Below are 57671 nucleotides of genomic sequence, written 5' to 3' on the forward strand. Positions count from 1 at the left end.
GCCCGCATTGACAAGTTCTGCGACAATGAAAACATAGCTCACATACATCGCTCCGATAAAGAAGCCCGGCTCTATCTCATAGTTCAGGTTGCAGCAGGCAAATTTTTTATTCATCTGATCATATTTCCAATGGAACATGGAATGGGTATATAATTTTCCCTTTCGGCACCTGGGACATCTATGGTCTATTATAGCCCTTAGTTTGCTCATCAGATTCTATTTTATTAATGAGGGAGCTTGCTTTTCATCGCTCCGTATAGATAGGTGCCCAGGAGCGCACCAAGGATGACCACCGCCATACCGGCATATCCGCTCCCAAGGTTGACGAACATGGGGCCGGGACAGGCGCCGGTGAGTGCCCAGCCCAGGCCGAAAATGGTGCCGCCTAGTAGGTATTTTATATAGGCCTTGTCCTTATCGTGGAAGACAATCGGATTTCCGGCCAGATCCTTGGCTTTGAATTTTTTGATCAGCCATACTGCAATTACGCCAAGTACAACGGCCGTACCAATAATTCCATACATATGGAAAGACCGGAAACGGAACATTTCCTGAATCCTGTACCAGGAAACAGCCTCAGACTTGGTCATAATGATTCCGAAAAGTATTCCGGCAAGAATATATTTTATGAATTTCATGTTTTATAGATTTAAAAGATAAGGGGCATGATGAGGAAAGTCATGATCAGGCCACCAACAAAGAAACCGATTACGGCTACTAGTGATGGTACTTGCAGATTCGAAAGCCCGGATATGGCGTGACCAGAAGTACAACCGCCTGCATAACGAGATCCAAAACCGACTAATAAACCACCGATGAGTAAAATAGCCAGCGTTTTTAAATCTTTCATTGCTTCCAGTGAAAACAGGCCGGTTGGATTTAACCCACCATCGAACTTAATGCCCAATTGATTTAAATCGGAGATTGTGGCGGATGATAATTTTACGGGAGATGGACTGCTAAGGTAATTTGTAGCAACAAATCCACCTATTACCGAGCCGATAAGGAACATGAGGTTCCAGGTCTGGTCTTTCCATTTAAAATCAAAAAATTTTACTTTCCTGCCTGCTCCGGCTATGCTGCACATCGTTCGCAGGTTTGATGAAAAGCCAAAGGACTTTCCGAAAAAAAGTAGGATGAGCATAATGAGTACGATCATGCTGCCCGAGAAATACCAAGGCCAGGGTTGTTTAATAAAATCAATCATGTTTTTTAAATGAAATGTTAATATGGGTGTTTTTGTTGTTGTTAAAAGGTAATGCCTGTGGCGGTTTGAGCAAGTAAGTGCTGAATCATTTTAGCAAACTGCCATCCCGAAGAAATCCGGCCGGCAGCGTTGAATAGATCAATATTTCTTGAATATATTTCTTCATTTTGGCCAGGTACCGATACCTCCAACCAGGTTGAATGCTTCCACCCCAAGTTTTCTCATCTCCGATACCGCTGAGGAGGAACGCTTTCCACTTCTGCAATAGAGGAAATACCGCTTGGCCTTATCCAGCTTTGCAAGTTCTAAAGAAAAGGCAGAACCCAGGAAATCGATATATATGGCTGAAGGAAGCGCGCCTGGGGCATATTCAGGCTTTGTCCTTACATCTAAGAGGACTGCGTCACTGCTTTTTGTAAATTCGTTTTTGAAGTGGTAGCCATCGAGGTTGTACGCACCTTTTGAAAAAAAACTGCTGATCATTTGAAGTAGTTTATTCATTGTATTTATTCGTTTCTTATTGCTCTGTATTTTTTTTAAAGCTGCAGAACAGAAAATCCTGCGTGCTTTGCATTGGGGTAGTGTGCTCTTGCGGCCTGCACTCTATTTCGGTAAACCCTTCTCTAAATATCTCGCGCAGCGTTCTTTCACTGTATCTTGAAACGGGCAGGCCACTGCATTTTTCTGGTCCGGTGAGCGAAAAAGTCGCCATGACCAAGTATTCTCCGGTAAACTGACCTGCCGTGTTTGCATAACTATGGATTTCCTCTGATGAATGAAGGAAATGAAAAGTGGCCCGGTCATGCCAGACTGCATAACTTCTTTGCGGCACAAAATCCCTGATGTCTGTCTCGATCCAGTGTATCCTGCCAGACAGTTCTCCAAGCCTTGCCTTTGCCTTTTCCAATGCCCGGGAAGATATATCCACTACGGTAATATCGCTGTAGCCTTCCTGAAGCAAAAAATCCACAAGCAGACTGTCTCCCCCGCCAATATCGATTATCGGAGCAGATTTATCCAGATTGAACCCCGTTATCATCTCCATTGAAACTGTGGGGTAGACCTGCGTCCAGCTGACCTGGTCAGGACTTTTTTCTAAATACACCTTTTCCCAGTGCGATTTTTTCTCATTTTTCATATCCCTTTTATATTAAGGTACTTGGACATACAAATGCTGTAGTCGGAATACATCCGTTTTCCTGTATGGCCTTAAAACCACCAGCCACATCGATGAGGTTGTGGTACCCGCGTGAGCGCATGATGGAATTGAAAATAACAGAACGGTAACCACCTGCGCAGTGAACAAAGTAGGTCTTGGTTTTATCGACGGTGCCGAGGTTTTCGTTGATATAATCCAGTGGAAGGTTGACAGCACCCTCGACATGCTCGCTTAAGTATTCCTTTGTTTTTCTGACGTCCAGAATATTTACCTCCGCTTTTTTGCCGATTTCGGCCAGCCGGGCTACACAAACCGATTTTATCTCGTCGGTTTCCTGACCAGCTTTTTTCCAGGCAACGACGCCGCCATCTAGGTAACCTACTGCACCATCAAATCCTACTCTTGATAAACGGGTGAGCACTTCTTCAATTCTACCCTCATCTGTAATAAGTAAAATAGGATGTTTAATGTCCGGGATTAAAGTTCCTACCCAGGGGGCGAAATTTCCATCGATGCCAATATTTACCGAGTTTGGGAGAAAGCCTTTTATAAAATCCTCTGGAGCTCTTGTGTCGAGAATTACCGCTCCTGTTTCATTTGCAACCCGCTCAAAAGCATCGGGGTTAAGGGCTTGCATGCCTCGTTCTATCACTTTGTTAAAACTATCATATCCATGGATGTTCATCATGACGTTTTCAGGAAAATATGCAGGAGGCGGTAAAAGACCATCAGTAACCTCTTTAATGAATTCGTCTTTGGACATGCCTGCCCTTAGCGCATAATTGGTCTTCTTTTGATTTCCCAAAAGATCGGTGGTCTCTTTGCTCATATTTTTTCCGCATGCGCTACCCGCACCATGTGCAGGATAAACCATAATATCATCGCTTAAAGGCATGATCTTATTGCGTAAAGAATCAAAGAGATAACCTGCTAGCATCTCACTTGTAAGCTCACTGACCGGTTTCTGTGCCAGATCGGGTCTTCCCACATCGCCTATAAAAAGCGTATCGCCGGAGAACAGTGCTATTTCCTTTCCTTGCTCATCGCTAACCAGGAAACAGGTGCTTTCCATGGTATGTCCTGGGGTGTGCAACACTTTAATCTTTGCCCCACCAAGTCGCAACACTTCTCCGTCTTTCGCACCGTAAAAATCAAAGTCGGGTTTTGCATTCGGCCCGTAAACGATTTCTGCGCCGCTTTCTTTAGCCAGATCAATGTGTCCGGATACAAAATCGGCATGGAAATGTGTTTCGAGCACGTATTTTATTTTTGCGTTGTTCTTCCGTGCACGTTCCATATACGGACTAACCTCTCGAAGCGGATCGATAATGGCCGACTCTCCGTTGCTTTCTATATAATAGGCACCTTGTGCCAGACATCCGGTGTAAATTTGTTCTATAATCATGATGATTAAATTAGTATGTCAAAATTAATCCTTAACGATATGGTCGTTGGTGACTTTTGTCACACAAGGAGTTTGTTTCTGAAGGTTACTTAAATATTACCTCTTTTAGAATGATGTAGCAACCCATAACCAGTACAAACCACCCGAAACCTTTCTTCAGTTTTCCTCCATCTATTTTTTTGTTTATCATTCCACCTACCACGATACCGGCGATGGCAACGGTAGTAATTTTGGCGAGAAAGATCCAGTCGATATGGAAATGTCCAAGATCGCCGGTGAAACCGATGAGCGAATTAAGCGCTATGATGAAAAGTGAAGTACCTACGGCCTCTTTCATGGGTAAGCCCACTAAAATAACAAGTGTAGGAATAAGTAGAAAGCCACCACCAGCACCCAAAAAACCAGTAGCGAGGCCGATGGCAATGCCGTATAAAAACAGTTTACCGATGTGAAGTGGGGGTTTTTCTATTCGGGTGCTGCTTTCTGCTCTTGCACCTTTAATCATCGCTGTTGCAGCCGCTACCATCAAAACTGCAAAGAGTACCATCATGAGCATGTTTTCTGTTAACTCAAAATCGCCGATTTTTATTATTATCTTGGGTATAAGGGGGATAATGAATTTGCGGGTTAAGAATACAGTTGAGATGGATGCACTACCAAACAGCAAAGCTGTTTTAATATTCACCAGCCCACGCTTAAAATTCCCGACTGTACCTGCTAAACTTGTAGAGCCAACGATGAACAATGAATAAGAAGTAGCCAATAGCGGATTAACCCCAAATAGGTAAACCAGTACCGGCATGGTGAGGATAGAACCGCCACCGCCGATCAATCCAAGCGAAATTCCAATTAAGGCAGATGCAACGTATGCAATGATTTCCATTTCTGTTATTTTTTAACAAAAATCGAGTTATCATCTACCAATGTTGGTGACTTTTGTCACACTCATTATATTTTCAAGAAGTGATGCCTTTCGCAGTAAAAATAACTTTATTCTTTTTATGGGCTTAGGCTAAATATTCGATGTAATTACGGTACATCTTAATTTCTCCTGCCTGCTCCATTTTCTTAAGCAGCCTTGAAATTACTTCCCGGGAGGTGTTCAAATCAGATGCAATTTCACTGTGGGTAAGGTGCAGTTCTTTTGTGTTTAAATCTCCAGCTTGCTTTTTCAGGTAAAAGGCCAGCCGCTCATCCATTGCCTTAAAGGCGATATTATCGATGACAAAGAGGAGTTCTTCAAAGCGCATACGGTATGTTTCAATGACAAAGTAATACCATGTTCTGTAATCCCGCATCAGCTTATCCATCAGGGCAATCGGAATCATGAGTACCTTGGTCTGTTCAATGGCCTTTGCCATTACCTGACTGGTTTCCTGTTTGGTTGCGCATATCATGGAAAGTGCACACGCATTTCCTGGCTGGAGATAATACATAAAGAATTCCTGTCCATCTTCTCCCTCCCTGTAGAGCTTTACCATGCCTTCTACGATAAGCACCGTGGAGCGCATATTCTGCCCAGTTTGCATGAGCATATCACCTCCCTGAAAATCCCTAAGCGTCGCATTCTCGATAAGGATGGTCTTAAGGGCAGGTTCAAACTGGGGAAAAAGTCTTTCGATGTATTCCGCAATGGTCATATCTTTCATTTTAGCTGTTTTGGATTTTAAAGATAACTATACTGCAGGCCTGCGCCAAAATTCTTTAAAATATTGGAATACATTTTTTGGATATAGAATAAAGGGTATAATAAATTTACAAAGAAACTCTCTATGGTTCCCTAATTAAAACATGCAGCGCGTTTTTTCCAAAGTAAACCTAACACTTCGTCCAGGGATAAAGCTGACAAAAATCACATATTGTTTTTTATTTTTTATCCCTTGTTAATCTTTATGTTTTTTGATCGACCCGGAAAGAAATAGCCCGATCAGTGCGACTTTTTAAAGGTACCACCATAACTATGAATCGTAACAATGAGGTCATAATTAGCTTCTGAGGCGTGGCTTACTAGTCTTTGGGCATTTAATTTTATATATTGAATTAAAGTGGCTCAAACGCTTGCTGGCTTAAGACTTATTGTTATCCAAATAGGATCAGTGGGGATCTGCTTTTTAAAGGGTCCCCACTTTATGGACTACTTGGGGCAATTTCCTGATGGCGGCTAATATATTTTTTTACTTTGCGGTTTTTCAGTTTCTGCCTATGTTCCCAACCCTGACCCATCTTATTGAATACCTATTTGGAATATATATTCCGCTTCCCGTTCAGACTTTCGGTTTCTTTGTGGCCCTGGCATTTATTTCTGGTTACCTGCTGTTTTCTGCTGAGCTTAAAAGAAAGGAGGCTGCAGGACATATAGCACCTGTTGAGATTATTATACAGCCTAAGAAGAAGATTTTGTTATGGGAATGGATAACCAATGGATTTTTAGGTTTTCTTATCGGGTATAAACTGGTTTATGCTGCAGGGAACTATGCTGCTTTTGCTGCTGAACCTGGACAAATCATCTTCTCGCCAAGGGGAAGCTTACCGGGAGGGTTGCTGCTTTGCGCAATTCTTCTTTTTACCGTCTACCTTAAAAAACGCAGGCTTTCTCTGTCGGACCATAGGCCGGTTCATATTTTAAGGCACCCTTACCAGATTATGCCTGAGCTGATCACCTGGCCTGCCCTGTTCCAGGCCATTATCAAGATCGACAGAAATTCACTGGCCAGCTTAGAGTTAAATCAACCGGTTAAGATTACCCTGCCGGATCTGCCAGGTAAAACGTTATATGGGAAAGTAGATTTTATTGAACCTACCCTTCAGCAAGGTGACAAAACGGTTAGCGCAAGGGTTTATCTGGACAATATGGAACATCAGCTGAAGGTAAACAGTCTAATCAATGCCTCAATAGAGACGGGAAAATCCAAAGAGCTTTGGATACCGAGGTCTGCTCTGCAGGATCTTGGGCAGACAAAAATAATCTGGCTAAAAAAAGGCAGCTTATACTATGCACATAGTGTAAATATTGGGACTTTCAAAGGGAACGAAATACAGATAACAAGAGGCCTTTCCGCAACCGATACCCTGGCAGTAGATGCAGGGTATTTAACAGACAGTGAGAGTTTCATCAAAACAAAGGGTCATGAATAACATAAAAAGAATTAACCTGAAAAGGATCTGTGCCTTACTGATTATTGTGCTTTCAGTAAGTATATTTAACAGCTGCAAACAAAAAGCAGAGCCGGCGGCAAAAGCAAAAAGCAAATTTTACTATACCTGTTCCATGCATCCACAGATACATGAAGACCATCCCGGCAACTGTCCGATCTGTGGCATGAAACTGATCAAGGTCGAACTTACTGGATCAGGAAATTCTGCCACGGAAAAAATAACATTGACAGCAAGCCAGATTCAGTTGGCAGGCATAACAGTTGATACGGTAAGGGAAGAAAATACAGGGGGCGAAAAACTTCTGACCGGAACAGTTGCCACGGACGAAAGTAAGGCGGAAGAGATCAGTGCAAGAGTGGCCGGACGCATACAGCGTTTATTTGTTAGGTCCGTTGGAGAAAAAATAACAATAGGTCAGGCAGTGTATTCCATTTATAGCGAAGACCTGTTATCAGCCGAAAAAGAATACCTTTTGGCCAGGCAGCAGCAGAAGGTATTAAATAATCCTGACGTCGATTATGAGGCCATGATCAAGACAGTAGAGCACAAGTTATTGTTATGGGGCCTGAACTCCGCCCAGATCAGAAATCTTTCTTCTTTGTCCAAAACTTCGGCCACTGTTACCATATACAGCAAGGTTAACGGAACGGTAAGCGATATCGCCATCCACGAAGGTGATTACGTAACTGAGGGGATGGCTATATTAAAAACGCAAGGGTTGAACAGTCTATGGATAGAGGCGCAGTTATATGCCGGCGAAAGCGGAAACTATAAGGAAAATGACATGGTGAACGTTTCTTTTCCGGACCTGAACGGACAGGTTATTAAAGGTAAGGTCGGATTTTTAAATCCTGAAATATCAGATGACTCGAAGGTTGCGCTAATCAGGATTGTGGTTCCAAATACGCAGGGGCTGATCAGGCCGGGGATGTTGGCATACGTTTCTATTGATAATGGAAGACAGAATGCTGTTGCTGTGCCCACTTCTTCAATACTCGCAGGAGGTAAAGGCAATAAGGTATGGATCAAAAATAGTGATGGAAGTTTTTCTGGAAGAAAGGTCAGTACCGGAGCAGGGAACGGGGGGTATGTGCAGGTAGTGTCCGGCATTTCACCAGGTGAAATGGTGGTCACCAGTGGAGCCTACCTGTTGGAGAGTGAATCGATATTTAAAAATGGAGGGTAAGGTTATGATTTGGTGCGTCATATCCTTATGGATAAATACCCATGGGAAGTAAAATTTGGCATAGTATGTAACTTGATTGCGGTAAATACTGTCTGGAATTTGGTGAAAAGCAAATTCAGCATTTGACAGCTCGGAGTCGGCGAAACAAAATTACTTTTCGAGGGGCCAGAAAATATTGAAACAAGTTCAATGTCAGAAATTTGAGATGATTTTCTAATATAATTATATAAAAGATATGGAAAATTATATAAATTTAATTTCGCATCTTTATATAGATTTGTAGTCTGATGAAAACCAAAGCCATCTTTCTTTTAGTGATTTTTCTGCTCAACACTGTTGTTGGCTTTGCCTGTGCAGTTGGAATGGAAAGAGATAATCATGGAGAAAGTGATGTACATGTTTCCTCTAAAAAGAATAATCACAAACATGATCATCAGCATAAAGGGGCACATGTGCATAAACACAGCGCTTCAAATGGACCGAATCTTTCAAAAGAAGAACCCTGTTGCAAGACTCTGGTCAACGACCTTGTGGTTCAGGGGAAGCTTGTTCCCCAAAGCGTTAAAAACCAGGTTATCCTACCTGTTCTATTGCTTCCAGATTATCATTACAATTTTTTAATTCCTTCTGTCAAACTGGTTCTCAAAAAGAGTGTTTACGCCGGACAGCGGGAGCGGCCACCCAATAGGGACATCCGGATAACCATCAATAGCTTTCAGATATAAGATTTCACCACGAATTACCAATAGAGCCCGTGTTACATTGACATGGTGCCTGACTTTCGCGCGGACAAAACTCCTGCGGAAATAGCGTAAACATTTAATCTTAAAATCATGAAAAAAATATTTCTTCTGGTTGTCCTATTGGCAATCGTTTTCACTGGCCGCGTCCTTGCGCAAAATAGCCAGACACAGTCACTTTTAACTTCTTATTACGATATCAAAAATGCATTGATAAATGCAGATGCGACAGTCGCCGCCTCAAAAGCCGCTGAGTTTTCCAAAGAGTTGGTCAATATGGACATGAAATCAATGGCAGAAGCCGATATGAATATATTTATGGGTTTGAAGGATAAGCTTGCCTTTGATGCCAAACACATATTGGAGAGTAAGGATATTGCCCATCAGAGAGAACATTTCGCAACTTTTTCTGCCAATCTTTTTAAACTGGCGAAAGCGGTTAAACTCACCAAAGCGCCTGTTTATTATGCCTACTGTCCAATGAAAAAGAGCTATTGGCTTTCTGATAACGCTGGCATCAAAAACCCTTATTTCGGTAAGCAGATGCTGACCTGTGGTGCAGTAAAAGAGACTATCAAATAATTCATATTGTTATTGAACGGACATTTAGCATTGAGATGTTTTGGTCCGTTCAATATAGCTGTGCAAATATTCTACATACAGCTCGAAATAATTTATTCAAAATATATCAATAACAATGAAAACATTAATATATAGCCTTCTGGGCCCACTATTTTTCCTTGCCGCCTGTACAAATGGCAAAAATGAAAAGCAAGATTCTGCTGTAGCGGATTCCACGACCAAAAATGTTTCTAGGGAAACCAATAAGGTAAAAAAAAACCAAACGGCTGCGCTTTTATCCGGCTATCTGAAACTGAAAAATGCCCTTACCACGGACGATGATAAACAAGCTGCTGCCGCAGGCAGTGAAATGGTCGCAGGGTTCGCCAGTTTTGATGAAAAATCATTGACCTCGGAGCAGGCCAGGGCATATAGCGATATTCGGGATGATGCCAAGGAGCACGCAGAGCATATCGGTTCCAATGCAGGCAATATTGCCCATCAACGTGAGCATTTCGATATGCTGAGCAAAGACATGTACGATATGATCAAGCTCCTTGGCACTGACAAGCCCCTGTATGTTGACCGTTGTCCCATGTACAACAACAACAAGGGTGCGATTTGGGTGAGTGAGGTAAAGGAGATCAAAAACCCTTACCTTGGAAAAACGATGCCGACCTGTGGTACTGTTAAGGAAGAACTGAAATAGCACAAAAATGACGGGCATAAAGAAAATCTTTCTTGGGCTATTAGTTATCTTCCTGCTTATGCAGATCTTACAGCCTGCACGCAATAAAAGCGCGCAGGTTATGCCTCAGGATATATCCACACTTGTTCCTGTGCCTGATGATGTACAGGGTATACTTAAAAAATCATGTTATGACTGTCATAGCAACAACACAGAATATCCATGGTATGCCTATGTTCAGCCGCTTCACTGGTACCTTAACAGTCACATACGATCGGGAAAAGAGGAGCTAAACTTTAATGAATTCGCCGGCTATACCTTGCGAAGGCGTCAGAACAAACTTCGGGCCATAGAAAATAGCTTAAAAGATGGTACAATGCCGCTTTCTTCTTATATCATGATCCACAGAAATGCAATATTAGATCCGAGGGAAAAGTCGATACTCATAAAGTGGGTACAGGATTCAAGGGATAGTTTGACCAGAAAGAATCTCACTGCTCTTTAAATTAACAAAGAAATGAAAAATATATTAACAGTCTTTTTATTGATACTCTATTCTGTGGTTTCCGCCCAGGATATGAAGGGAATGAAAACGGACAAGAACGGCAGTGCTGGTCAGTCCAGGGTGATCTATACCTGTGTGATGCACCCGGAAATACAATCGGAAAAACCCGGGAACTGTCCAAAGTGCGGAATGAAGCTTATCCTGCAGAAAGGTAAAGCGGATAAGGCAAAGACAGCTGATCTACTCAATAAGAAACAGGAAGCAAAAAAGGGGGCTATGGAAGTCATGAAAATGCCGGCAGAAAAATTGGAAAGTAAGCCGAAACCAGAATCAGTAACCTATACCTGCCCAATGCACCCCGAGATCCATGATTCCAAACCTGGCAACTGTCCCAAATGTGGGATGAAGCTTGTTAAGGAAAAGCCCAAGGCTAACCCTGAGAAGAATGGGGAAATAAAGGAAAGTTCCAAAAAGAGTGAGGATATGGGTGATATGGCGGGCATGGCAATGGATGATAACGGTTCTGACATGGAAAATATCAAAACTGCAAAGGCTAATTTGGGCCCGATTAGAACCGTTTCGAATAAATTTCCGCCACGCACCGTGCGTTATGATCTTTACATAGCCGATACAACGGTAACTTATGGAAAAAAATCAAAGCGGGCAATTGCGGTAAACGGACAGATTCCTATGCCGACACTGACCTTTACGCAAGGCGATACCGCACTGATCTACGTGCATAATAATCTTGACGAGGAAACCGCACTGCACTGGCACGGACTTTTTCTTCCGAACAAGATGGACGGTGTTCCTTTTCTGACCCAAATGCCGATCAAACCGCACGCTACTTACATCTATAAGTTCCCCATCGTCCAGCATGGAACGCACTGGTACCACAGCCATAGCGGCCTTCAGGAACAGATAGGTATGTATGGGGCATTTATCATGAACAAACGTACGGAGTGGGATATTCCAACCCTTCCAGTAGTCATTAGCGAATGGACAGATATGAAGCCCGAGGAGGTTCATAGAAGCCTGAAAAATGCCAACGACTGGTTTGCAATCAAAAAAGGGACTACCCAGAGTTATGCAGAAGCGATCAGGACCGGACATTTTAAAACAAAGGTAGCCAATGAATGGAAGCGCATGAATGCCATGGATGTGAGCGATGTGTATTATGAAGCCTTTCTCATCAATGGGAAAAATCAGAACGAACAGCCGCAGTTCAAGGCTGGGGACAAGGTAAGATTGCGTATTGCAAATGGGGGTGCCTCAGATTATTTCTGGCTTAAATATGCAGGGGGCAAGATTACCGTTGTGGCGACTGATGGAAATGATGTGGAGCCTGTAGAGGTCGACAGGCTGATTATAGCGGTTTCCGAAACCTATGATGTAGTGGTCACGATTCCGGAAAATAAGAGCTATGAATTTTTGGTCACTCCTGAAGACCGTACGGGATCAGCATCGCTATGGCTGGGCAAGGGAGAAAAGGTGCATGCAGAGAAAATGCCCAAACTGAAATATTTTGCCGGAATGAAGATGATGAACGATATGATGGATATGAGCGGCAATATGGTACAGATGGAAGGCATGAAGATGCAGAACCAGCTTATGGATATGAATACGGTGATGTACCCGGAGGTAACCGGTGAAGAAAATCCGAAAACAGAGAAAAAAATGAAAGGGATGCCGGGTATGCAGATGTCTGTTGACAAGACCATGGCAGGGATGAATATGGAGGCAGAAACCGCCGATATCGTTACTCTGAACTATAATATGCTTCGAGATCCAAAGAAAACAACCCTGCCGAAAGGCCCATGGAAGGAACTCAAGTTTGACCTTACGGGAAATATGAACCGTTACGTCTGGACGCTGGATAACAAAACTGTTTCTGAAAGCGATAAGATACTGATAAAAAAGGGCGAAAATGTTAGGATAATCCTTTACAACAACAGTATGATGCGCCATCCTATGCACCTTCACGGCCATGACTTCAGGGTAATTAACCGGCAGGGAGAATATGCCCCAATGAAGAACATTATCGACATCATGCCCATGGAGCGGGATACCCTTGAATTTGCAGCAACAGAGCCAGGAGGCGACTGGTTCTTCCACTGCCATATTCTCTACCATATGATGAGCGGTATGGGAAGGGTATTCAGTTATGAGAATTCTCCGCCTAATCCCGAAATTCCGGACCCCAAGCTGGCACAGCGAAAACTTTTCAGTGATGACAGGGCATTTCATCCAATGGCACGGGTTGGGATTGAAACAAACGGAAGTGATGGTGAGTTTATGCTCGCCAATACCCGTTACCGCTTTACCACTGAATGGCGGATTGGGTTTGACAAGGAAATGGGCTATGAAAGTGAAAGTCATTTTGGAAGATATATCGGGCGAAACCAATGGCTATTGCCCTATGTCGGATGGGATTTTAGAAAAAGAACGGTTGATCCCTTGGACAAGAATGTTTTCGGGCAATCACTTTCGCCGGGAAACAATCTTTTCGGGCAGGGAAATACCAAAAATTTCAGGCAGGTATTTCATTTGGGAGTTCAATATACCCTACCGCTGTTGATCGTTGCAGATGCTTCCCTCGATCACAAGGGGAATGTCAGGTTTCAGCTGATGAGGGAAGATATCCCTGTTTCCAAAAGACTGCGCTTCCAGTTTATGGTCAATACCGATAAGGAATATATGGCCGGATTCAGGTACATCGTTACGAAGTACTTTGGGCTTTCAACACATTACGACAGTGATATGGGCTATGGCGCCGGATTGACATTAAGCTACTAACAAATCAAAAACATGGAACACACCTATAAAATAACCGGAATGAGCTGTCAGGGCTGTCGGAGCAAAGTTGAAAATGTGCTGAATGCGATTGATGGCGTTTCTGCACAGGTAACCCTTGAACCTGCTGAAGCCGTCATAACTATGCAAGAACATATCCCCATAGAAAAGCTGCAGGAGGCTCTTTTTGCCGCCGGACATTACGGTATTGAAATGGCAGTTCAGAGAAAACATGTTCTAAATTCGTCAGAACATCATAATCAGGATCATTCAGCCAATGAGCAAAGTCCCGCGGCTCAAAATGATGATAAAAATGAAGAGGGAGGCCTGTTTTATTGTCCTATGCACTGTGAAAGTCAGAAGACTTATGATAAGCCAGGTCATTGCCCTGTATGCGGGATGGACCTGGTAAAACAGCCTGCCAAGAAACAGGCATCTCAATTTACCTGCCCCATGCATCCCGAGATTATCAGGGACAAACCAGGATCATGTCCGCTCTGCGGCATGGACCTGGTACCTACAGGTACAAACCTTGAAGAAGAAGATAAAACTTATGAAACCCTGCTCAAAAAATTCCAGATAGCAGCAGTTTTTACCATACCCATTTTTGTTATAGCCATGACTGAAATGATTCCAAATAATCCTTTGTTTGATCTATTGGAACTTAAATACTGGAATTGGGTTCAGTTTTTTCTTTCTATTCCGGTGGTCTTTTATGCAACCTGGATGTTCTTTCAGCGGGCATGGCAATCTATAATAACCTGGAAACTGAACATGTTTACACTGATTGGGATTGGTGCCGGGGTTGCCTGGGGCTTCAGTATTGTTGCCCTTCTATTCCCCGGAGTTTTTCCTGATCAGTTTAAAACACATCATGGCACCGTTTTCGTTTATTTTGAGGCGGCAACCGTGATTCTTACGCTGGTACTGCTCGGTCAGCTTTTGGAAGCCCGGGCGCATGGCAAAACCAACAGCGCCATTAAGGAGCTGTTGAAGCTGGCCCCTAATTCAGCAACAAAAGTGGTTGGGGACAAGGAAATATCAGTATCTATTGATGATATTCAGAAAGGAGATCTGCTGAGGGTCAAGCCTGGTGACAAAATTGCGGTGGATGGTAGTATTAAGACCGGGGAAGCTATAATTGATGAATCAATGATCACAGGAGAACCCGTTCCTGTTGAGAAAAAAATAGGCGACAAGGTAAGTTCAGGCACCATCAACGGCAATAAGACTTTTGTGATGCTTGCCGAAAAAGTGGGCTCAGAAACACTGCTGTCACAGATCATCGAAATGGTCAATTCCGCCAGCCGCTCAAAAGCGCCCATCCAAAAGATGGCGGATAAAATCTCAGGTTATTTCGTGCCTGTTGTGGTATTGATTTCCATCGCAACGTTCGTGGTGTGGGCAGTATACGGCCCCGATCCAGCCTACGTTTATGCTTTTGTAAATGCAATCGCGGTATTGATTATTGCATGTCCATGTGCGCTGGGCCTGGCTACCCCAATGTCCGTAATGGTGGGAGTAGGGAAGGGCGCCCAGTCTGGGATACTGATCAAGAATGCGGAATCCCTTGAGAAAATGAATGCGATTGATGTAGTGGTCATCGACAAGACGGGTACGGTTACAGAAGGTAAACCTTCGGTAGAAAAGGTGGTCAGTGTAAATCCAGATTTTTCTCAGAAGAATATACTCGAAAAAATTGTGGCTTTGAACAGCAGCAGCGAACATCCATTGGCTCAGGCAACTTTGCGTTATGGGGAGGAAAACGAAATATCCGTTAAGGCTATATCTGACTTTGAGGCCGTTACCGGGAAGGGAGTAACAGGCAGTCTGAATGGGGAAAGACTGGCTTTGGGGAACCAAAAACTGATGGAGCATGTTAAAGCGGTGATTGATCCAAGTCTGGCCGAGCAGGTTAGTGCCGCTCAAAGGCAGGGTAAAACAGTTTCTTATTTGGCGGTTGAAAATCAGGCAGTGGGGTTTGTCGTGATTTCGGATAAGATCAAGCCTTCCAGCGCAGCTGCGATCCTAAAGCTCCAGCAGGAAGGCATCAAGGTGATTATGTTTACCGGAGACAATGAGGATACAGCAAGGGCAGTAAGCGCAACTTTAAATCTGGATGGTTTCAAGGCTCAGATGTTACCGGAAGATAAGCTGAATGAAATAAAAAAACTACAGGCCGAAGGCAAAAAGGTAGCCATGGCAGGTGACGGCATCAATGATGCCCCTGCACTTTCCCAGGCTGATATCGGGATTGCGATGGGCACGGGAACAGACGTGGCCATCCAGAGCGCCGCGATCACATTGGTGAAGGGAGATTTAAACGGGATCGCAAAAGCAAGGTTGTTGAGCCATAAAGTAATGGGAAATATCAAAGGAAACCTGTTTTTTGCCCTGGGATACAATATATTGGGCATTCCGATAGCGGCAGGTATTTTATATCCGTTTTTTGGGATTTTACTCTCTCCAATGATCGCTGCACTCGCGATGAGCTTTAGCTCGGTTTCGGTTATATTAAATTCCCTGAGATTGAGAAATGCCAAAATCGACTGATATTTTTAATTAAGAAATAAGGTAGATGCTGTTACCGATGGACGTTATTGAAGTATCTAATAGATCGCAGGCTTTGGTTTTTTCAAGCGGATGAAAACGTAAAATGCAGCTTTTTGATTTTCTGGTCACCACAAATAAAAATCAAATTTATTTTGGGTTATTGATTTTATATCGTAATATTGCGATATAAAATTATGGGACTTACAAGATCAGAAATATTCTCCGACGAGCAGAACCAGCTTTCCACATTGCTGAAAGCCATTGCGCATCCTGCCCGCATTGCCATCCTGCAAAGGATCCTTATATCCAACACCTGTATCTGCGGGGATCTGGTAGAGGAACTGGGCTTAGCCCAGGCAACCATTTCGCAACACCTTAAAGAACTTAAAACAGCCGGGATCATTCAGGGAACGATCGAAGGCGTGAGTGTCTGCTATTGTATCAACCCTAAAACCTGGAAATTATTGGAAGAACAGTTGGGTACATTCTTTGGCTCGTACAAAGGCGAAACCAGCTGCTGCTAACCTTTTTTTATTTATATCAATCGTTAAATTGCAATATTATGAACAATGCAGAATTGACCAACTGGCAAACATTTAAAGCCACATTAGAACAACATCCAGATTTGACCTTACAGTTCCAGTATGCGGAAGGTAAGTGGGTAGATGCTTCATACCATATTACCGAAATCAAACAGGCACCGATTGTATCTGTGGATTGCGGAGGAAAAATGAATACCTGGACAGAAATTATCGTACAGCTTTGGGAGCCATCCGTACAGGACAGCGAAAGGGCCATGCAGGTTAGCAAAGCGTTGTCAATTGTAAGTCTGGTAGAAAAATCATTACCGCTCAATCCCCTGGGAACTGTTAAGATAGAGTTTGGAAACTCACAGTTTGATACCAGACAGATGTATCCCGGCGAATTTTTGATCGATGGCGATAACCTGATCGTTAACCTGATCCCTGATTTTACGCAGTGTAAAGCAATCGGACGTGGGGGAAGTTGTGGAACAACAGAAACAGGTGAAGAATGCTGTGCACCAGCGGTGAAAGAAGAAAAACCAAAATTACAGATGGTAAACCTTGCTGGGGCGGGACAGACCTGTGAACCCGGTTCGGGCTGCTGCTAATCAGCGTATGGAAATTATAGAATTACTCCCCTTGCACTGGGAAGAGGTTAGAATTATTTATCTACAAGGTATCGCCACTAAGCAGGCTACCTTTCAGACCGACGCTCCGGCATGGGAAGAATGGGACAAAGGCCATTTGGCCGGTCTCCGCTATGTCGCTATCATTGATGGCAACGTGGCAGGCTGGGCAGCTTTAACCCCTGTTTCAGGCAGATGTGTCTATGCAGGGGTAACAGAAGTTAGCGTCTATATACAAGAAGGCTATCGTAGTAAAGGGATAGGTAGGGCGCTATTGCAAAAGCTGGTCACCGAAAGTGAGGCCAGTAACATCTGGACGCTGCAATCAGGCATCTTTCCGGAAAATACGGCAAGTATCGCCCTGCACGAAAAGCTCGGTTTTAGAAAAATTGGTTATCGCGAAAAGATCGGCAAGATGGACGGGGTATGGCGGGATACAGTGCTGATGGAACGAAGAAGTAAAATAACAGGAAAAGAATAAAAACATGAAAAAAATATTAGTACTCTGCACAGGAAACAGCTGTAGAAGCCAGCTGGCAGAAGGTTGTCTGAGGTATTTTGCCGGAGACAATGCAGAGATCTACAGCGCAGGGATTGAAACACATGGCGTAAATCCGAAAGCTATCGCAGTGATGGCTGAAGATCATATCGATATTTCGGGACATAGCTCGAACCATGTGGATGAATATGCCGGAATTGATTTTGATGCAGTGATCACCGTTTGCGATAATGCCAATGAAGCCTGTCCTTTCTTTCCGGGCAAGGTAGACCGCTTCCACCAGAATTTCCCTGACCCTGCAAAGGCGACAGGAACCCCCGAAGAAGTGATGGACGAATTCAGAAGGGTACGTGAGCTGATCAAAGCCTATTCAGCAGATTTTGTAAACCAGTACATAAACAGATAAACCATGAGTGCAAACAATTGTGCCCCCGTTGCAGAACGAAAAAAGCTAGGATTCCTTGACCGTTACCTGACCCTATGGATCTTTATCGCGATGGCGATCGGGGTTGGCATCGGCTATTTTATCCCCTCATCTTCCGGTTTTATCAATTCCTTTTCCAGTGGTACAACCAACATCCCGCTGGCCATCGGCCTGATCCTGATGATGTACCCGCCACTTGCCAAGGTAAAATACGAAAATATGGGTGAAGTATTTAAGGATACCAAAGTGTTGAGCGTTTCCCTGGTGCTGAACTGGGTGATCGGCCCTTTGTTGATGTTCTTTCTGGCCATTACTTTTTTAAGGGATTACCCCGAATATATGGTTGGGCTGATACTGATCGGGCTTGCGAGGTGTATCGCCATGGTGGTGGTATGGAACGAACTGGCAGAAGGTAACCGCGAATATGCCGCTGGCCTGATCGCATTGAACAGCATTTTCCAGGTATTGTTATACAGCGTGTTTGCCTATATATTCATTACCGTACTGCCACCTTTCTTTGGCCTAAAAAGCCTTGAGGTAAATATAACCATCGGTGAGATCGCAAAAAGCGTAGGCATTTATTTAGGATTGCCATTTGCAATGGGTGTTATCAGCAGATATGCACTAATCAAACTCAAAGGCGAAAACTGGTTCCAGAACAAGTTTATACCATTTATATCTCCTATAACCCTGATCGCTTTGCTGTTTACCATTGTCATTATGTTCAGCCTGAAAGGTAAGCTGATCGTACAGATACCAATGGACGTGGTCCGTATTGCCATACCGCTGGTGATCTATTTCTCTATCATGTTCATCGTCAGCTTTTTTGCAGGCAGGTATTTTGGGGCAGATTATTCTAGAAGTACTTCCATTGCTTTTACAGCTACTGGGAACAATTTTGAACTGGCGATTGCTGTGGCCATCGGTGTATTTGGCATCAACTCCGGACAGGCCTTTGCAGGGGTAATCGGACCTTTGGTGGAAGTTCCTGCATTGATAGCCCTGGTGAACCTGGCCTTCTGGTTCAGGAAAAAATATTATGCCACAACAGAGGCTACTAACTAACAAACAATTCTAAACACCTTTTCAGATATGAAAATTGCATTATTTTCTGACGTCCATGCCAATTTCCCCGCTTTTGAAGCCATGCTGCAAGATATGGACAGCCAAAAGCCCGATGCCGTATATTGTCTGGGGGATCTTGTAGGCTACCATATCTATCCCAATGAAGTCATTGATGAAATCCGCAGACGAGGGATTGCAACCTTAAAAGGCAACCATGACGAAAAAGTTGAAAATATCATTACCACTCCTGAAAGTTTAAATGAACCGGGCAAAAAATATGCTTATCACCTGATTCGTGAGGATAACAGGGAATATCTGACAACGCTTCCAGCACATATCAGGTTAGAATATAAACTGAACGGTGAAAAACTAAACCTTGTTTTTGCGCACGGCAGTACCAGGAGCATAGATGAATATATCCTGATAGACACAGATGCAGACTATGTTTTGGAAATGCTTAAAGAAGCTGAGGCAGATCTGCTTTTCGTCGGGCACTCCCATAAACCGTATCACCGAATCTTAGAGACACGAGCTGGACGGTTCAAACATGTGATCAACCTGGGGTCCGTCGGAAAGCCTAAAGACGGTGACCCAAAGGGTTGTTACGTTATAGTTCACTTAAATGAAGGCAGTTCCACAACCGATAAAAATAATATTGAAATTGAATTCAGACGTGTTGAATACGATGTTGAAGCATCTGCTAAAGCTATAATAGAAAGTCCATTGCCCGATGAGTTTGCTGATGCCTTGAGGCTTGCAAAATAATCTCAATCAATTGGACAATCAAATTCGAGGGTACCATGCTCTTATTCTTTATATACATGCTTTGCAACCGGTAATATCAGATAATAACGGCGCGGGTATCAGTAAATTTTATACTTTTACACCGTGAAATTCATTGCCCTGGTTTTATCTCTCATCGTATTTACGCTAACCGCGGTACCATGCTGTGCTTTAGCGCGAGAAGATAGCCATGTACTGAAAACCGATAAATCGGAAAAACATGCTTGCAGTGAACATAATGATAATTGCTGCAAAGGCTGTTCACCGTTTTATGTCTGCGGTACCTGTATCGGCTTTACCATCACTACACGTACAATGATCGTTTTTGCGGTCCAGCTTTTACCTGTTCAGCACAATACGGCTTATATTCCACTTGAACTCCAGGCTATTTCTATTTCCATCTGGCAGCCGCCCAAACTTTCGTAGTTTATTTTCCTATCGTCCTAAACGGACATATTTATCGAAATCATTATTTTAAGATCATTATGAAAAGAACGATTGTGGTTTTGGCTATACTGTTGTTTACAGTTACCGCCTTTGCCCAAAATACATATAAAGCCGTCATCAAAGACGCAAAGACAAACCAGGTACTTCCAGGAGCTACATTAAAAGTGATTGGGACGAACATTGGCACTAAATCAGATAGTGCAGGTATTGCAAGTATCGGTGGCATAGCTTCAGGTAAACAGATCATTCAGTTTAGTTATATAGGCTACCAGACCAAAACCGATACGCTGACCTTTCCCCTTGCTGAAACTAACCTTTTGACTGTTTTACTTACTGCAGCTGAAGAAAACCAGGAACTGGAGGATGTAGTAATCTCAGCTACAAGGAGCAGCCGTACCATAGATAATATTCCTACACGGGTCGAGGTTATCGCGGGGGAAGAACTGGATGAAAAGGGAAATATGAAACCTGGCGACATCCGCATGATGCTGGCAGAAAGTACGGGCATCCAGACCCAGCAGACTTCTGCGACCAGCGGAAACTCCAGTATCCGCATACAGGGACTGGACGGAAAATATACCCAGATCATTAGGGACGGTTTTCCGTTATACTCTGGTTTCTCGGGTGGATTGGGCCTGCTTCAGATTGCCCCATTGGATCTGCAGCAGGTAGAGGTGATCAAAGGTTCATCCTCCACCCTTTACGGTGGTGGAGCAATTGCTGGACTGGTAAACCTGGTTTCTAAAAAACCGACGGAAGCGCGTCAGCTTAATTTTCTTTTGAACGGTACTTCTGCTTTAGGGTTGGATGCCAGTGGTTTTTATGGGCAGAAATTTGATAAAATAGGTATCACGGTTTACGGTGCATATAACAAAGGGACGGCCTATGATCCTTCTGATATTGGCTTAACGGCTATCCCCAAGTTTGACCGTTTCACCCTGAACCCCAAATTATATTTTTATTTCAATGATGCGACTACGCTTTCGGCAGGAATCAACGCTACAACTGAAAAACGGATTGGCGGCGACCTGGAATACGTGAAGGGAAATGGCAGTGCTGCCCATTCTTATTTCGAACAGAATAAAACCGGGCGTTACAGTTCTCAGGTTGAGTTGGATCATAAACTGAGTGAAAAGGAAAAGCTGGTTATCCGCAATTCGGTGAGCTATTATGACCGGAGTATCGGATTGCCAAACTACCTGTTTTCAGGCGTTCAGGTATCTACTTATAGCGAGGCCAATTATAGCCGTAATGGCGAAAAAGCTGACTGGGTGTTGGGGATGAACTTTTTGACCGACAATTTTAATGAAGACCGCAACAGTAGCAATGCAGTAAGAAGTTACAATTATAACACGGTCGGGGCATTTGCGCAGAACACCTGGAACCTATCTGAAAAAATTAGTCTTGAATCAGGAGTAAGGGGAGATTACCACAATGAATATGGATTTTTCTTCTTACCAAGAATTTCCGGATTGTGGAAGATCAATGAACATTTTTCTACCCGCTTGGGCGGTGGTTTAGGTTATAAGGCGCCAACTGTATTTACCGAAGATGCCGAGCGGATCCAGTTCAGAAATGTAGCGCCTTTAGATGTGGCAAATACAAAAGCGGAACGCTCATATGGCGCCAACTATGATGTTAACTATCGCACCTCCTTGTTTGACGGAGCGGTTGGATTCAGCATCAACCAGATGTTTTTTTATACCCGTATCAATAACCCGATATTGTTGATGGCCTCTAGTGGTGGCAATCTCACCTATGTACAGCCGAAAGGCAATTTGGATACAAGGGGAATGGAAACTAATGCCAAAGTAACCTATGGTGATTTTAAACTTTTCATAGGTTATACATTGGCGGATGTAAACCAGCATACAGCAAGTGCCAGCACGGGTTATCCGCTGGTTTCAAAACACAGGTTAAATAATGTACTGATGTATGAGATTGAAGATAAGTGGAAGATCGGTGCCGAGGCGTACTATTTCAGCAAACAGTTGCTAAATGATGGTGCCACTGGTAAAAGCTATTGGACCGCCGGTCTGATGGCAGAAAAGCTTTGGGAACGGTTTTCAATTTTTGTGAATTTTGAGAATTTAACGGACACCAGGCAGACCAGCTTTGATTCGATATATACAGGAAGCATTACAAGTCCTGTTTTCAGGGACATCTATGCTCCTGTCGATGGGTTTGTGATAAACGGAGGGATAAAATTCAAACTTTAAACCTGGGGTAATTGACCTTTCTGTGTAGTTAATTCACATTTTAGCCGGGCCAGGGATTTGATATTTAAAAAATCCCTGGCCGGCTGATTTGAAACTTTCATCGCGGTTAAAAGCCATGTTCCATCAGAAGAGTCTATGTTGGCCGATAAGGTCAGTTCTGAAAGGTTGAAGGTTACCCCCTGTACTTGTCTCATCAATAAATGAAAACTTCCTTTCCTTTTTACCCAGATTATATGAAGTTTTTTGGTTTGGGCAAAGGAGGTTTCCGGTTGATTGTTCAAGTGGTGGAACTTTTGAATGATGGGTGAAAACCTGTAGGCTATAATTATTTAATTACAAAGTATTAAATTTTTTCAAACCAGGACTAAAAAAAATTGTTCTTAAATAAATTTATATATTTGGTAAAATTTTGAAAGTGAAAATATCCAGTTTGTTTCTCTGCTTCATTATCGTAATACTCAGCTGCATTCCATGCGCTGATGTATTGGCTATGGGCAAGTTGCATGGTGGACCTTTAACTGAAAAAAGCATAACAACACATTCTGCAGAAAAAGAACGCAGTGATTTTTGTTCACCGTTCTGCGTTTGCTCGTGCTGTAATACCACTTCTGAAGTTATTTCTTCAACACCTCTTGTGGTAATCTCAAAACCAATTAGCTCAGAGTATAATGAAGCTTACAGGGGTGAGGTTATCTCTTTACCATTATCTGTTTGGCAGCCGCCTAAATTAAGTTAAAAATCGATCTTCATTTCGATGCTATGTTTTTGCCCGTAATCCATACGAGGCTACGCTGTGCATTGATCTGGCTTTTTTATTTTTTACTTAATTAAACAAATAATGCTGAAAAAAATTATTCAGTTTTCAATAGCGAACAAGCTTGTAATAGCCCTGTTCACTTTGGGGCTGATAGCATGGGGCGTATATTCCCTGAGACAACTTCCCATTGATGCCGTTCCCGATATCACCAATAATCAGGTTCAGGTCATAACCCTTAGCCCATCCCTTGCTACCCAGGAGGTAGAAAGGCTTATTTCCTATCCAGTAGAACAGACCATGTCCACCATACCTGAAATAGAGCAGGTACGCTCCATTTCAAGGTTCGGACTATCGGTTGTAACCATCGTCTTCCAGGATGATGTTGACATCTACTGGGCGCGGCAACAGGTAAATGAAAAGCTTGCCGAGGCCAAAAATAACATCCCATCAGGACTTGGTAATCCGGAAATATCCCCCATATCAACAGGACTTGGGGAGATATACCAATACGTGATCCATGCAAAGCCTGGATTCGAAAACAAATTCGATGCACGCGAGCTGCGCAGCATCCAGGACTGGATCGTAAGAAGACAGCTCCTTGGAACGCCGGGCATTGCGGAGGTCAACAGTTTCGGTGGCCTTTTAAAGCAGTATGAAATTGCGCTTGATCCCGATAAGCTTCGGAGCCTGAACCTGAGTATCAGCGATGTTTTCGCTGCCCTGGAACAGAATAACCAGAACACGGGCGGCGCCTATATAGACAAAAAGCCCAATGCCTATTTTATCAGGAGCGAGGGCCTGGTCGGCAATCTTGATGACATCAATAAGATCGTTGTCAAAAACAATGCAAACGGTATCCCGGTGCTTATACACGATATAGCTACCGTACAGATCGGCAGTTCGATCCGTTATGGGGCGCTTACCCGTGCAACAAAGGATGGTGAAGGTGAAGCCGTTGGTGGTATCGTGATGATGCTAAAAGGCGCAAATGCCAATAACGTGGTAAAACAGGTAAAGGCTAAGATAGACAGAATCAGTAAAACTCTACCGAAGGGGGTAACCATTGAGCCGTTCTTAGATAGAAGTGCGCTTGTTGACCGTGCCATGGGTACAGTTGCCAAAAATCTGATTGAGGGCGCCCTGATTGTTATTTTTGTCCTGGTTCTTTTTCTTGGGAATTTTAGGGCCGGGCTGGTTGTTGCCTCAGTGATTCCGCTAGCTATGCTTTTCGCAATTTCCCTGATGAACCTTTTTGGCGTATCGGGAAACCTGATGAGTCTTGGCGCGATAGATTTCGGACTTATCGTCGACGGGGCGGTAATTATTGTGGAAGCCACAATGCACATCCTCTCTGGGAATAAGCTTGGCCGAGCCTACTCGCAGGCCGAAATGGATGAGCAGGTTGAGAAGTCCGCCGTCCGCATGATGAGTGCCGCTGCATTTGGACAGATCATTATCCTGATCGTTTATCTTCCCATCCTTGCCCTTGTAGGTATTGAAGGCAAGATGTTCGGTCCTATGGCACAAACCGTGTCCTTTGCCATATTGGGGGCCTTTATTTTGTCGCTGACCTATGTTCCTATGATTTCCTCGCTTTTCTTAAGCAAAAAAGTTGCGCACAAAAAGAATTTTTCAGATCGGATGATGGATTTTTTCCAGCGCCGTTACACTCCAATGATCAAGTCTGCACTCAATAGAAGAGTAATTGTTGTGGCATCGTCGGTTGTTCTTCTGGCCATCAGTATTTTTATCTTTACCCGGATGGGGGGAGAATTCATCCCCACGTTGGAGGAAGGTGATTTTGCGGTAGAAACCAGGCTACTTACCGGCAGTTCCCTTTCCCAGACTATTGATAAGGTAAATCAGGCTTCAAAAATCCTTGTAGAAAAATTTCCAGAGGTGAAAGAAGTAATTGGTAAGGTTGGTGCTGCCGAGATTCCTACCGATCCCATGCCAATGGAAGCATGTGATCTGACCATAATACTCAAAGATAAAAAAGACTGGACCACTACCCATGACAGGGAAGAACTGGCAGAGATGATGAGTAAAGCACTTGAAGAAGTTCCCGGCGTGAGCTTCGGTTTTTCACAACCAATCCAATTACGCTCAAATGAACTTATCTCGGGAGTTAGACAGGATATTGGGATCAAAGTTTTCGGAGATGACCTCGAATCCCTTACCAGTATCTCCCAAAAGATCGGGAAAATTGTTTCGGGTGTAGAGGGCGCAAAAGATCTCTATCTGGAACAGGCAACCGGTCTGCCACAGATTGTGGTAAAGATCAACCGTGACCGGATTGCACAATATGGATTGAGCATAGGGACGGTTAACCAGGCACTCAACACTGCTTTTGCAGGACAGTCTGCGGGGCTGGTATACGAGGGAGAGCAGCGTTACGATATCATTGTGCGCCTTTCCCAAAAGAACCGCCAGGGTATTGACGATGTTAAAAATGTCTATGTGACTGCCCCGAACGGCAATCAGGTTCCCCTTGACCAACTTGCTGACATAGAGTTTAAGATAGGTCCTAACCAGATTCAACGTGAGGATACCAAACGGCGCATCATAGTGGGGCTGAATGTCCGTGGGCGTGATATCCAGAGTGTGGTAACAGAGATCGAGCAGAAAATAAACGAACAGATCAAAATGCCCGCAGGATATTACATTACCTATGGAGGGCAGTTTGAAAACTTAAAAGAGGCGACACAAAGGCTCTCTATTGCCGTTCCGGTTGCACTTTTACTTATATTGCTATTGCTGTATTTCTCATTTGGATCTGTAAAACAGTCGATACTGATTTTTTCTGCTATTCCGATGGCCGCAATCGGCGGAATATTTGCATTAATCATAAGGGGAATGCCTTTCAGCATTTCCGCCGGCGTTGGATTTATTGCATTATTCGGGGTAGCCGTGCTCAACGGAATCGTACTGATTACCGAATTCAACAGATTGAAAAAAATGGATAAATATAGTATAAGGGACATTGTCCTCAAGGGAACTGCTATCCGTCTGAGACCTGTACTGATGACCGCAACTGTAGCCTCTCTTGGGTTCCTTCCAATGGCAATATCCAGTGCAGCAGGCGCTGAGGTGCAGAAACCACTAGCAACCGTAGTAATCGGGGGACTGATTACCTCCACCATATTAACCTTAATTGTACTTCCAGTGCTATATACTTATTTTGAAGGTTGGAAAAGCAAAAAAACTGCCCTTCCAACAACTGTAGTTACCCTAGCGGTGTTTTTTGGACTTTTCATTTTATCGGGACAGGCGCAGGCGCAGACGGTTCCCACCAAGGGTATGAGCCTTGAGCAGGCTTTGAGCACAGCATTGAGTAATAACCAGGCTGTGAAATCCTCAAGCCTGCAGATTGGCAGGCAACAGGCGCTAAGGGGATCCTCAACAGATCTGGGGAAGACCAGCTTTGAGGTGCAGTACGGACAGATGAATACCATCAAACGCGACAATAACTTTTCGGCCTCTCAGAACATACCCTATCCGGGGCTGTTCAAAAGTCAGCGCAACTTGTATGATGCGCAGATCAGGGGAGCTGAAATCGGCCTTCAGGTAACACAAAGAGAACTTTCCTATCAGGTGAAAAGCGTTTACACCCAGTTGGGCTATTTCATTGCCCTTCAAAAGCTTTACAAAAGCCAGGACAGTGTTTACAGTAACTTTCTGAAGGCCGCCTCATTGAGGTACCAGGCAGGAGAGACCAATCTGCTTGAAAAAACTACCGCCGAAACTCAGTATAATGAGGTTCGCAACCAGATGAGCAAGAACGAAGCTGATATCCTTGCTTATACCGCCGAACTTAAGCGTTTGCTGAATACCAGGGAACAGATCAGTATCATGAACGCGGACTTTGGCCAGGTAGTCTGGAATGTTAGCCAGGCTGATACCGTTACATCAGAAAATCCAATTCTTGCGCTGCAGGCCCAGCAGATAGATATTGCCGACAAGACGGTAAGGCTCGAGCGCTCACGCTCCGGCCCCGATTTCAGTATCGGCTATTTCAACCAGTCCATTATCGGAGCACAGAATGTTGGCGGTCAGGATCTTTATTTTAATGGAGGCAAACGTTTTCAGGGAGTTTCCGCCGGGATCTCCATACCGCTTTTCTTTAAGCCTTTCTCCTCAAGGATAAAAGCCGCAAAGATAGATAAGCAGGTAGCCGAAAGCGATTTTATCCTTTCCCAGACAGATCTTCGTGGAAGGTATGAGCAGGCCTTCCAGGACCTTCAGAAAAATTCCAGAAGTATCGCCTATTATAAGAACAGTGCCCTGCCGAATGCCAACCTGATCCTAAAGCAGTCCCAGATTGCATTTCAGGCAGGGGAGATCGGTTATGTAGAATATCTGCAGGCCCTGCGTACCTACTCTGATATCCGCTTCAGCTATCTGGAGGCCATCAACCAATACAATCAATCAGTATACACATTACAGTACCTAAAAGGTCAATAACAATATAAAAATGAAAAAAATATTTAAAGCCCTCAGCCGATTATCTTACATAGGGGCACTGGCAGCAGTGCTTTCTTCCTGCGGCAGCAAGGAAAAAGATGGCGCTGGAACAGAAGCCACTGCAGACAGCACGGCCACCGAGGAAAGCAACTCAGTAGAGCTCAGCCAGTCACAGTTCAAGTCTGTAGGGATAGAGCTGGGAAGTCCCGAGCTCCGTGCACTCAGCGGTATGCTGAAAGTAAACGGCTTTATTGACGTGCCACCACAGAACCTGGTGAGCATTACCACCCAGATGGGCGGTATTGTAAAATCCACTCCGCTGTTACAGGGGACAAAGGTGAGCAAAGGTCAGGTTATCGCCATACTCCAGAATCAGGAATATGTGCAGATGCAACAGGATTACCTGGAGAGCAAAAGCCAGCTTGAACTTTCGGATTCTGAATACAAAAGACAACAGACCCTTGCCCAGCAGAACGTTAATGCTCAAAAAACACTCCAACAGGCCAAAGCAGCTTATCTGGGAAATCTTGCAAGGGAAAATGCATTAAAGCAACGTCTTCAACTGATCAATATCAATCCATCCTCGTTAAACGCCGGCAATATCCGTAGTCAGATAAATATCTACTCGCCGATCAATGGTTATGTAACCAAGGTTAACGTAAATACGGGAAAATTCGTGGCCCCCAATGATGCAATGTTCGAAATCGTAAACAGTTCGAATCTCCACGTTGAGCTCAACGTTTTCGAAAAAGATGCACAGAAGGTAAAAAAAGGACAGAAGGTGCTTTTTTCATTAACCAATGATTCAACCCAGCGGACTGCTGTCGTACAGCTGGTAGGCGGTGAGATCAATGCCGATAAGACCGTGACCGTTCATGCTATTGCCCAGGGAAGCGCCGGGTTTATACCTGGTACCTACCTTAAGGCATTCATCGAAACAGGTGCCGTGCAGGTAATGGCTTTGCCATCTGCAGCGGTTGTAGACTTTGAGGGCAAAAAATACATTTTCGTCCAGAACTCGGCGGACAAAAAGGCAAAGGAACCAGCAAAAAACGAATCCGGAAACAAAGAGGGCGCCACTGAGGCCGGCCATCATTTTGAAATGGTAGAGGTTACAACGGGTATATCCGACGGCGGTTATATAGAGGTAACCATGCCTTCGGGACGGGATTTTACAGGAAAGGTTGTACTTAAAGGTACATATGATCTGCTGTCAAAAATGAAGAACAGCGAAGAAGAGTAAAGTCCTCACAAAGAATTTTTAGTACACACATTGAATAAAAGGTGCCTCGTTAGGGAGGCATCTTTTTAAAAAAAGTGAACCCACACGGGCAGAGAATACAGATAAAGCGGTTGCCCTGAATATTCAACAAAAATCAATTTACCCCGATATGGAAAACAAGAAGAAAAAATCCGACACCAAATCATCTGCCAAAAAGCCTGTAGTCCGGAAGGAAGGCTCAGATTCCAAAGAAACAAAAGAAAAGCCGGTAAAGGAAGAAACCAAAACTTCTTCAAAGCCCATTTCCGAAAAACCATCAAGGAAGGGAAAAGAACCTGAAAAGGAGAAAGAGGCACATCTTGACCATGCTGAAGAGGAAGGCCATGATCATGAACATGGCGGGATTTTCGGGAAGAATACGGAAATGATCTTCGCCTTTATCTGTGGCGCGGCGCTGGGGATAGGATTTGGAATTTCTTTCATAGACGGTGTTCCCGAATGGGCAAGCCTTGCATTCTACATAACAGCCTATTTCTTTGGCGGTTTCTTTACGGCCAAGGAAGCAGTTGAAACTATACTGAAAGGTGGCTTTGAGATCGACTTTCTGATGCTGGTCGCCGCAATCGGCGCAGCGATCCTGGGTTCCTGGGCCGAAGGCGCATTATTGCTCTTCCTGTTCAGTCTGGGACATGCGATGGAACACTATGCGATGGGCAAGGCAAGAAAATCCATAGCTGCCCTTACCAGTCTGGCTCCTCCAACAGCCCTGGTTGTCCGGGATGGCAAGGAATCTGAGGTGCGCATTGAAGAGCTTCAGCTTGGAGATGTCATTATTATCAAGCCCAACAGCAAGATCCCGGCAGATGGAGTGGTTGTAAAGGGTGAGGGCAGTGTCAACCAGGCTCCTATAACGGGTGAGAGTGTGCCAGTGGACAAATCACCCGTACCGGACGCATCAAAGGACTATTCTGCTGAAAAAACCATCAAGCCCCAGTTCCGTGTATTTGCCGGAACAATCAACGGAGCCTCGGTTCTGGAGGTTAAGGTAATCAGGGAAGCCAAGGATTCGACCATCTCACGCCTGATCAAAATGGTAAATGAGGCGGAAAAACAAAAATCCCCAACGCAGCTATTTACCGACAGGTTCGAAAAGTATTTCGTTCCGGTTGTACTGGTTCTGGTAACCGCACTATGTTTTGCATTCCTGGTTATCGATGAGCCTTTTAGCAAAAGTTTCTACCGCGCGATGTCCGTGCTGGTTGCTGCCAGCCCATGCGCTTTGGCGATTTCTACCCCAAGCGCAGTACTTAGCGCTATTGCAAGGGCCGCACGGGGCGGAGTCCTAATAAAGGGAGGGCGGCCACTGGAAGATCTTGGCGAACTCAACGCCATCGCGTTCGACAAGACCGGAACACTTACCGAAGGCAAGCCCCAGCTCACAAACGTGATTCCACTGAACGCCATATCTGAAGAGGAACTAATGGGTATTGCTGTTGCAGTTGAAAAACTCAGCGACCACCCGCTGGCCGAGGCGATTGTAAAAGGTGCACTCGAAAAGATGAAGAAAAAATCCGTTCCTGAGGCACATAACGTCAAGGGCATTACCGGAAGAGGTGTTCAGGCAGAGGTCAACGGTAAAAAAGTATTCATTGGAAACAAAGCCCTTTTTGAAAAGGATGGAATACCCGAAGATATTCTCAAACAGGTTGAAGAGCTGGAAAAGGGCGGACATACTTCAATGCTTGTCCGGGTCGATAAAGATTTCATCGGCATTCTTTCCCTTATGGATGTTCCCCGTGAAGAGGCAAAACATGTGCTTAAAGAACTCGAAGAGCTGGGGATCAAAAAAATGATTATGCTCACCGGGGACAACCAACAGGTTGCAGAAGCGGTAGCCAAACAGATCGGTGTAACCGAGGCATGGGGCAACCTTATGCCGGAAGACAAAGTCAAGGCAGTACAGAAACTTGCCAAATCAGAAAAAATGGTTGCGATGGTGGGAGACGGTGTGAATGATGCCCCGGCCATGGCCAAAAGTACCGTAGGTATCGCTATGGGCGCTGCGGGATCTGATGTTGCTTTGGAAACAGCAGATATTGCCCTGATGGGCGATAAGCTGGAAAGCCTTCCCTTTGCCATCGGGCTTAGCCGTAAAGCCAGGGGCATCATTAAACAGAACCTTTGGATTTCCCTTGGTGTTGTCGCCGCACTTATTCCACTGACCATACTGGGTGTCGCTTCGATCGGACCGGCAGTAATCGCCCACGAGGGATCGACGCTGGTCGTAGTGTTCAATGCGCTGCGCTTACTTGCTTACGACAACGGACATAATAAAAAAGCACCAAAAAAGAGGAAAAAATAAGGCATGTTCAAAAAGGTTAAAAAATTCCTGAAAGCCCTGGGGCCGGGCATCGTTACCGGTGCGAGTGACGATGACCCATCAGGTATTTCCACCTATTCACAGGGCGGTGCAAAATATGGTCTGCCAGCGTTCTGGACAGTGATCATCACGTTCCCCCCGAAGGCTGCAGTCCAGGATTGCGACCGTATCGGGCTGACCGCGACTGTCGGGCTGACTACAACGCTTAGGAAACACTATCCAAAATGGGTATTGTACCTGATGATCATATTCAGCGTGCCGGCAATCGTCCTGAACATTGGTGCCGATATCACTGATATGGACGCAGTGGCGCACCTCATATTGACTGCCGTTCATGCCAATGTTTTTAGTGTGCTCTTTACTGGAGTACTTTTATTCTTCATCATCTATCTGCCTTACTCGACACTTGGCTCAGTGCTGAAATATCTGTTCCTGACCCCCATGGAGATTCTTATCGGCACATGCCTCGACCTCAACCTGGAGTACCTTTCCTTTCATGCCAATAGATTTTATTTAAGAAAGAATTATGCAGGCTAAACAACTTATTTCATTAAACATATTACTGTTTGCAGCGTTTCCGGTCGTCTTACTTATAGTCGGTGGCATGATCGTAACCTGGAAAAAGCCCACGGCTGCTGTGCAGAGTACGATCCTCCACTTTGCTGCAGGGGTAGTTTTTTCAGTCGTGGCAGTCGAGCTTTTGCCAGATATGATCAGGATCCATGATACAACCGCCATCATTGTAGGTTTTACCTTGGGTATTTCGGCCATGCTTCTGATCAAATGGTATACCGCCAGGCTTGAGCTCAAAATGGGCGGAACAAACGACAGCAAGCTGTTGCCTTGGGGAATGCTTATCGCGGTAGGCATTGACCTGCTCTTGGACGGTCTTCTTTTAGGGATAGGATTTGCAGCGGGATCAAAAGAAGGAACCCTGCTTGCACTGGCACTTGCGATGGAATGCCTTTCGCTGGGACTTGCAGTAGGTACCAGGCTGACCAAGCTTGGAAGTTCCAAAAGGAGGCTGATCAGGGTGCTCTCGCTATTTGGCCTGGTTTTTCTATTGGGAACAGGGGGAGGTTTTTTTATGCTGCATTTTATAGGAGAAAAGGTACTGGAACTTGTGCTCTCATTTGGTAGCGCAGCCTTACTGTTTTTAGTTACCGAGGAACTTCTTGTCGAAGCCCATGAAGAAAAGGATTCTCCATTTTTTACCGCGGCTTTTTTCTTAGGATTTCTTCTGTTTATGGTTCTGGGGCTCATTATTTAATCTAAACCATGCATATTATCACTAAAATCACTCAGCTAGATGCGCACCATAAACTTTACCTCTCCCTGGGTGTTGCTCTTGCCGCCCTTGGTATTTGCTATGTTATGGAACTGGAAACCTCTGTCACGTGGATGGTTGCATGGCTAAGCTATGCAACCACCAGCATAGCGCTTGCGTGGACAACCATTAACTCCTCGCATCCCAGTCAAATAAAACACGATGCCCATGCGCAGGATTCAAGCAGGACGCTCATTTTTCTTTTTGCCATAGCCGCTGCATTCGCCAGTCTTTTTTCCATTATTATCCTTTTGCGTGAGAATTCGGAAAAGACCGATCAGGGCCTTTTTATGACCATCGTTATTCCATTGCTCTGCGTGGTTAGCTCATGGTGGCTGGTTCATACCGTCTTTACCATGCGATATGCACATTTCTATTACTGTGACATCGAGCATGAGAAGAAAGGAAAAATAGAAAAGCCCGGAGGACTGATCTTTCCGGGAGGAGAAGATCCCGATTATATGGATTTTGTCTATTTCGCTTTCGTGGTTGGAATGACTTTTCAGGTATCTGACGTAGAAATCTCCTCCAAACGGATCCGAAGGCTTGCATGGATGCACGGTGTGCTTTCATTTGCCTTTAATACAGTAATAGTTGCCCTGACAATCAATGTGCTCTCGGGCATGATCCAAAAATAATTTAATATAAAACTAAAAACCTATGGACTGGACACCAGAAAATTTTCCACTTGAGATGAAGGACCTTGACCCAAGGGTAAGGGAAAAAGCGATCGAGATCGCAAACGAACTTAGAATTACCAGAGAGGTACGCGAGCTCAATATTGTTGAGGTTGCCATCAACAGGGCCCAGCAATGGTTTATCAGCCTGGAGGGATAATGGCAGTGCAAAGATTATCCCCTGATCACACAAAATATAATCCAAACCGCGGAAAGGTATCCACAAGGCTCCTGACCGATCTTAAAACATTGAATAAAATGCAGACCAAAAGAAACAACAGGCCCCGGCCTGCTGCTGCCAGGGGTGGGGGAACAGCTTCAAAAAAGAAAAAGGCCAAGGGACCAAAGAAATCGGTTTTCCTGATGGTATTTTATTGGATACTGGCGCTGCTGCTGGCACTCGCCATTTATTTTAAAGCCAAACATTTCTATAATTCACATTGGAACAAGGATACCAACGAAAAAAACAACGATTCTGTTATCAACACCCCCGGATCTAAAAAATAAACCATGAAGCAGATTTTTATGAAAAGCCGATATAGTGTACTATTTTCCTTTATCTTTTTCTTCATGTGTGTCTCGACCATGCTGAGGATCAGTTTTACTGCGATTTCGCTCGGAAAGGCGGGGCTGGGATTTGGAGAAATCCTCACCGCCTTTGCTAAAGGATTCATCTTCGATCTTGGGGTGGCCACATATTTCAGTGTATTTTATGCCTTTTATCTGCTCATCCTTCCCCAAAAATGGAACAGGACTGGATTTAACAAGGTGTTTACCCATATCCTTCTTTTTCTGATGGTCTTGATTTCGATATTTTCTTTTTTCGCTGAATTTACTTTTTGGCGGGAATTTGAGAGCCGTTTTAACTTTATAGCAGTAGATTATCTGGTCTATACTTATGAGGTTGTGCACAACATCAACGAGTCCTATCCGCTGCCGCTTTTGATTTCAGCTGTTGTCATCATCTCCCTTTTATGGAACTATCTTATGAAAGGGGCGTTCAGGAAGAGCTTTGAGTCTGCTACACCTTTTGCCCGTCGATCGGTAAATACAGCCCTGATCATTCTGACAGCAATATTCTATACGATCGAGATAGATAACTCCTGGGGAGATAAAAGCGGTAACCGTTATGCGGCAGAAATTTCCAAAGCAGGGATATATTCTTTCGTAGCGGCCTTCAAGGCGAATGAGCTTAGCTACGATCAGTTTTATCCTATGCTCGCAAATCAGCTTGCCTTCAATTTGGTAAAGAAAGAACTCTCCTCTCCCTCTAGCAGGTTTATTTTCAAAGGGCCTTCGGTACGTAGATCGGTTCTGGCCGGTAATGGACAGACGGAACCCAATGTCATCATGGTGGTCATGGAGAGTTTTAGCGCTGATTATATGGGCACTTTTGGCAATACACAAAAACTGACACCTGTTCTGGATTCGCTGGCCAAAGAGAGCATCCTATTTGAGCGCATGTATGCAACAGGCACCCGTACCGTGCGAGGGATGGAGGCGCTTTCCCTCGCCGTTCCGCCAACACCGGGGAACAGTATTGTAAGGAGGAGCAATAATGCAAACCTGAGCACAATAGGCAGTATTTTTTCCAAACGTGGGTATTCCACAGGCTTTTTTTATGGCGGGGACGGTTACTTTGACAATATGAACCAGTTCTTCGGAAGCAATGGCTATGACATAACAGATAGGGGAAGGAAGCTTACAATGGGCGATGCCTATCTGGTAAAGCGGACCATCCTGACCGATAGCGAAGTGAGCTTTGAAAATGCATGGGGCGTATCGGACGGGGATCTTTTCGCTGCGGTAATCCGTGATGCGGATAAAAGGCACTCGTTAAAGACGCCTTTCTACGATTTTGTCATGACCACTTCCAACCATCGGCCCTTTACCTATCCCAAAGGAAAGATAGATATCCCACCAGGTACGGGAAGAGAGGGCGCAGTAAAATATACCGATTATGCCATTGGGGAATTTTTAAGACAGGTCCGGAAAAAGCCATGGTTCAGCAATACCGTGTTTATATTCGTTGCCGATCACTGCGCGGAAAGCGCGGGAAAGAACGAGATTGATATCTCCCGTTACCATATCCCGGCGATGATATACAACCTCAATGGACTGCCCCCTTCGATAATTCCCAGCCTTTGCTCACAGATAGATCTCTATCCAACCTTGTTCGGTCTGTTGAAATGGGACTTTGAGAGCAATAACTTCGGTATGGACGTTCGATCACCCGGGTACCGCCCAAGGATATTACTGGGGACCTATCAAAAGCTCGGTTATCTCCGTAGCGACACCCTTGTGGTACTCAGTCCAAGGAAAGCCCCACAGAGTTATCTTTATGATTTCAAAACCAATATACAGACCTCAGCGAAATCTTCTGAAACACTTGGAAGGGAAGCCATTTCTTATTATCAGAGTGCCTATTATCTCTTTAGGACAGGCGGATTAAAAAAATAAGAATATTATGAATTATTATCAGTTATTATTGATCTGTGTGCTAGCGGGATCTGTGATCCTGCTAACAGGTAAATACTTTTTTAAGCGCAGGCGCAGAAACATCTTCAGTATGCTTATTGGAGATGTTCAAGCTTATGTAAGCTATCTTTTTGAGGAGCACTGGCAGACTGACCTGGCATACCACGATCTGGATCATACCAGACTTGTGGTCAAAAGGACCCAGGAAATCGCTTCCAATTTTCGCCTGGATGACCTTCAGGAATTCATACTTTTCTCTGCCGCATGGTTTCATGATACCGGGCAGCTGATTGGGCCTCCTGCCGGCCATGAGCATCGAAGCGTGAAGCTTATGGAGGAGTTTCTTTCAGATAAAGGGATTGCACCGGATATCATTTCCACCATTGGCCGCTGCATACTCTCCACCTCAATTCCACATAGCCCTAGCAATGTCCTTGAAGAAATTATCTGTGATGCTGATACCTATAACCTGGGCAATGAGGAATTTCTCATCACAGATGCAAAGGTTGCGCGCGAAATGCACAAAAGGGCAGATGTGGACCTAAGCCATTGGGATAAAGAAACACTCGCATTTCTATCAGCCCACCGTTTTTTTACGCCTTATTGCAAGTCTATGCTCTCGCAGGGAAAGCAAAATAATATCCATTTGGTGCGGGAACGCATAAAAAATAAATCAAACCAAACACACTAAACGGATATGGACAATGAATAGAATATACTCTTAGGCTTCTTGTCGCATTTATCCTGGCAGGTATCATTAAAAATAGGTTGACACCCCGAACTGCACCGCTCCGGTTCTGGCAGGCGGGTTTCCAAGGATATCCTTCTGCCGCTGTTTTCGGTAGGAAAACCTCAGCACGGTTTGTTGCCTTGGCCTGAAACTGATGCCGGGCATTACGCTTAAAAGCTCATCACCAATATTCCCGCCGGTCTCCCTGAACTTCCCTACATTCCAGTCCACATACTCTATCCTGCAGGCTAAACTTACAACAGAATGCTGCCAGCCCAGAATCGTTTTTTTGATCACAGGTTGGACAATATCTATATATCCCCCCATCTGACGGCTCCCGAACTGCTGGGAATAGGTGTCGGGAACATCGACCTTGATCCATGCCCACTCAGCGGTGATGAAGGTCTTAAGTTTGGGAAGTGTAGTGTTAAAGTCTATGGCGAAAACATTTAGCCTGCGTTTGTCATCGATAACAATCCCGTCCGACTGCCATTTATTGTAACCCCCCCCCATATAGGATAGGCCGAGTTCGCCTATATTGTTCCTGCGTACCGCAACTTTTCCAGTTAGAAGTGGCTGCCCGCTTGCAATTTCTTCAAACCTTTCCGGATTCCTTTTTGAGGCAGCCAGGGAGGTTCTGTTTTCAGGGTTTGTAATAATGGAATCGTCAAAGCTGCTTGTGGCATATAACTCGTAGCCCAGCATCCAGTCACCGCTATAGTTCTTGCCATAAATGCCAAAACCTGCACTGCTCCAGGTTGCAGGCAGCATCTCTGTCATGGCGATCGGACGGTCGGTGAATTCCCATTTAGGGCCGTCATGGTTCTGGTTGAATGCACCAATGGGATTTAATATCATTCCGCCCCTTAAATTAAGCAAGGGGTGCAGTTCCAGATCCAGGGCAGCAAATTCAACCGCTATTTCTTTTTCAGCAGGTTCAAATTCGATCTCGGAAAGGAACTTGATGCGCTTGGAAATGGTTGAGGCTACAAATAGCGTCATCCTTCTGAACTGGAACTGCTGTCCTTCAGAGATCCCGTCTGTACCCTGATACTGCCAGTTGGCTTCCATATACCCGCCCACCGATACCGGAAGTTTTCCCACGGCAATAAAAGGCCGTTCATAAACTGCATCCATGTTGAGTGAGTTTTTTGCTGTATCACTGGGTTTGGCCCTTAAAAGTTTCGGGTCAATCTGGGCAAAAGCCATCTGACCGATACCAATAGATATGATTAGCGTTAAGAGTTTTTTCATACTGCCTTCAGTGAAATTTTGATCCTGGTTTTTTCTATGGTAATGGGGAAAGTTCTTAAGTTTGCTTCTGCCGGACCATTTGTCATTCTGCCCTTATTATCAAATTCACTTCCATGGGCCGGACATTGAAGCCTGTCTCCGAAAGCCTGGAGCTCGGTTCCCTGGTGGGTGCACTGCATCCATAGTGCAGAATAATTCAGTTCATCATGCCGGTAGATACAGATGGGATATCGGAGCAGGTCATTGCTGACTACAATGTATCTTTTGAACTGAACATTTTTTCCCTGTCTGAGCTCAAAGTCCTTCATTTCTACGACCAGGTTATCCCCTGCAATCTCGCCCGTCGCCGGTACCAGGCTGCTGCATCCACTGATCAACGTGGTGATCCCAAGGCCTCCAAGGCAGGCCATTCCACAGCCTTTTATAAAATCTTTTCTTTTCATTTCTATAGTGATTCTAAAAATCTCAGCATGGCATTTTTTTCTGCCCCAGACAGCTGGTTGAACCTGTTGCGGCTTGCAGATGCCTCTCCTCCATGAAGGGTTACCGCCTCTTCGATGCTTTTTGCCCTTCCGTCATGCAGCAGATGATAAGATCCTCCCTGTGAATTCATCGAAAGTCCCAGTCCCCATAGGGGCGGGGTCCTCCATTCGAAGGTCTTAGCTGATCCTTCCGTATAACCATCGTCCAGCCAAGGTCCCATATCGTGAAGCAACAGGTCTGTATAGGGATGGAATTCTTTGTTGGATAGAGCAACCACTGGGGAAAAACCTGTTTTTAGGGTAGGCTTGTGACAGCCTGAACAGTTGATCTTTTCGAACAGTTTCCTGCCAGTTTCAACTTCCGAATTCCCCGCATCGCGCTGTATGGGCGCTTTTAGCGTCTGTAGATAAAACACCACGTTATTCACTGTAAGTGTGGAAATTTCAGGATCAATCACCATCCGCGTATAGGCATCCACGGGATCAAAGCTTGAAGTGATCCCGATATCCTGATTGTAGGCATTAACAGTCTGGTGGAGGAGGTTATATGCTGCCGCCTTTTTTCCAAAACGATGGATATATTTTCCCTTCAGTGCAATAGCATTGTTAGGGGCCTGAACATATGCGGGAAGTATTGCATAGTTCGGGATACCAGAAATGCCGTCATTATCCAGATCCTGGGGGTCAGCCATAGCTAGTATATCTGCATCAGCTACCAGTTCGAGAAAGCCAAGGCCGGTATTGGCAGGCGGTGTAAATTTTGAAAAGGTGGCCCCTGCTGGGATTTGCTCAGGTTTGTATCCGGGAATAGCCCTGTTCTGCAGTTGTGGGCCTCCCTGGTCTAAAAATTTATTGCCTGTCTCATCGGTCTGCCCGAAACGTACCAACGTAGTAAAGGGATGGCCTTTGCCGTCTCCAGCATGGCAGCTTCCGCAGCTGGTTGCAACAAAGCCTGGCCCAAGGCCGTTCGCAGGACTAAATATCTCATTGTTAAAGGCTGCATCTCCCAAAGCGAACCGTCTGAGCTGTTCATAGCTGAGTCCCTCTACCGGCCCATCAAGAATTTCGTCCTCTTGTGGAGAAGAAGGGATTATCTTCTCGCAGGACACCATTATAGCAACCAGGCTCATAAGTGAAAGCAGGACAATGGGTAATCTTTTCTGCATGTTATCTAATTTTTTTGTAAATCTAATAATAAAAGTAGAAAAGACTAAAAATAAATTTAGATTTATCTAAATTTATTTTTAGATTGATTTTAATGATGTCGGAATTATAATGCGCGGCTCCCAAAATGAGCTACTTTTTTAACAAAAGCGCGGAATGCAATATTATAAACCGAAACAATAAATCATCTATTGCTTTCAAATCAGGAACTTCACCGGATAGGGTATTTTGTTGGCGGATGTTACGGTTTATCCTTTGTAAGCAGATGAAATAAGGCAAGGCAATGATGCAGGATTCGGAATTTTTAAAGTTCTTTTTGAATTTTGGTTGAAATGTTTAGTTTTAGGGCTGGAATACGGTTTCCTAGATAAAAAACAATACCAGGGTCATCTGGCCCTTTAAAAAAATCAGTTATGGACAAATTTAAACAGGTGCAGGAAGTTATTGCTTCAGTAGAAGCCGATGTAACAAAATTTTATGATGGTGGAAATGCAGCGGCTGGTACGCGAGTACGTAAGGCAATGCAGGACCTTAAGGTTTTGGCTCAAGAGATAAGGGCTGAAGTTACAGAGAAAAAAAATAACGATAAATAAACAAGAGACTGTTTTGGGAAATAAGGCCACTGGTATGAATAAGTGGCTTTTTACGTCTATAGGGTTCGGCGTGCTTTGTTGTTTGGGCAACAGCCGGGCTATCCGCTCATACGCCTTCGGGCTTTAGGCGCTGGGCAGGTATCCGCTACTATCCCTGTTGCAAAGGAGGAATTTTAAATGATGTGTTGGATTGAGGCGAAAGAGTGTTGAACCTAGTGGTGTAATTAGTTGTGAATTAGTTTTTTGAGTTTTGTTAATTCTGCTTTGATGCCAAAAACTCACCTTTGATTAATTCTCATTTCTATTATTAAAGGATTTTCCGGTTTATGCTTATTGGGTAGAGTCAATCTGCGGAAGCTCGACCTTATTTGAGCACTGTGAAGCGGTAGGAAATTTTGAAAAAGTGGTGAAGATGTTATTAATAATACATGGTATTTAGTCTCTCTATTTCGTTATTTATGGTGATATCGTGCTAAATGCTTTGGCAATATTAATGCAAAGCCTGAGAAAGAACCAAAGTTTCATAAGAACTATATTGTTTTATAAATTTAGTTAGTTTCGATTAAATAGTCAAAGTGAAAAGAAACTTTCATATATGTGGATTACATCTTTTTTTTGACTTTATCCCTCATCTTGCTTAGTAATACTGCATCTGGTATTCCCCCTTGCAGTTCTGCTTCTATCGTTTCTACAATTTTGATTAGCTCTGGGGCGTTACCGCTAATTTTGATAATATGTTTGAGGGCGTGATTGATTAACCACGATGCCATCGGGACACCCGGCATAGCCTTTCCTATCAGGCCAATGACAAAACCTTTAATGTTCCATGCGGAAAGATTATTTTTATTCTTTTCATACTGTCTAACGAAATGGTTATAAGCTTCTACTGTTTCTGAAACATCTTCATGGGTTTTTTGGTGTTTAGATATATTTAAAACCAGATCTCTGAATCTTTGTATTTCTACGGAATCGAAAGTCGTAGCAAGTTCAATTACTGGAAGATTGGCGCTGACAGCCAAAATATTTTCTGCCGTGAAATTTGTGAAATTCTTATTATGCAAGACCCAATCTGCCCTTGGTGTCCCAGAATAGAGGTCTGCAATCAGAGAACTTACATTTGTCGTATCATATCCATGGACTGTCGTCGGCACTAGAACTGATCCAGTACTTGCAGCCATTTCTACGGCAGGTATAGCCGTCATGAATTCCAATTTCAAATCCCGATTTTCGTTTAACTCAAATATGGGTCCCATAAGATTGATGGTCCCATAACTACTTAATACAATGGAATCCTGCTGGTTCATCGCATTAGGAAGGCGTATCCACATGTTTCCTGTTTCCGATATTGTTTTTCGGATGGCATCTGCAAAACGTTTGTTCTTTGTCAAGACCGGAACTGATTTATCGATTGCTCCAAGCAACACCTGCTTTTCTTGTATAGACAAGGGGGGGAATAATAATGGATTTCGTTTTTTCATTTCCATTATTGTCATTGTTGTTACCGTTCTGGAAAGATGAACATTTTCCTTTTTGGTTTCTAATAACTCTAGGACAAAATTTTGGTCATAATAATCTATAGATTTTGGAAAAAGGAGCTGTAACTTTCCCAATTTATGCAACTCGAGCAATTCCTTTTTTGAAAGACCCAATGCAACCAATGTCTGATTCATGTATTCTGAATGTGGTGCAACAAGACAAATCTGGTCATACATTGTCAAGTAATTTCTAATATTTTCGGAAAAACCTGAACTGCAGTCGATCAAACACCTGAATAATCTCTTTTGAAGTGAGACAGGACGATACGGACCGAACTCTTTTGGACTAGCATTAATTATTTTTTGCCTTTTATCTAACCATGTATCCTCTTCTTCCTCCCATGCTTTATTTAAAACTGGTGAAAGTTTGTTTTTTAAATCTCTATATGTTTGGATGTTTCTGAAGATCGATTCTTTTTCAGGCTTGCTCACATGGGGCATTTTGCTATTAACAAAGTTTATTTCAACTTGGAATTTTGCCGCTTGAAAGATTTTTCGAAGATTGCTAAATCCATCTTCCGAAACTTTTTCAAGGAAAGAAACTGTGATTGGCATGCTGTCCAAGATTTCATAGTCCGGATAAATTTTTGGTATTAGCAATTTGAGCTCATACCCAACATCTGCCCTTGTAAGGAGATATCCCGTTCCTGGAGATGTAAGTTGTTTGATTTGATCATCGATTTGCACGGAAGATTCAGGTATTTCGCTGACTAAAAAGATTAAAGTGCCCATGATTTTGTGTAACCTAAACCATTCATGGATTTTGGAGCCATCAATGGCTAGGGTGGTCTCCGTAATATCAGGGCAGTAAATGAAATAACTACCATTCACGTAAAAAAGGCCTTTGGTAACAATTTGGTATTGTCCAAGCAGAAAAATCTCGTAGGACATTATTGAGTGAATATCGTATTTCATGAGCGTTATTTTTTAGGAATTTTGATATGACTGGGGAAGAACCTGTAGTGACGCTTCTGGTTCGCTTTAAACTGACTGCCAATTTGATTACCGGATGATGTACATCTAAGTTCCATTCCCTCTGGACAAATATACAATTCTAATCCAAACCGTTTTCCTCAGGACTTTTTTGTTTAATCCATCCTACCACCGGAAATACTAAATTCAGACGGTTCTAAAAATCAAGATCCATTCATAGGTGCCAGAATGCAGAAAAAACGCCATAATCCTCCAAAATAGCGAAAGGCCCATATTAGTCCATCCCGAATCGAAGATATGCTCCTAGGAGTATATATTAATGCAGAAATTATAAGAATGTTCCCGAAAGCCAGTCACGAAAAAAGCTGATCGAAAGATTAGAACGCCCAGTTTGCCCTGAAATAAAGTTGTCACTTTAAAGCGAAATGAGGTGATAGCTTAAAAGCGGAACGGGTAGCCATTTTTGCTGAAATCCCCTTGTCGTCAATATTCCCGAAATTACTAAGGATAAAAAACACTTTTTCCGACATCTCCAGCAGAAATATTATTTTTTTGTATTGAAGATAATGACAGTCAATTATGGTTGCAATGGAATGTTTGATCACCAAAAAAGGAATATGGATCGTTAAACAATCACTATTTTTTCTGAGCAACTTTGGTTCGTAAAGTATCCTTTTTAACTAATTTTTGAATTGCTGTGTCGAGAGATAGTTCCTTTTTTGCTGAATCAATTTTAAAGCTTAAGTTATCAATTTTATTATCTCTTTCTGATTTGAATAAATGGGGATATCTTAAAAATGTTACCTGAAGTATAAAACCTAACGCGAAAACGCCAAAAATTAGTTTGTGAGTATTAGTAATTCGAGTTTTTCTAACGCCCTCTGATCGAGTAATAAACCAAATTAACAAAACAAATAAGCCAAGCCCATAAGCGAAGGAAAGTGAGTAAATTATTGCGTCACTTAATTTTGTTAACTTGCTGAAAATTTGAACTTCATTAGATACAAACAATACTAATGCCGAAAAGATAGATAATATCTCTATATGTCGCTTATCTGTCTTTTCAATTTCCTCCTTGACTTCCTGAATCGTTTTGTGATCCGTTTGTAACAGATCCTGTATATCATACATAGCTCTAAATTTTGTTAATTTAGTTTTATATATGTCAATTTCATCCTTAAATTTTGTGTATTCTATTGGGAGAACAAATGATGAGGAGACAAAACAATTGTAAGTAAAACCACTACTAAGCCTAATTGGAGTTAAGGATGTTGCATAATCTGTTTGGAATGCTATGTAATCTGTTTCTTCACAAATTGTTGCATTAATAATCAAAGAAGTTAAGTATTTATCATACTTATCAAGCAATTTATTAATTACTTTAAGGCTTTCCTCATTATTGATCTTAAATTGTTTTTCAATTTCAGGAACTAAAAATTCAGCAATAATTTTGTAAAAAGGGAAGAAGTTGCTGTTATTTAAAGATTCAGCCCTCGTTGTGTACGTTTGAAGCTTTGATTCCCAATTATCTAAAGTTATCAGCTTTCTTTCTAGTTCTAATGAGAATAGATTATTTTCAATATAGCACATGTCAATGTCATATGCACGACGATCAAAATCGCTCAATGCTCCAAGAATGCGCTGGTTGTAGGCTAGACTATAATTTGTGTTTAATTTATTTAATGATTCTACATTCTTATCTACATCCTTGATTTTTTTTATCAAAGAGTGATATTCATCTAGGTTAAGCGTTGTTGGAGTTGTATCTAACTTACCTTGAGCATTTGCCGATCGCTGATTAAATGCTATAACAGTTGCATTTTTTCCATAGTGGCCTTTTATGATGTCTGTATATTTAGAAAAACGATTAACTTCTTTTAAAGTTAAGGTAGAGTAGTTGAAATCTATTACGTAGTGAAATTTCTTATTTGATTGCTCTAGTCTAAAGGATAACTTATATAATAAAAAATCACATTTGTCCGAAATCAATTCAAGTTCGTCACTAGCAATAGCAAAATTCTTTAACTTGTGTTGGAGGAGTAAAAGTTGTTTAAAAGTATTTTTTTCAAAACTTAGTGTGTGGTCAATTTCAGCTACTTTAACATTGAAATTGAACAATTCAGACAGTTTAGTTGCTGTAGTTGTAAATCTTCTACTTGTTGGTGGTGGGTCAGCTATTTCATGAAATAGCATGCTTGAACCTGGTTGATGTGCTATATGTCTTCCTACAACCTTTAGTAAAGCTCTATATTGTAATAAATTTAACCTAATAGGTTGTAAAAACCCCTCTGCAAATATATCTTGATAATATTGGAGCATATTTGGAAATCGAGGAACGTCAAAAACTGCCTGTAGAGAAATAAAACTTTCAATTTCAGATATTTTGGTATCTGAAATTGTTAAATCATTAACGTATTCACCAGATACTATAGAAAGATTTAACTCCTTATAAAATTCATTCGAAATTCTGTTTATAATGCCAAGAATTGCAACCTGTGCAGCAAGTTTGTTGTTAACGTCATTAATGTTATCCGAGCTTAAAACTGATGATAATGCGGTTGTCCAAGTCGAATGAAAGACAGAATTTAGTTTTGAGAGGGCATTATTTAGATGATGCATTTAAACTATAACTTAAAAATTTTCGGCTCGGCCATTATCATTTCTACTGGAATTTTCATGGAATACCTTCCGTTTTGTTGAGCAAGCGAGAATACACTCTTCCATGACTGCCACATGTGGCTTAGGTCGACCAATTCAAAAGCTGTCAGCTTAATTAAATTGTAATTTATATTTTTCAACTTTTCGATTGCATGGTCAATTATTTCTTTTATCTCTAAGCTTAGATTTTCGGCCTCGTACATCCTTCCTGCTGTCTTATATGTCAGTTGAGTTTTTGAAATGTTGAAAAATACTGACATATCCATTTTGTCCTGAATGTCACTTTCAACATGCCCATAAGGTAGTGCATAGAAATTGTCGAAATGAGAAAGTAACCCAGCTTGATCTGAAGAAGCTGATGCGGCACATGTAAAAAAAAGCAATTTCGTTATCTTTAACTTAGATAAATCATTATTTTCCATGTTTCCACCATTTTCAAGATACCAATTTTGCAGTTGGTGTACTACATAATCAAACGCTGGAATTTTATTCATGATGGCCGAGTTTATTATTTAAAGATAAGTTCTTTAAAACCTGATATGTAAATATCTCAAATAAGTTACTAACATATTTATTAGAGATAATGTTTTGTAACGCAATTTGAAAAGGATTACAAAGGTAACAATATTTGCTATTTATTTTAGTATTTTAATGGTTCTAAAATTATACGCATATAATAATTTTTCAATGCATTTGAAAGAGTAGTTTAAGTGGCGATTTCGCTAAATTTTTATTGAAATATATGAAAATACGCAGTCATAAGAGTAGCTATAATTTATTTTGTATTTTAGACGTTGGAGCATGATCATAAGGGATTATGCAAAGTCAGAAATGGATAACGCTCAACAAACCACTTCACACAGTTCAACGCAGGTGCAACCAAGTAGTAACACTGAAACTCCGCAAAATGTAATTTCGCTAGCTCCAAAAGTTTTAACTGATCCTAAAGATTTAGAACGGGTTAAGCCCTACCTTGATTTATTAAAACTCACAATTGATGAACCAAAGATTACCAATATTGCGCTGACAGGAAGCTACGGTTCAGGGAAAAGTACGATTATCAATACCTTTGAATCCCAGCATAAGGAATATGAATACCTTCGGATTTCCCTTGCCTCATTTGGCGATGTTGCTAAGGAAGTTGCAGATTTAGAAGAAACACTTGATGAAGAAATTGTAGAAATCCCAACAGCAAATGGTTCAGTCCTCAGCCCTGTGAAAGGAAAAAAGCAAAGGACGAAAAAGAAATCTTTGAACAAAGGACACATTAAAGACAAAAAAGAAGAACTTGAGCGTTTGCTTGAGATCAGTATCCTGCAACAGATTTTCTATCATGTCAAGCCATCTGACATTCCCGATTCTCGTTTTAAAAGAATCACCAATATTACTGATCGACATATTTATTCAATTGCTGGTGCATTAATTTTATGGATCACCAGCGCACTGCTACTTTTTAAATTTGATTATATTAATCGGATTAATCCCGCAAGCTGGCATTGGAAACTCCCGTTGGATTATTCGGCATTTCCGATATTCATGGTGTTTTTTGTTGGAATTGGCCTCACAGCAAAAAGTATTATCAGGTTGCTTGGTAATTCAAAAATTAATAAGGTTACCATTAAAGGTGAACTAGAACTTGGCGACAAGCTGGACAAATCTGTTTTTAATGAGCACCTGGAAGAAATCCTATATTTTTTTGAGAGGACACCTTTTAACCTGGTCATTATTGAAGATCTTGACCGATTTGAAAGTACAGATATCTTTTCCAAACTTCGTGAGCTAAATACGCTTTTAAACAATTCGCTTTCCATCAAGTCCCGCAAAAATCATAAGGAAATTGTGTTTCTATATGCGATAAGGGATGAAATATTTGAGGATAAGAATGAAAGAGTTAAGTTCTTTGAGTATATCATTCCAGTAATTCCTTTCATTAACCCTTCAAATGCAGGCGAACAACTGGCGAAATTGATTTCAGGTGCCGGTCTTGAAAATGTGCTATCAAAAGAGTTTACCGAAGATGTAGTAACCTTCATCGATGATATAGATATGCGGCTTTTGATTAATATTTTTCATGAATACCAGCTTTATCGGACAAGCCTTTCGCAGGTTCTTTTACAGGATAAACTTTTCGCTATGATCGCTTACAAAAATATTTGCCCAGAGGATTTTGGAAAACTACATAGCAGAAAAGGTAAATTGTACAAATTCATCGCAAATAAAGCGGGATATATCGAAGAACTCATAAAAAATCTCGATGAACAGATTGTGGCTAAGGTAGGAGAGGTAAAAGTACTTGAAGAGTTAAAGTTTAAGGACTTAAATGAGCTAATCGGAGTGTACGTAAATGCCTTACAAGTCAAATTTCCAGATGCTGCAAGTGTTAAAGCTGGAGGTAAAAAAACATTTGCCCAACTCGTAGCTCCAGCCGCATTTGAAGAACTATCCAAGCTTAACTCATTTACTTATTATTATTTCAACCACTATTCCGGCAGTACATATCATGAACACACTAAAGACGAAAGATTTTCATTTGCCGAATTAGAACGTTTAGTTGACAAGAATAAAAGCTTTAAACAGCGAAAGCAGTTAATAGACCAAAAAAATGGTGGTGCCATCGAACAGCTCAAAAAGGAGATTGATGAATTAAGGAGCGAAAAAAATACAATTGCAAACTGGAGTATCAGTGAAATATTTGAGCGTATAGAAATTGACCCATACCTGAAACCATTTGGCGAAAATCAGTTAATTAGAAATTTGTTGATCAACGGCTATATCGACGAACATTATGATGATTACATTTCGCTTTTTCATGAAGTAAATATGACTGCGGAGGATTCAGTTTTTGAGCGAAAAATCAAAAGTGGTTCAGCGCTACCGGTTGAACATCAGCTTACACATGCTGATTATGTAGTTAAAAAACTTGATGTTAAATATTTTAAAAGAGAAGTGATTCTCAATCTTGATTTGGTTGTCTACCTGCTAAATGCAGGAGACCAGGTTTTAGCAAAATGTCAGGCTATTCTCCAACTCCTAAGTGAGGGGCGAACCCAAACCAATTCTTTTATTGATGAATTTGTGCAAAAGCGACCTGAGCATGCGGGTTTATTTATCAAGCAACTAGCCAAAGCCTGGCTGGGTTTTTGGATTTTTTTAGAAACCAAGAGTAATTATCCTGCTGGCAAAATGGATAAATATTTGAAATTTTTAACCATTGATGCAGGGTTGGATATTGTTGCAGCACTAAAGGGAGATATGGCAAAATATATTGCAAAAAGATCAAATTTTCTCTCACTTTTTATTGGGGATGCTGAGGTAAATCCAGCAAAGGGTTTGCTTGAAAAACTTAATGTAAAATTTATAGCCATTGATCCTCCTAACCAAAATAGTCAGACATTGTTTGATTTTGTTTACGAGCATGATCTTTATGAATTAAATGAGGTCAATATCGTTCAAATGCTTAAAGAAAAGGGACATTCAGAAATAGGATTGGAATCAAATGCTAATTACACTTCAATAATGGTTTCTATGGCAGAAAATCTTCACGATTATATTACTGCAAATGTAAATGAATATGTGCAGAACGTATTGCTTAAACTTTCTCAAAATAAAGAGGAAGAAGAACAAATGGTTGCACTTTTGAATGATGAAAACCTAATTTTCGACTTAAAATCAGAGGTCATACAAAGAGGATTTGTTGAGATTAGTGATTTGGCGGCTATTGATGAACTCGAGATCAGGAAGGAAGTTATGGACTATAGTGAGGTTTTCCCTTCTTGGGAAAATGTATTTACCTACTATGATCAGCTCCCGGATGCCGAGGAGGGTCAAATGAAAGAATTAGATGAAACGCTTCTGATGTTTTTGGATGCAGAAGAGAATTATCAAGAATTGTCGAAAACAAAAATGTTAGATGCACCTTCCCGATCACAGGAGTTTGTTAAAACCTTCATAGAAACGCTACTTGCTATCAATGAGCTTGATATTGAGGCTTACAAGGCATTGTTTAAAGCACAGAGGCTAGCTATCACTAAACTGGTAACTACAGGGATGACCAGAGATAAGATCGAGTGGTTGGTAAAGAGTGGCGCAGTATTAATGACCCAAATAAACTACGATAGATTAAAGAAGGATTTTCCGGACCTGCACATTACTCTTTTAGAAGTTAGACAGGTTTCTTATAAAACATTTGGTACCTCTTATGATGTGGACGAACAGGATATCGTTAAGCTTTTAAAATCAACCACCTTTACAGTAGAAAACAAACTTGTGCTCTATAATTTATTGGATGAGGATACCATTGTGTCGAACAGAGAGATTTCTAATCTTTCCTGCAATTTAATTTGTGATATGGGAAATGTACCAGTAACTTTTGCTGTGATGGAAAGTATGTTTAAGTCTTCATCTTCAGCAGAGAACCGCATCAAGCTTCTCAACGAAAGATCAGATACACTTTCTAACGATCAGGTAGTTGCACTGATAACAGAACTCAAAGGCGATTACCCCGAATTATTTCACAAAAGGCACAAGCCAAAATTTCAACGCACGCCATATCATGATTGGCTTTTCAGAGTGCTGGAGAGAAGAAAGTTGATACATAGATTTGAAGTTGATAAGAAAGATGAGTGTCTTTTTAGGGTTTTTGCCAATCATAATTAGAATCCCGTGCTGATGATTTTTGACCGTAGTTTGGTGAAGTATGGTGTTTTTACATCCGATTAACGAACCGAGTTATTCTTCGCCACTTTTGGTGAAATTTGTAGCGTAATGGATTGTTTTTCATTCAGGTTAGGGATTTTTTGAGACAAAATAAGATTAAAAATATATTAAAGAATTAAAATTATTAACCTATCTGCAAATAATGCATATTAATTAATTCTGATAGGTAATTACAACAAGTTTTCAAGTTATGTTATAAAAAATAACATAAACATCATACAATCAATGCCAATAGTTATTGAGAATAGCTGATTCGCGACTCTAGTTTTTTATTTACCTGTTCGTCAAGTTCTAGGAGAAGTTCTCCACTCAAATTTCTGAATTTTTTTCCTTCCTTATACTTCTCAATAAGGTTTTTAAGGTCGAGCAAGAAGCGGCGATCTTTTTCCGTGTCATTTCCCCTGTTCCAATGATAGATAATTGTAAACAGCGTAATTATTTTGTTTTTCTTAGCATTTTCTACTTTTAAAAATGTTTTTAGAAATAGGCTTGGCCTTAATCCAGAGAGTGTGACCTGATAATGTGCTGTGTCAATCTCAGAAAGCATTTTAGCATGTAAACTATCGTAGTTGTTTAAAAACTCATCTTCAAGCTGTTTATCTTTATTGATCTCTCCAGTTTCTCCAAGCTTCTTATTTGCACTTTTAATAAAATCAGATATTTTTTTTAGTGATAAATAATTTGGTGTAACTGCTGAAAGGCCTAAATATTTATCGATCATTGGGGAATATTTTTGGCGTGGGAGACTTTTCTTCATCCCTTTGATTAGATCTTCAGCAAGTTTTTCCGGTTTTAAATTCAGAACGTTTTCGTGTCTCATTACATGATAGGCCACTGTGAGGTAATCTTGCAATAGAAATTCCCCTTGTTTTGCATAAGATAATAACTGTCTATTAAGAGAAATGAAGTCCTTATCTGAAAGATTCTTATAATTAGCTGCTGCCAGCTGATTAAATACTTTATAGGCAGGAGGGGTTTTTTCATCCACCATATTGTAGTTCGTTTGGACTTCTTTTTTGAAAGTGGTGCCATTGAATATATTGCCACCTGTCAGGTAATCAAATATACTTTCATAATAATCATAGTCTTCATTTGGAAAATACTTATTTATTGTTTCCTCCCCATATTCAACAATCCTGTCCTTTTTTATCTCATCATACATTCTGTTGATCTGATACTCAATACCTTTTTCAAGCCCCTGTTTCTTGTGATATTCAATGCGACCTTTTTTAAATTCAACGCAGATCATCAGACTAAACCTCAATGTACTATAAAGTAATTTTTCCTGGTAATCTTTCCATTCTCCATTTTTAAGCTCTGATTTGATGAACTGAAAAATAGGTGCATAATAGGATAAAAGATAATTTAGCGTACGGTAATTAACGTCTTTTTCATTTTCATATTTTAACAGGTTTTCGATAGTTTTGCAGTGTTCTTGGAGGAAGCTTTTATAATGGGAGGTTGTATTCTGCAGATTTTCAATTATGTTGGCAAATGTGGGCGAAAAAGTTTGCCTGAAATGAAGGGTGTTGCCAATAGTTTTTTCCTTTATTTCGCCAAAAAGGTCTGGAGGAAGCTTTCCCTCATTTGCTACGATAATAACTTTGGTATTGCTTTGCTCAACCAAGGAATTAATAAAACCAAGCACCGAGTTGTCTTTGAGCATTTCTGCATCAATTCGCTCAAGATCATCAAAACAAATAAGCAGTTTTTCTAATGCCAGAAAATTAAATCGTTGAGTTTTTAGCTCGTTTTTGGCTTCATCGGCACCATCTGCAAGATGGCTAAGCAATTCTCCGCCCCAGAGTTTTGTAATATCTGCTGCCTTCATAAGCAGCTTTACAATTGGAAATCCAGCTTTCAAGTATTTATTCTCAATTAATGGATACACCGAAACGAAAATTTTATCTTTTAGCTCTTCCATAGAGCTTATGCCAAACAGCGATACAATTATGGGCTTGTAACCGGTTTCTAATACTTTGCTAAAGACTCGGTTTTTTAGGAAATATGTTTTTCCTGCTCCCCAGCTTGCAGTAAGCATTAATGCATAGTTTGTTTGCTTATACAAATAATCAATAATCAGATCCTGAGTTATATCTGGGTTTTCTATTTTCTCTTTCATTTAATTTTTTACCAGTCCATGTTTGCGGAAGATTCAATTTGATACGATGTATAATCAAGAAAATTCCCGAAAGCTTTCTCCGAACTCATCGCATCCATGTATTTTTCATGGGAACTCTTGTCAAAAGCCACTATAAAACCAGTTTTGATATATTGTATCCCATATTTAGTTTCCTTATTTTTTGCTATGAAGTCATCAAAGCAGTCCAGAACATTGCAGATCTGTTTAAATTCCTTATCACCTGGCAATTTAAATCCATAACTTAAATTACCCCTGTTTTTTGATAGTGACATAGGAATTGCACCTAGATTTTCCATATGCACATTAAAGGAATTCCCATTCTTATGAAAATGACCATGTGAAATGGGGTTTCGATATTCTTCTTTGATGTCTATAAGGGCATTTAGTTGGTGAGCTACTGTTTTTGGGTCAGATTTTGAAAATACATACTGGTACTTCCCTTTCCAATTCATTCCAATAAATTGTTCCAGATTATTGTTTTCGGGAAACCCATGATTCAAAAAAGGAATGATTAGGACTAGGGAATGCTCTAGTAGGCTGAAAAAAGCATCTAGCATGGCCACAGTATAGAAAGATGCTTCTGGTGGCGTTAACAAATTCTGCATGATTAACATTTCGTAATCTCTTAACGCGTCGCCTGTAGGAGTAGGGAAGTTCATTTTCTTGTATATTGCTGCGGCCTTCCTTCTAAAGAAATCATACCGCTCTTTTATAGGTCTATACTCATTGGAGAGTGATATTCTTCCATCAATAACCTTTTGCTTTATCTCCTCCTGAAATAATTGCTCTGCAAATGGAATTGCGTTATCAATGTTTTTGATAGCTTCCTTTGCTAATTTAGTTAAGTTTGCTCCCTTTTGAAATGATGTAAACTGAAAGCCGAATTTGCGGTGTGAAAGCATAACGGAATTCCTTTGTATAAAACAGGGATTTCCCAAAGTGTTTTTTCCCATCTTCCCAGAAATTTGAAATTAAGCAATTTTGCAAATATTATAAAGACGATATATGGTGATCTTTTTAGCTTTATGGATTCTATCGGAAAATCTTTGATGTAAACCGTTTTAATTCCACGTTTGAGTTCAACCTCATGATATTTTGGAGTAGGATTGGGCAAAAAATCCTTTGTAAATAGATCGAAGTATTTTTGCTGAGTAGCGAATTTTTTGTCCATTTATGCCCCTATCTAGTACATTATTGATATAATTATTTATGCACAAAATAACATATTTTTTTCAATGACGCGCCTTTAGGATCACCCCCTCTGGCAATTATATTAGCTGTCAATTTATCCTAAACTATATGCGTCACCTTTTCGATAAAATATGCATTGAAGAATGGTCAAAATCTACGTTTCGCCCGACGTCATTTTTAAGAAAATTTCGATATAGGGATCCTTTTTGTCTTTTTCGGTGTTATGCTATACTGCCAATATGGGAACCGGAGCTCACCAAAAACTTCAGTTAAAAATGCCAAATTTCTTATGCTTCCGCCTAAGTGCACCATTGCAGCTCGGTTAAGCGCAGTTCCATCTCTCTGCGCTTGCCAGAACTCAAGGAAAAAATTTTCCGAACTCGATCTCCCAACAGGCAAATTGAATGGCCCATCATAAATATCGTCGTCATCACTGAGTGTGCAGAATTCTTCAAATTTGATAATTGGACTCTTAAAATTATATGCGAAAAGCTTTTTCAAAAGCGGCAAAACTGTAAAATGGCCATATTTTTCACGCACTTGAAGAATGATTGCGTAAATAAGGTCTGTAATTAAAGTCAACGATTTTAATGTATAATCTCTGTTAACAATTAATTTTTTACCAGGCTCAATACTTCTTTTGACGGCTGCAGTCTTTCTTATGTATAGCTCGTTAACGACCAGGTTGTTATGTAGTAACAGGTTTCTGGTTTCCTTAATTTCAATTAGTTCATCGAAAATTTGCGGCAATTTCAAATCTTTGGGGTCAATTGCAAAAAGTTTGGTGAAGAGTTTTAAAAAATTATCCAAACTACTATAAGCCAGTCGGTTTACACTAGCCTCAATAATCTGGTTTATCACTTCTCCTTTTAGCAATTGTTCCTGGCTAACTGCTAGTCCTTGGGCCTTTTCGTCACTATACACACCCTTCAGCAAGGACAACTTTTGCGGATAAAATTGAAGAATCTTGATCATCAGATCGTTTAACATCGTTTCAAACTGAGCAATCCCGAGTACAAATAATCCCTTACAAGAAAACTCATCATCAGGTTGGCTTTCTAGACTATCAATAATCTTACGAAACTGGTTATAAGCAAGGACAGCGGGTCTTTCCATTTCGAAAATAGTGATTAGTGGCGGGATGGAGAGATCCAGATAACGTAGATAGATAGCCCCAAGGTTGAGGTCTTTAGCACTGTTGTAAAGACATTCTGGATAATCTGTAAGTAGGTCTTTCATCATCTATTGCTTTGGAGATGACTATTTAAATAATCGATCATCTCCGAATAATTTGGTTGGGTTGGAGTGCGTGTACCTTCGAATTTATTATCACCTAAAGCAGCCAATGCCTCGGCCAACGACAGTTCTTTCGTCAAATCGCCAATGACAATATTTTCGATTTCAACTACAGCAACATCGGTCAAGGTTCGCTTCCCATAAACATCGAACTTTATTGCTTCACCTCCTGTCGAGTCAACAGCATAAATTCTGTAAATGTCCTCTGGCTCTCCGACACTAATCACTCTGTCACAGGAAAAATTTGCTTTCAAAAAATCCCACCGTTCGGCCCTCATCGGTGCATATTTTGTATCCAGATCATTAAATTCGATTTCGACATCCTTTTGTGATTGGTAAGCCTCCATGAATTCTTTAAAGATTGCTGCATTTCCTTTCTTGTGCAGCATAAACTGTAAATAGGAAATAATCCTTTCTTCCCCCTGATCATACGGAAAGTTTTTATCACCCATTACATCATCGGCAAGTGTACCTAATGCAGAATCTTCAGAAGCAAGGGATTTTATGAATTCCAATAAAGTCATATGTAAAAATAAATAGTTTAAAAGCATGAAGAATTTCCTCAAAGGGGAATCATCGTATCATCAAGTGAATATACATTATTAACAATACATTAGTCCCTAAAGAAATCAGTAATTTTATACTTTAACGCTTTAAAATGACACAGAAAACAATTCTAAGATCAACTACAGTAGACAAACACGGCGATTACATCGGGTTAGAGCAACTTCAAGATTATGTAAATGTAGTAAACGGCAACCTAAAACTTCGCTATCTGGCTAATCATCGTCGTGACTTGCCGCCATTGGGTTATTTAGATAATGCCGAAGTTAAGCAAGCAGGACAGATTCATCATGCATTGGCTGAGCCCATCGTTTTCGCAAATAGAAAAATGGTTGAGTGGGATGACGAATTGGTCGTAGAGGATTCAGGAATACCGCTTATGCTGGTCGGCCGAAACAAAGAAATCACTCAAATCTGCATTACAGTTGATAAGAACAATTTCAAATCGTTTGAATCATTTGAAAGAGCCGGAAAATCATTAATGGATTTGTTTGATGGAGAAGCCAGCCTTGATACTTCAATGCGGAAAAGCTTACTTCCTGACCCGCAACTTGTTATTACACTCGCTGGATATTATATGTTATTCAAACCACTTGTAAAGCCACTAATGTCTAAGCTTGGCGAGAAGATCGCGGAAGGAATTGGTGAAGATATCTATGGTTTATCAAAGAAGTTACTCGTGAAAGTTGCTGACGCAATACAAATCACTAGGAATAGTATGATTCCAAAAAATAAGGTATTATTGACTATCTTTGAGATACCTGGAGAGCCATATATAGAATTGCAAATCAAATCCGACAGCTCGAGCACGGTTATTAATTCAATTACAGACAAGAAGCTGGTTAAAATTTACCAGAAAGTGCAGGATTTAAAAAGTAAAATTGATATTTCAGAGATTTACTTTATCTACAATACTAAAGGGAAATGGGAGTTTACCTACCTAATCAGCAAAACGGGGCAAGTTATCGGAACCAAATCTTGCTTCGCTAAAAGAGATAAGTTGGTAAACCGAATAAACCTTAGTCCTACAAAAGCGTTCAGCGTTGGGGCAACTGGTGTTAAATATGCAAAAAAAACAACCCCAAAATCAGAATAAATAGCTTTTCATGCTTTTCAATTTATCGCAATATTATTGAATGGCTCATTGCAGGAAAAATACATTTCCTGTTAGTAACTATAGAAAACTACGACAGTTATAACAAATCTCTGGTGCTAATAGGTGCCTCTAGCATTCATAAGAAGAATAGAATTCTATTTTATCGACTTGGGCCCTTTACATATGTGTGAGTTTGGAATGCAATTCAGGATCATCTTTAAATTAGAAAGGTAGATCATCAAGTTCTTCCACGACAGAATTTCCAGATTTCCTATTCCGATTTACGGAATCCTCTATTTTGTCGACCAAGTCTTGAGGTAAATTAAGCATGTATTTAGCCAAATCATTCTTTAAACTAACCTCTTTGGGATTGTCATAACTTGTAACTGCTGAAACCTCCGTTAGGCCTCTAATATCAAATTTTCTAATCACAGTTTCGTAGTCCCTGGAAAGCATGTGATTTAGTTCAACAACATCTTCCCAATCGTTAATAGTGCTTATTTCATGTTGCATCTGCCACCCGACACCTAATTTGAATTTAGCTCTGGAAATGATGTAGTTGAGCATTAATAACTCTGCGTCCGAAGCTTTGTCGGCTAAAATGTCTTTTAGAAATTTTTCTGATTGCTTGGAAAGTCCATATGTTCCAGAAATAATTGGTATGTCGTCTATTTTACGTTTCAACTCAACGCCCTCGCGTAAAGATCGTTCTATTTCTGTCACCTCAGATTTAGTTCTTTCGCTACTTGGTGCTTTTTCTGCCTTCACTGGCTCTAATTCCCCAGCTAACGCATCTATTTCACTAAGGAATTTTTTAATGCGTTGTGCCAAGATCACATAGTTCGTAGTGATTGAAAAATATTTTTCCAACATTTGGCAAAATTGAGTCAAGCGATCTTCGTCATTTATAAAAAAACCTATTTCCCGCGGATCAATAGCTCCGCTTTGAAAGGATTTATCTGACAAATCAAAGCCAGGTAGAAAAATGGCAGCATGTTCATTCTCAACAATCCAACTCGCACCCATTTCATTTAAGCAAGCGATACTTTTATAGTAGTCGGGTGACAATAAGTAGACTACAAAACTTTCTTCACTAATTTGTGTTTTTAGCCAATTAAAAATGTTATTTCCAATAGGAATACCATAAGCAGGATTACTGGTGAAAACGATCTGTTCATCCTTAATACCTATACCGAGGAGCAATTCTACAAGAGCAGATCCATATTTTTTATTGGAACTTGCATGGGAAATAAAAATTTTCATTTGATTCTTTCTCGTTGTTACTGGTGGTTTGGTTCTATTTAATAATTCATTTTCATAACAAGTTTTGGCAAACCATGAATAACCAGATTTAGTTAATTTATAAACTGCACCACTTTTTACGGGGTCATAACCTTTATTGTCGAATTTTATTTGATTTTCTCCTTCTAGAAATAAAATTGATCTTTTAACATCCTCCAGTGAAAGCCCA

General features: G+C 41.7%; 50 protein-coding genes (2 of these 50 running past the window's edge). 30 read left to right on the forward strand and 20 right to left on the reverse strand.

Annotation, left to right across the window (positions count from 1 at the left end; genetic code table 11):
* The 8 genes from ACTJKC_RS03690 to ACTJKC_RS03725 form a co-directional block, all read right to left on the reverse strand.
* Positions 1-114 carry the beginning of a DUF983 domain-containing protein gene (locus tag ACTJKC_RS03690; protein ID WP_187593152.1) on the reverse strand. The gene continues 168 nt to the left of window position 1, outside the view, so the window shows 114 of its 282 coding nt (coding positions 1-114); the start codon lies at positions 112-114; the stop codon falls past the left edge of the window.
* Between the two features lie 110 nt (positions 115-224).
* Positions 225-638, reverse strand: a complete 414-nt coding sequence (locus tag ACTJKC_RS03695) for a DUF6691 family protein (RefSeq protein ID WP_387507646.1) — start codon at positions 636-638, stop codon at positions 225-227.
* 11 nt (positions 639-649) lie between these two features.
* The gene (locus tag ACTJKC_RS03700) at positions 650-1207 is read right to left on the reverse strand and encodes a YeeE/YedE family protein (protein ID WP_387507649.1); all 558 of its coding nucleotides are present in this window, start codon (positions 1205-1207) and stop codon (positions 650-652) included.
* A gap of 162 nt (positions 1208-1369) precedes the next feature.
* Entirely contained in the window at positions 1370-1708 is a 339-nt protein-coding gene (locus ACTJKC_RS03705) for a rhodanese-like domain-containing protein (RefSeq protein ID WP_197413310.1), read from the reverse strand.
* A 16-nt stretch (positions 1709-1724) separates the two neighbouring features.
* Positions 1725-2345 (reverse strand): class I SAM-dependent methyltransferase, encoded by a 621-nt coding sequence (locus tag ACTJKC_RS03710; protein WP_056095270.1) that lies wholly within the window; start codon positions 2343-2345, stop codon positions 1725-1727.
* Positions 2346-2352: 7 nt separating this feature from the next.
* Positions 2353-3771, reverse strand: coding sequence for an MBL fold metallo-hydrolase (locus tag ACTJKC_RS03715; protein ID WP_440790363.1), 1419 nt, complete (start codon positions 3769-3771; stop codon positions 2353-2355).
* A gap of 85 nt (positions 3772-3856) precedes the next feature.
* On the reverse strand, positions 3857-4654 hold the full coding sequence (locus tag ACTJKC_RS03720) for a sulfite exporter TauE/SafE family protein (protein WP_056095265.1): 798 nt from the start codon (positions 4652-4654) through the stop codon (positions 3857-3859).
* A 124-nt stretch (positions 4655-4778) separates the two neighbouring features.
* Positions 4779-5420, reverse strand: coding sequence for a Crp/Fnr family transcriptional regulator (locus tag ACTJKC_RS03725; protein ID WP_090985886.1), 642 nt, complete (start codon positions 5418-5420; stop codon positions 4779-4781).
* A gap of 505 nt (positions 5421-5925) precedes the next feature.
* On the opposite strand from ACTJKC_RS03725, the gene ACTJKC_RS03730 reads away from it, so the two are divergent.
* The 16 genes from ACTJKC_RS03730 to ACTJKC_RS03805 all read left to right on the forward strand — a co-directional run bounded on the left by ACTJKC_RS03730 (position 5926) and on the right by ACTJKC_RS03805 (position 22540).
* Complete coding sequence (locus tag ACTJKC_RS03730; protein WP_440790366.1) at positions 5926-6906, forward strand: efflux RND transporter periplasmic adaptor subunit; 981 nt, start codon at positions 5926-5928, stop codon at positions 6904-6906.
* On the forward strand, positions 6899-8113 hold the full coding sequence (locus tag ACTJKC_RS03735) for an efflux RND transporter periplasmic adaptor subunit (protein ID WP_440790368.1): 1215 nt from the start codon (positions 6899-6901) through the stop codon (positions 8111-8113). The genes ACTJKC_RS03730 and ACTJKC_RS03735 overlap by 8 nt, the downstream gene beginning before the upstream one ends.
* A 287-nt stretch (positions 8114-8400) precedes the next feature.
* Entirely contained in the window at positions 8401-8838 is a 438-nt protein-coding gene (locus ACTJKC_RS03740; protein ID WP_131538574.1) for a hypothetical protein, read from the forward strand.
* Positions 8839-8946: 108 nt separating this feature from the next.
* Positions 8947-9435, forward strand: coding sequence for a DUF3347 domain-containing protein (locus ACTJKC_RS03745; RefSeq protein WP_440790370.1), 489 nt, complete (start codon positions 8947-8949; stop codon positions 9433-9435).
* Between the two features lie 115 nt (positions 9436-9550).
* A complete protein-coding gene (locus ACTJKC_RS03750) occupies positions 9551-10123 on the forward strand; it encodes a DUF3347 domain-containing protein (protein ID WP_412467430.1) in 573 nt (190 codons plus the stop codon).
* Positions 10124-10130: 7 nt separating this feature from the next.
* The gene (locus tag ACTJKC_RS03755) at positions 10131-10607 is read left to right on the forward strand and encodes a heme-binding domain-containing protein (RefSeq protein WP_039474427.1); all 477 of its coding nucleotides are present in this window, start codon (positions 10131-10133) and stop codon (positions 10605-10607) included.
* 12 nt (positions 10608-10619) lie between these two features.
* On the forward strand, positions 10620-13403 hold the full coding sequence (locus ACTJKC_RS03760; RefSeq protein WP_082018555.1) for a multicopper oxidase domain-containing protein: 2784 nt from the start codon (positions 10620-10622) through the stop codon (positions 13401-13403).
* Positions 13404-13415: 12 nt separating this feature from the next.
* Positions 13416-15953: a heavy metal translocating P-type ATPase gene (locus tag ACTJKC_RS03765; RefSeq protein ID WP_412467431.1), complete on the forward strand. Its 2538-nt coding sequence runs from the start codon at positions 13416-13418 to the stop codon at positions 15951-15953.
* A 194-nt stretch (positions 15954-16147) separates the two neighbouring features.
* Positions 16148-16477 carry an ArsR/SmtB family transcription factor gene (locus ACTJKC_RS03770; protein WP_412467432.1) on the forward strand — a complete coding sequence of 110 codons (330 nt, stop codon included), beginning with the start codon at positions 16148-16150 and terminating at the stop codon, positions 16475-16477.
* A 38-nt stretch (positions 16478-16515) separates the two neighbouring features.
* Positions 16516-17085: a DUF6428 family protein gene (locus ACTJKC_RS03775; RefSeq protein ID WP_412467433.1), complete on the forward strand. Its 570-nt coding sequence runs from the start codon at positions 16516-16518 to the stop codon at positions 17083-17085.
* Positions 17086-17092: 7 nt separating this feature from the next.
* Positions 17093-17584, forward strand: coding sequence for a GNAT family N-acetyltransferase (locus ACTJKC_RS03780; RefSeq protein WP_412467434.1), 492 nt, complete (start codon positions 17093-17095; stop codon positions 17582-17584).
* Between the two features lie 4 nt (positions 17585-17588).
* The gene (locus tag ACTJKC_RS03785; protein ID WP_412467435.1) at positions 17589-18008 is read left to right on the forward strand and encodes an arsenate reductase ArsC; all 420 of its coding nucleotides are present in this window, start codon (positions 17589-17591) and stop codon (positions 18006-18008) included.
* A gap of 3 nt (positions 18009-18011) precedes the next feature.
* The gene (gene arsB, locus ACTJKC_RS03790; RefSeq protein WP_412467436.1) at positions 18012-19091 is read left to right on the forward strand and encodes an ACR3 family arsenite efflux transporter; all 1080 of its coding nucleotides are present in this window, start codon (positions 18012-18014) and stop codon (positions 19089-19091) included.
* A gap of 27 nt (positions 19092-19118) precedes the next feature.
* Positions 19119-19856, forward strand: a complete 738-nt coding sequence (locus ACTJKC_RS03795; RefSeq protein WP_412467437.1) for a metallophosphoesterase family protein — start codon at positions 19119-19121, stop codon at positions 19854-19856.
* Between the two features lie 123 nt (positions 19857-19979).
* Positions 19980-20300, forward strand: a complete 321-nt coding sequence (locus ACTJKC_RS03800) for a DUF6660 family protein (RefSeq protein WP_412467438.1) — start codon at positions 19980-19982, stop codon at positions 20298-20300.
* Between the two features lie 59 nt (positions 20301-20359).
* Positions 20360-22540 (forward strand): TonB-dependent receptor, encoded by a 2181-nt coding sequence (locus ACTJKC_RS03805; RefSeq protein WP_412467439.1) that lies wholly within the window; start codon positions 20360-20362, stop codon positions 22538-22540.
* Here the strand turns inward: ACTJKC_RS03805 and ACTJKC_RS03810 are convergent.
* On the reverse strand, positions 22537-22821 hold the full coding sequence (locus ACTJKC_RS03810; protein WP_440790375.1) for a hypothetical protein: 285 nt from the start codon (positions 22819-22821) through the stop codon (positions 22537-22539). The genes ACTJKC_RS03805 and ACTJKC_RS03810 overlap by 4 nt on opposite strands.
* Before the next feature lie 134 nt (positions 22822-22955).
* Between ACTJKC_RS03810 and ACTJKC_RS03815 the strand changes: the two genes are divergently transcribed.
* From ACTJKC_RS03815 to ACTJKC_RS03865, 11 genes are all read left to right on the forward strand, one after another.
* Positions 22956-23276 carry a DUF6660 family protein gene (locus tag ACTJKC_RS03815; protein WP_440790377.1) on the forward strand — a complete coding sequence of 107 codons (321 nt, stop codon included), beginning with the start codon at positions 22956-22958 and terminating at the stop codon, positions 23274-23276.
* A gap of 102 nt (positions 23277-23378) precedes the next feature.
* Positions 23379-27761 (forward strand): CusA/CzcA family heavy metal efflux RND transporter, encoded by a 4383-nt coding sequence (locus ACTJKC_RS03820; RefSeq protein ID WP_440790379.1) that lies wholly within the window; start codon positions 23379-23381, stop codon positions 27759-27761.
* Between the two features lie 10 nt (positions 27762-27771).
* Positions 27772-29004, forward strand: a complete 1233-nt coding sequence (locus tag ACTJKC_RS03825) for an efflux RND transporter periplasmic adaptor subunit (RefSeq protein ID WP_440790381.1) — start codon at positions 27772-27774, stop codon at positions 29002-29004.
* Between the two features lie 148 nt (positions 29005-29152).
* Positions 29153-31345, forward strand: coding sequence for a heavy metal translocating P-type ATPase (locus ACTJKC_RS03830; RefSeq protein WP_440790382.1), 2193 nt, complete (start codon positions 29153-29155; stop codon positions 31343-31345).
* A 3-nt stretch (positions 31346-31348) separates the two neighbouring features.
* Entirely contained in the window at positions 31349-31900 is a 552-nt protein-coding gene (locus ACTJKC_RS03835; protein ID WP_440790384.1) for a divalent metal cation transporter, read from the forward strand.
* On the forward strand, positions 31890-32633 hold the full coding sequence (locus tag ACTJKC_RS03840) for a ZIP family metal transporter (protein WP_440790386.1): 744 nt from the start codon (positions 31890-31892) through the stop codon (positions 32631-32633). Before ACTJKC_RS03835 ends, ACTJKC_RS03840 begins: the two co-directional genes overlap by 11 nt.
* Before the next feature lie 8 nt (positions 32634-32641).
* On the forward strand, positions 32642-33328 hold the full coding sequence (locus ACTJKC_RS03845) for a DUF1345 domain-containing protein (RefSeq protein ID WP_440790388.1): 687 nt from the start codon (positions 32642-32644) through the stop codon (positions 33326-33328).
* Between the two features lie 22 nt (positions 33329-33350).
* The gene (locus ACTJKC_RS03850) at positions 33351-33527 is read left to right on the forward strand and encodes a hypothetical protein (protein WP_440790390.1); all 177 of its coding nucleotides are present in this window, start codon (positions 33351-33353) and stop codon (positions 33525-33527) included.
* Positions 33528-33625: 98 nt separating this feature from the next.
* The gene (locus tag ACTJKC_RS03855) at positions 33626-33874 is read left to right on the forward strand and encodes a hypothetical protein (protein WP_440790392.1); all 249 of its coding nucleotides are present in this window, start codon (positions 33626-33628) and stop codon (positions 33872-33874) included.
* Positions 33875-33877: 3 nt separating this feature from the next.
* A complete protein-coding gene (locus ACTJKC_RS03860; protein ID WP_440790394.1) occupies positions 33878-35827 on the forward strand; it encodes an LTA synthase family protein in 1950 nt (649 codons plus the stop codon).
* 7 nt (positions 35828-35834) lie between these two features.
* On the forward strand, positions 35835-36536 hold the full coding sequence (locus ACTJKC_RS03865; RefSeq protein ID WP_440790396.1) for an HD domain-containing protein: 702 nt from the start codon (positions 35835-35837) through the stop codon (positions 36534-36536).
* Positions 36537-36602: 66 nt separating this feature from the next.
* On the opposite strand, the gene ACTJKC_RS03870 is transcribed toward ACTJKC_RS03865, so the two are convergent.
* The 3 genes from ACTJKC_RS03870 to ACTJKC_RS03880 are packed head-to-tail and all read right to left on the reverse strand — an operon-like array spanning position 36603 to position 39477.
* Complete coding sequence (locus ACTJKC_RS03870; protein ID WP_440790398.1) at positions 36603-37829, reverse strand: hypothetical protein; 1227 nt, start codon at positions 37827-37829, stop codon at positions 36603-36605.
* Positions 37826-38272, reverse strand: coding sequence for a ubiquinol-cytochrome c reductase iron-sulfur subunit (locus ACTJKC_RS03875; protein WP_090985871.1), 447 nt, complete (start codon positions 38270-38272; stop codon positions 37826-37828). Before ACTJKC_RS03875 ends, ACTJKC_RS03870 begins: the two co-directional genes overlap by 4 nt.
* 2 nt (positions 38273-38274) lie before the next feature.
* Positions 38275-39477, reverse strand: a complete 1203-nt coding sequence (locus ACTJKC_RS03880; RefSeq protein WP_440790400.1) for a di-heme oxidoredictase family protein — start codon at positions 39475-39477, stop codon at positions 38275-38277.
* Between the two features lie 411 nt (positions 39478-39888).
* Between ACTJKC_RS03880 and ACTJKC_RS03885 the strand changes: the two genes are divergently transcribed.
* Positions 39889-40068: a histone H1 gene (locus ACTJKC_RS03885; protein WP_090985867.1), complete on the forward strand. Its 180-nt coding sequence runs from the start codon at positions 39889-39891 to the stop codon at positions 40066-40068.
* Positions 40069-40670: 602 nt separating this feature from the next.
* Here the strand turns inward: ACTJKC_RS03885 and ACTJKC_RS03890 are convergent.
* From ACTJKC_RS03890 to ACTJKC_RS03900, 3 genes are all read right to left on the reverse strand, one after another.
* On the reverse strand, positions 40671-42518 hold the full coding sequence (locus tag ACTJKC_RS03890) for a hypothetical protein (RefSeq protein ID WP_440790402.1): 1848 nt from the start codon (positions 42516-42518) through the stop codon (positions 40671-40673).
* Between the two features lie 654 nt (positions 42519-43172).
* Positions 43173-45155: a hypothetical protein gene (locus ACTJKC_RS03895; protein ID WP_090985861.1), complete on the reverse strand. Its 1983-nt coding sequence runs from the start codon at positions 45153-45155 to the stop codon at positions 43173-43175.
* Between the two features lie 5 nt (positions 45156-45160).
* On the reverse strand, positions 45161-45688 hold the full coding sequence (locus tag ACTJKC_RS03900) for a type II toxin-antitoxin system antitoxin SocA domain-containing protein (RefSeq protein WP_090985859.1): 528 nt from the start codon (positions 45686-45688) through the stop codon (positions 45161-45163).
* Positions 45689-45995: 307 nt separating this feature from the next.
* On the opposite strand from ACTJKC_RS03900, the gene ACTJKC_RS03905 reads away from it, so the two are divergent.
* Complete coding sequence (locus ACTJKC_RS03905; protein ID WP_090985857.1) at positions 45996-49850, forward strand: YobI family P-loop NTPase; 3855 nt, start codon at positions 45996-45998, stop codon at positions 49848-49850.
* Positions 49851-50145: 295 nt separating this feature from the next.
* Here ACTJKC_RS03905 and ACTJKC_RS03910 read toward each other — a convergent pair whose 3' ends face one another.
* From ACTJKC_RS03910 to ACTJKC_RS03925, 4 genes are all read right to left on the reverse strand, one after another.
* Positions 50146-52032 (reverse strand): P-loop NTPase fold protein, encoded by a 1887-nt coding sequence (locus ACTJKC_RS03910; protein ID WP_090985855.1) that lies wholly within the window; start codon positions 52030-52032, stop codon positions 50146-50148.
* A gap of 8 nt (positions 52033-52040) precedes the next feature.
* Complete coding sequence (locus ACTJKC_RS03915) at positions 52041-53006, reverse strand: hypothetical protein (RefSeq protein WP_440790405.1); 966 nt, start codon at positions 53004-53006, stop codon at positions 52041-52043.
* Positions 53007-53421: 415 nt separating this feature from the next.
* Positions 53422-54486, reverse strand: coding sequence for a hypothetical protein (locus ACTJKC_RS03920; protein ID WP_090985851.1), 1065 nt, complete (start codon positions 54484-54486; stop codon positions 53422-53424).
* Positions 54483-55064: a YozE family protein gene (locus ACTJKC_RS03925; protein WP_440790407.1), complete on the reverse strand. Its 582-nt coding sequence runs from the start codon at positions 55062-55064 to the stop codon at positions 54483-54485. Before ACTJKC_RS03925 ends, ACTJKC_RS03920 begins: the two co-directional genes overlap by 4 nt.
* A gap of 134 nt (positions 55065-55198) precedes the next feature.
* On the opposite strand from ACTJKC_RS03925, the gene ACTJKC_RS03930 reads away from it, so the two are divergent.
* Positions 55199-56200, forward strand: a complete 1002-nt coding sequence (locus ACTJKC_RS03930; RefSeq protein ID WP_090985846.1) for a hypothetical protein — start codon at positions 55199-55201, stop codon at positions 56198-56200.
* A 222-nt stretch (positions 56201-56422) separates the two neighbouring features.
* On the opposite strand, the gene ACTJKC_RS03935 is transcribed toward ACTJKC_RS03930, so the two are convergent.
* On the reverse strand, positions 56423-57671 hold the 3' portion of the coding sequence (locus ACTJKC_RS03935) for a toll/interleukin-1 receptor domain-containing protein (RefSeq protein WP_090985843.1). 104 nt of this gene lie beyond the right edge of the window; 1249 of the gene's 1353 nt are visible here — the last part of the coding sequence; its start codon lies off the right edge, out of view; its stop codon occupies positions 56423-56425.

This window comes from Pedobacter sp. 22226 (assembly GCF_052045455.1).
GTDB classification, from domain to species: domain Bacteria; phylum Bacteroidota; class Bacteroidia; order Sphingobacteriales; family Sphingobacteriaceae; genus Pedobacter; species Pedobacter jeongneungensis.

Coding starts and splice junctions, on each gene's coding strand:
- ACTJKC_RS03710 (WP_056095270.1), bottom strand. CDS start 2,345: ATGAAAAATGAGAAAAAATCGCACTGGGAAAAGGTGTATTTAGAAAAA.
- ACTJKC_RS03880 (WP_440790400.1), bottom strand. CDS start 39,477: ATGCAGAAAAGATTACCCATTGTCCTGCTTTCACTTATGAGCCTGGTT.
- ACTJKC_RS03905 (WP_090985857.1), top strand. CDS start 45,996: ATGATCATAAGGGATTATGCAAAGTCAGAAATGGATAACGCTCAACAA.
- ACTJKC_RS03850 (WP_440790390.1), top strand. CDS start 33,351: ATGGACTGGACACCAGAAAATTTTCCACTTGAGATGAAGGACCTTGAC.
- ACTJKC_RS03775 (WP_412467433.1), top strand. CDS start 16,516: ATGAACAATGCAGAATTGACCAACTGGCAAACATTTAAAGCCACATTA.
- ACTJKC_RS03920 (WP_090985851.1), bottom strand. CDS start 54,486: ATGATGAAAGACCTACTTACAGATTATCCAGAATGTCTTTACAACAGT.
- ACTJKC_RS03760 (WP_082018555.1), top strand. CDS start 10,620: ATGAAAAATATATTAACAGTCTTTTTATTGATACTCTATTCTGTGGTT.
- ACTJKC_RS03745 (WP_440790370.1), top strand. CDS start 8,947: ATGAAAAAAATATTTCTTCTGGTTGTCCTATTGGCAATCGTTTTCACT.
- ACTJKC_RS03705 (WP_197413310.1), bottom strand. CDS start 1,708: ATGAATAAACTACTTCAAATGATCAGCAGTTTTTTTTCAAAAGGTGCG.
- ACTJKC_RS03820 (WP_440790379.1), top strand. CDS start 23,379: ATGCTGAAAAAAATTATTCAGTTTTCAATAGCGAACAAGCTTGTAATA.
- ACTJKC_RS03805 (WP_412467439.1), top strand. CDS start 20,360: ATGAAAAGAACGATTGTGGTTTTGGCTATACTGTTGTTTACAGTTACC.
- ACTJKC_RS03875 (WP_090985871.1), bottom strand. CDS start 38,272: ATGAAAAGAAAAGATTTTATAAAAGGCTGTGGAATGGCCTGCCTTGGA.
- ACTJKC_RS03930 (WP_090985846.1), top strand. CDS start 55,199: ATGACACAGAAAACAATTCTAAGATCAACTACAGTAGACAAACACGGC.
- ACTJKC_RS03845 (WP_440790388.1), top strand. CDS start 32,642: ATGCATATTATCACTAAAATCACTCAGCTAGATGCGCACCATAAACTT.
- ACTJKC_RS03730 (WP_440790366.1), top strand. CDS start 5,926: ATGGCGGCTAATATATTTTTTTACTTTGCGGTTTTTCAGTTTCTGCCT.
- ACTJKC_RS03735 (WP_440790368.1), top strand. CDS start 6,899: ATGAATAACATAAAAAGAATTAACCTGAAAAGGATCTGTGCCTTACTG.
- ACTJKC_RS03725 (WP_090985886.1), bottom strand. CDS start 5,420: ATGAAAGATATGACCATTGCGGAATACATCGAAAGACTTTTTCCCCAG.
- ACTJKC_RS03900 (WP_090985859.1), bottom strand. CDS start 45,688: ATGAATAAAATTCCAGCGTTTGATTATGTAGTACACCAACTGCAAAAT.
- ACTJKC_RS03855 (WP_440790392.1), top strand. CDS start 33,626: ATGCAGACCAAAAGAAACAACAGGCCCCGGCCTGCTGCTGCCAGGGGT.
- ACTJKC_RS03785 (WP_412467435.1), top strand. CDS start 17,589: ATGAAAAAAATATTAGTACTCTGCACAGGAAACAGCTGTAGAAGCCAG.
- ACTJKC_RS03830 (WP_440790382.1), top strand. CDS start 29,153: ATGGAAAACAAGAAGAAAAAATCCGACACCAAATCATCTGCCAAAAAG.
- ACTJKC_RS03840 (WP_440790386.1), top strand. CDS start 31,890: ATGCAGGCTAAACAACTTATTTCATTAAACATATTACTGTTTGCAGCG.
- ACTJKC_RS03910 (WP_090985855.1), bottom strand. CDS start 52,032: ATGAAAGAGAAAATAGAAAACCCAGATATAACTCAGGATCTGATTATT.
- ACTJKC_RS03780 (WP_412467434.1), top strand. CDS start 17,093: ATGGAAATTATAGAATTACTCCCCTTGCACTGGGAAGAGGTTAGAATT.
- ACTJKC_RS03865 (WP_440790396.1), top strand. CDS start 35,835: ATGAATTATTATCAGTTATTATTGATCTGTGTGCTAGCGGGATCTGTG.
- ACTJKC_RS03825 (WP_440790381.1), top strand. CDS start 27,772: ATGAAAAAAATATTTAAAGCCCTCAGCCGATTATCTTACATAGGGGCA.
- ACTJKC_RS03835 (WP_440790384.1), top strand. CDS start 31,349: ATGTTCAAAAAGGTTAAAAAATTCCTGAAAGCCCTGGGGCCGGGCATC.
- ACTJKC_RS03915 (WP_440790405.1), bottom strand. CDS start 53,006: ATGGGAAAAAACACTTTGGGAAATCCCTGTTTTATACAAAGGAATTCC.
- ACTJKC_RS03700 (WP_387507649.1), bottom strand. CDS start 1,207: ATGATTGATTTTATTAAACAACCCTGGCCTTGGTATTTCTCGGGCAGC.
- ACTJKC_RS03895 (WP_090985861.1), bottom strand. CDS start 45,155: ATGCATCATCTAAATAATGCCCTCTCAAAACTAAATTCTGTCTTTCAT.
- ACTJKC_RS03720 (WP_056095265.1), bottom strand. CDS start 4,654: ATGGAAATCATTGCATACGTTGCATCTGCCTTAATTGGAATTTCGCTT.
- ACTJKC_RS03695 (WP_387507646.1), bottom strand. CDS start 638: ATGAAATTCATAAAATATATTCTTGCCGGAATACTTTTCGGAATCATT.
- ACTJKC_RS03715 (WP_440790363.1), bottom strand. CDS start 3,771: ATGATTATAGAACAAATTTACACCGGATGTCTGGCACAAGGTGCCTAT.
- ACTJKC_RS03870 (WP_440790398.1), bottom strand. CDS start 37,829: ATGAAAAAACTCTTAACGCTAATCATATCTATTGGTATCGGTCAGATG.
- arsB (WP_412467436.1), top strand. CDS start 18,012: ATGAGTGCAAACAATTGTGCCCCCGTTGCAGAACGAAAAAAGCTAGGA.
- ACTJKC_RS03750 (WP_412467430.1), top strand. CDS start 9,551: ATGAAAACATTAATATATAGCCTTCTGGGCCCACTATTTTTCCTTGCC.
- ACTJKC_RS03770 (WP_412467432.1), top strand. CDS start 16,148: ATGGGACTTACAAGATCAGAAATATTCTCCGACGAGCAGAACCAGCTT.
- ACTJKC_RS03860 (WP_440790394.1), top strand. CDS start 33,878: ATGAAGCAGATTTTTATGAAAAGCCGATATAGTGTACTATTTTCCTTT.
- ACTJKC_RS03925 (WP_440790407.1), bottom strand. CDS start 55,064: ATGACTTTATTGGAATTCATAAAATCCCTTGCTTCTGAAGATTCTGCA.
- ACTJKC_RS03765 (WP_412467431.1), top strand. CDS start 13,416: ATGGAACACACCTATAAAATAACCGGAATGAGCTGTCAGGGCTGTCGG.
- ACTJKC_RS03755 (WP_039474427.1), top strand. CDS start 10,131: ATGACGGGCATAAAGAAAATCTTTCTTGGGCTATTAGTTATCTTCCTG.
- ACTJKC_RS03885 (WP_090985867.1), top strand. CDS start 39,889: ATGGACAAATTTAAACAGGTGCAGGAAGTTATTGCTTCAGTAGAAGCC.
- ACTJKC_RS03740 (WP_131538574.1), top strand. CDS start 8,401: ATGAAAACCAAAGCCATCTTTCTTTTAGTGATTTTTCTGCTCAACACT.
- ACTJKC_RS03890 (WP_440790402.1), bottom strand. CDS start 42,518: ATGAAATACGATATTCACTCAATAATGTCCTACGAGATTTTTCTGCTT.
- ACTJKC_RS03795 (WP_412467437.1), top strand. CDS start 19,119: ATGAAAATTGCATTATTTTCTGACGTCCATGCCAATTTCCCCGCTTTT.